We start from the raw sequence: 44,659 nt of genomic DNA, 5'->3' as shown, positions 1-44,659 counted from the left end.
AGCGCCTCGGCGGCACGGCCGGTGCGGCTGAGGGTGAAGGCGTACTCGTAGCGGCTGGCGAGGGTGTCGGGGTGGTCCGCGCCGAGCAGCATCTCGCGCTCGCCGGCGAGCGCGAGATGCTCCGCCCCGGCCTCGCTCCACCGGCCGAGCCCGCCCAGCCGCAGCGCGGCACGGTGCCGCTCGGCGAGGGCGGCGAGGGTGTCCGGGGCGATGCCGGCCGGGGTGTCCGGCGAGGCGGCGGGGGCGGGAGCGCGGCGCAGGCCGGCGCCGCCGCCGTGGCCGGAGGTGCCGGAGACGCCGCCGTGACTGGAGGTGCCGGCGCCGGGCCCGGTGACCGTGTCGTCGTGCGGGGTCCACTTGGTGCTCAGGCCCCCGCCCGGGTCGGGTGGCGGGCCGTGGGGGCCCGGGCCGGTGGCCTTGTGGCCGGTGGTCATCCCGCGGGTCCAGGACGGCAGGCGGCGCTCGCGTGCGCCCGGCTCGCCCTCGCGCCCGGTGGCGCCGAGGGGCGCCAGGGGCACCGTGGACACGTACGCGGGCCCCGGCCGGCCCGTGCCCAGGCGGCGGGCCACCTCGCGGGCGTCGCCGGGGCGCTCCTCGGGCCGTTTGGCCAGCAGGGCCAGGATGATCTCCTCCAGGGCGGCGGGGAGTTCGGCCCGGTGGCTGCGCGGGGGCCGGGGCGGGGTGTCGCGGTGGCCGACGAGGATCGCCCACGGGTCGTCGAGGTCGAACGGCGGCACACCGGTGGCGATCTCGTACACCACACAGCCCAGCGAGTACAGGTCGCTGCGCTGGTCGACCTCGTCGCCGCCGATCTGCTCGGGCGACATGTAGTGCGGGGTGCCCATGGCGATGCCGGTGCCGGTCAGCCGGGAGGTGAGGCCGATGTCGTGGCCGAGGCGGGCTATGCCGAAGTCGCAGATCTTCACGGTGGCATCGGCGAGCCGCACGATGTTCGCGGGCTTCAGGTCCCGGTGCACGATGCCCTGCTCATGGGTGTAGGCGAGCGCGGCGGCGACCTGCCCGGCGATGTCCACCACGTCGGGCACGGGCAGCGGATGGTGCTTGTTGTCCTCCAGCAGCTGGCTGAGGTTGCGCCCGTCGAGCAGCTCCATCACCAGGAACAGCACACCGTCGCTCTCGCCGAAGTCGTGGACCACGGTCACGCCGCGGTGCTGGAGCGCGGCGGCCACCCGCGCCTCGCGACGGAACCGTTCGCGCAGCACCCGGGCGAAGGACGCGTCGGGGTGCGGCCCGAGCGGCTTGAGGCATTTGACGGCCACCCGGCGGCCCAGGGACTCGTCGCGGGCCTGCCACACCTCACCCATGCCGCCCCGCCCGATCAGGTCGAGCAGCCGGTAGCGGCCCTGGATCAGCCGGTTCTCCCCCATCTGATGTGTCGCCCCCGTAAGCGTTCGCCCCGCCCTCCCCTGGCTTGCCCAGTATGGCGGGCTATCGCCCTGCTTTGTACGGTGCCGGGCGGGCGTGCGGGCCGAGCCGGGCGACCGCGCGCAGGATGTGTTTGGGCGGCAGCTGCCAGCGCACACCTGCGGGTATGCGGCGCAGCAGCGCGCCGGTCACCCGCAGTCGCCGGGTCACGGCGGCCTGCGGCGGGGCCGGTCTGCCGTACAGCTCGTGGGCGTACGGCGGCAGGGAGGCGTACGCCAGCTGCGCCACGCGCCGCCACAGCACCTCGCGCGCCGGGACGAGCAGGGGGTGCGTCGGCGGGCGGAGCAGGAAGTCGTCCACCGCGCGTGCCTCGGGTGTGGCGGCGAGGCGGGGCCGCACCTGTGCGAAGTAGTCCGCGAGCCCTGACCGGTCGGCGGGCACGACGGCGGGGTCGAGCCCGACCAGGCGGGCGCTGACGCGGTGTTCGGCGATATAGCGGTCGGCGGCGGCGTCGCCGAGCGGGAAGCCGGAGCGGCGCAGCACGTGCAGGTAGGAGTCGATCTCGGCGCAGTGCACCCACAGCAGCAGCTCGGGGTCGTCGACCGGGTAGCGCTCCCCCGTCTTTGGGTCGGTGGCCGTCAGCCGGCGGTGGATGGAGCGGACCCGCTCACCCGCCCGCTCGGCGGCCTCGGTGGTGCCGTACGTCGTGGTCCCGACGAAGTTCGCGGTGCGCCGCAGCCGGCCCCAGGCGTCGCGGCGGAAGTCGCTGTTCTGCATGACGCCGCGCACCGCGCGCGGGTGCAGGGCCTGGAGGTAGAGCGCGCGGACTCCGGCGATCCACATCATCGGGTCGCCGTGCATCTGCCAGGTCACCGAGTCGGGCCCGAACAGGCCCGGATCCGCGTCGCTCACGCGCCCTCCCCCCTGTCTCCGGTGTGTCGGGCGGCTCAGGCCGCCCGGAACTCCATCAGCGCATGCCCGGACGAGACCGTGCGGACCTCGGCCGGCGCCAGCCCGGCGGCCTCCGCGAGCGTCCCGTACTCCTCGACGGTGCGCTCGCGCCCGCCGGAGATCACCAGCATGCGCAGGTCCATCTCGGCGAACATGGCCGGATCGGCGCCGGCGGAGGTCGCGTACTCCACGACGAGGACCCGGCCGGCCGGACCGGCGGCCTCGGCGCACCGGCGCAGGATCGCGGTGGCCGGCTCGTCGGCCCAGTCGTGCAGGACGGCGCTGAGCACATAGACGTCGCCGCCGGTGGGCAGCGGGTCGAAGAAGCTCTGCCCGGCGAACGCGCACCGCCCGTCCAGACCGCGCTCGGCCAGGAACCGGCGCCCGCGGGCCACGGTCTGCGGCAGGTCGACCAGGGTGCCGCGCAGGCCGGGGCGGTCCTGGAGCACCTCGTCCAGCAGCGCGCCGGTGCCGCCGCCGACGTCGACGACGTGCCGCACCCCGGACCAGTCGTAGGCGCTCGCCGCGGCGGAGCGCGGGGAACGCGCCATCCGGGCGTCGAAGGAGGCCGCGAGGGCGGGTTCGGCGGCGAGGTGGTCCCAGAACGGCGTGCCGAAGACCTGCTCCCACGCGGGCCCGCCGGTGCGGACGCTGTGCAGCAGCCCGGTGAACACCAGGTCCATCCGTCCGCCGAACCCGTTCAGGTCGAGCCACTTCCCCATGCCGCCGGGATGGTCCGAGCGCAGCAGCTCGGCCTTGTCGTTGAGCGTGAACCGGCCCGGGGAGGGCTGCTCGAACACCCCGTGGCACACGAGGTGGCGCAACAGCCGGCCCAGTGCGTCGGCGTCGGTGCCGGACCGCTTCGCCAGCTCGTCCACCCGCTCGGCACCGTCGGCGATCAGATCGGCCAGCCGCAGCGTGGCGGCCACTCTGAGCGCCATGGGCGTCACCAGGTCCATCAGCGGTGCCAGCAGTTGCCAGGCCGAGGGTTCGCTCCGGTTCGACGGCATCCGCCCATGCTAGGCCCTGTCGTTCGGATCATCCCGGCGTCGCGGGGTCCGGCACGCTCCCCCAGCTCTGCGAACAGGGGGCACCCCCATCGCCCCGCTCGGGCCGGCCGAGAGGCGCCGTTTCTCACAGCCGGCCTGATCCGAACGACAGGGCCTGGTGGCGGAGTTGTTACCGTGCCCGCATGACGACGTGCGCGGAATGCGGTTTCGAGTACGACCTCGCCCTGGCTCCCTCGGTGCCCGGACTCGCCCTGGAGCACGCGGAGCGCTACGCCGCGCTGCTGGAGGCCGACGCCCCGGCGCTGGGCCGGCGTCCGGCGCCCGGTGTCTGGTCGCCGCTCGAATACGCCTGCCACGTGCGCGACGTGCTGCTCGTGCAGCGGGAGCGCGCGCTGGCGGCGCTGCGCCGGGACACACCGGTCGCCGAGTCGATGGGCCGTGAGGAGCGCGTGGAGCACGACGGGTACGGCCTGCAGCAGCCCGCCGACGTCGCCCGGCAACTCGGGGACGCCGCGCTGCTGTTCGGCCAGGTGCTCGCCCGGCTCTCGCCCGGCGGCTGGGAGCGGACCCTGGTGTACACCTACCCGGAGCGCGCGGAGCGCTCGCTGCGCTGGCTCGCCGTGCACACCCTGCACGAGCTGCGCCACCATCTGCTCGACATGCGCCGGGCGCTCGGCGTCCACGACGAGGTCAGCGCCGTACCCGCGGCATCCCCAGACCGATCCACGAGATGATCTCCCGCTGGATCTCGTTGTTGCCGCCGCCGAAGGTGAAGATGACGGCCGAGCGGTAGCCGCGTTCCAGGTCGCCGTGCAGGATCGCCCCGGCCGAGCCCTCCTGGAGGGCGCCCGGCGCCGCGGTGATCTCCATCAGCCAGGCGTAGGCGTCGCGGCGGGCCTCGGCGCCGTAGACCTTGACCGCGGAGGCGTCCTGCGGGGTGAGGGTGCCGTCCTGGACGGCGCCGACCATCTGCCAGTTGAGCAGCCTGAGCGCCTCCAGCCGGACGTGCGTCTGGGCCAGCCGGCGGCGCACCCAGGGCAGGTCGATCACCCGCCGGCCGTCGGCGAGCTTGGTCTGCCTCGCCCAGCGCTGTACGTCGTGCAGGGCGCGGACGGCCATGGTGCCGTGCGCGGCGAGGGTGACCCGCTCGTGGTTGAGCTGGTTGGTGATCAGCCGCCAGCCCTGGTTCTCGGCGCCGACGCGGTGGGAGAGCGGGACGCGGACGTTCTCGTAGTAGCTGGCGGTGGTGTCGTGGCCGGCGAGGGTGCGGATGACGGTGCAGGAGTAGCCGGGGTCGGTGGTCGGCACCAGCAGCATCGTGATGCCCCGGTGCGGCGGGGCGGCCGGGTCGGTGCGCACGGCGAGCCACACCCAGTCGGCGGTGTCGCCGTTGGTGGTCCAGATCTTCTGCCCGTTGACGACGTAGGCGTCGCCGTCGCGCACCGCCCGGGTGCGCAGCGAGGCGAGGTCGGTGCCGGCGTCGGGTTCGCTGTAGCCGATGGCGAAGTCGATCTCGCCGGCGAGGACGCGCGGCAGGAAGTACGCCTTCTGCTCGTCGGTGCCGTAGCGCATGAGGGTCGGGCCGACGGTGTTGAGGGCCATCAGCGGCAGCGGGACCCCGGCCTGGGCCGCCTCGTCGAAGAAGACGAACTGTTCGACGGGGGTCAGGCCGCGGCCGCCGTACTCCTCGGGCCAGCCCACGCCCAGCCAGCCGTCCGTGCCGAGCCGGCGGATGGTGTCGCGGTAGAACCGCTTCTGCGCCGTGGGGTCGGTGTGCCGGGCGTAGGCGTTGTCGGGCACCAGCTCGGCGAAGTAGGCGCGCAGCTCGGCGCGCAGTCGCAGCTGCTCGGGCGTGTGGTCGAGGTGCACGGCGCCTCCAGGTCCCCTGGGCGGGTACTGACGGCGCACACGGTAGAACGCGTTTCAGAAATTGGGAATGCGCGGGGCCCTCCGCATCCTTTCGTCCGGCGCGCGCGGTCGGGCCGGCGCCGGACGGCCGTCATGTCAGGGTCGTGAGGAAGTCCGAACAGGCCCGGGCGCAGGCCCGGCAGCTCCGCGCGGTGTCCTCGGCGCCCGGCTGGCGGTCGAAGACCTGGGCGGACTCCAGGCAGACCGTCCGGCACCACTCCACCTGGACGCGGATGCCGGCTTCGTCCACGCTGTTCTGTTCGGACAGGACACGACAGGTGGCATCGCACACCTCCGCGCACATGATGCCCTTGCGTCGCGCGAGTTCCTGCTCCTCGGTGCCTCCCGGGTCCACCAGGCTCGCCCGCAGCGCGCAGGCCCGGGCGCACTCGGTGCACGCCTGGGCGCAGGCGAACCGGTCCTCCAGAAACCGGATGAGCTCCTGCTGGGATGTCGTCGAAGTCACGCGGCCCGGGTAGCCGGTGCCCACCGCACCAAACCCGGCCCGGGCGGCACGGTTCCCGCCGCACCGAACCCGGCCCGCGCGGCGCGGTTCCCGCCGTTACCGGGCCCCGGGCGCGGGAACCCGGACGGCCCCGGCAGCCGCACCGAGGAGGTGAGTGACATGCCCGGACGACAGGAACTGCCCTCGACCCTGGAGCGCTCCTCGAAGGAGGCGCAGGAGACCTGGGTCAAGGCGCACGACTCCGCCGTGGAGAGCTACGGCGAGGGCGAGCGGGCGCACCGCGTCGCCTACGGCGCGCTCAAGCACACGCACGAGAAGGTCGGCGACCACTGGGAGCGCAAGGAGGGCGGCCGCAAGGGCCCCTCGGACCCGCGCTCGGCCCGGCCCCGGCAGCAGGGCGGCCGCAGCGGCGAGGGCGTGGACGAGCAGGCCACGAAGGAGCATCTCTACGATCTCGCGCGGCGGCTGGACATCGACGGACGGTCCCGGATGTCGAAGTCCGAGCTGCTGGAGGCGGTCCGCAAGGCCAACCGGTCCAAGACCCGGCAATCCCGTTCCGGGTGACGCTGGTAGTGGACCCGTTTGGGGGGTATTCATGTGATATGAGTACCGCAATGATGCAGATGGCCGCCGTGAGCGGCGCTCTCGTCCTCGGCCCCGTGATCGTCGGGGTCCTGGTCGTGGGCATGCTGATCGGCGCCTTCTGGCTGGGCGACGTCATCAAGAGCCGTGAGCCGGCTCCGCCGCGTCCCGAGGAGCAGCCGCATCTGCCACCGGGCGGCGCGGTCCGCGGAATCCAGGAGAACCGGGAACCCGATGAGGTGCCCACCGACGGCCGGCGCCGGCTGCCGCACGAGTTCGGCAACCTCCAGACCCGGCCGAGCGAGTCGACGGACCGGCCGCGCTGGGGCAAGGGCACCAGTGGCTCGTTCGGCGGAGGCGGCCTGGGCGCCCACTGACCGGCGCGCGCCGCACCCCCGCAGCCGCCCGTCCCGCTCGCCGGGGCGCGCGGTCACCGGGAAGCATCCGACCGGACCCGAGCCCACGCACCGAAGGGAAGTGAGGTCCACATGGCCGACCCCGGCCGCAGCACCCTGCCACTGCCCGACTACGACCATCTGCCGATCGGCGGCCTGGAGAGCCGTGTGCGGTCACTGACCGCCGAGGAGGTCGAGGAGCTGCTCGCCTACGAGCGCACCCACGCCGACCGCCTGCCGATCACCGAGGTCCTGACGTCGCGCCTGGATCAGTTGCGGTCCGGCGCCGAACCCACCGCGGGCGACCCGGGCGCCCTGCGCCCCGAGCAGGGCGAGGGCCACACCGGCTCCCCGGTGTCCCCGGCGACCTCGCCCCAGCCCTTCAGCCCGCCCCCGCACGGCACCCCCGACCAGCGCGGCAAGCCGAAGGGCGACAGGATCTGACGCCCCCCTGCACAACGGCGCAGGTCCCTTGTGCCCCCCTCCACCCAGCCCGGGCGGAGGGGGGCACAGCACGTCAGGCACAGGACCGTGGGCCCCACCGGCACCGGTGAGGCACGGGTCGGCCGTCCCCCAAGGAGCGCGGGGAACTGCGCGACCAGCCACAACGGACCGGAACCCGCCATCGCACCCGCGTGTCCACGGCGTTGAGGCGCTCCGCTCACCCCACGGCGGCCCTGGCAGCGTCGAGCGCCTGCTCCGCGTACCCCCGCCCGAACAACACCGCGTGCACCAGCAGATTGAACAGCTGATGCACGGCCACCCGCTCACGCCACCCCGCGGCGAGCGGCACCACGTCCTGGTAGCCCTCCAGCACCCCGTGGAGATGCGGGCAGCCGAACAGCCGCAGCATGGCGAGGTCCGTCTCGCGGTGCCCGCCGTGCGCGGCCGGGTCGATCAGCCACGCGTGCCCGTCGGCGCCCCACACCACGTTCCCGTTCCACAGGTCGCCGTGCAACCGGGACGGCGGCTCGGCCGGTCCGGCCAGCTCCGGCAGCAGCTCGCAGACCCGCTCGACCACCGGCGCCTCCGTCACCCGGACGGTCCCCTGGTCGACCGCGCGCCGCAGATAGGGCAGCACGCGGTGCTCGGCGTACCAGCGCGGCCAGTCGGAGCCGGTGGTGTTGCGCATGGGGGCGAGCCCGATCCAGGCGTCCTCGGGCCCGCCGGGCGGCGCGGCGCCGAAGGCCGGGGCGCCCGCGGCGTGCAGGGCGGCCAGCTCACGGCCGAAGCGGAGAGCCGCCTCGCCGGTGGGCGGTCCCTCGGGGACACGGTCGGTCACCAGCCGGCGCTCGTCGTGCCCGTGCACGACCGGCACGCGTACGGCGCCGGCCGCGGCCAGCCAGCGCAGTCCGGCCGCCTCGGCGCGCACCGCGCCGGGCCGGTCGCCGGTCTTCACCATCACCACGCGCCCGTCGTCCAGCACGACCTCGCAGAGCGCCCCGGAGACCTGCCGCCGCTCTGTCGCCCGCGCGCCGGTGAAGCGGGCCGCCACGGCCCCGGCATCGGCGTCGTCGGAGCTGTTCTGCACGGCGCCAGAGTACGGCCGTGTGCCGCCCAAGGGGCCGCCGACCCATGCGGGCAGTGCCGCTCCGGTTGACGTAAGGGCTCTGGACGTCCAGCATCAAATCACTACGGTCCCACGCAAAACGCCCCCATCGTCATCACACCCGATCTCCCCCCACAAAGGCGGAAGGCGGTGCTCCATGGCTGACAGGAAGATCGTCGGAGGACTGACCGGCGAGTTGCTCGCCGAATTCCTCGGCACCATGGTCCTGCTCCTCTTCGGCATCGGCGTGGTCGCCCAGGTCGTGGCCGGAGGACTCGGAAATCACGACAGCATCGCCTGGGCCTGGGGACTCGGCGTCACCCTCGGCGTGTACGTCGCCGCCCGGATCAGCGGTGCGCATCTCAATCCAGCGGTGACCGTCGCGCTGGCCTGTTTCAAGGGTTTCGCGTGGCGCAAGGTGCTGCCGTACGCGCTGGCCCAGACAGCGGGCGCGTTCGTCGCGGCGCTGATCGTCCGCTGGAACTACACGGAGGTCCTGGCCAAGTTCGACCCGGGCCACACCATCAAATCGCAAGGCGTCTTCTCGACCCTGCCCGGCAACGGCGTCGCCCCCGTGAGCCAGTTGGGCGCACTGCGTGACCAGGTGATCGGCACCGCGATCCTGGTGCTGCTGATCTTCGCGGTCACCGACCTGCTCAACACCCCGCCCGGCGCCAACCTCGCCCCGTTCATCATCGGCCTGATCGTCGTGGGGATCGGCATGGCCTGGGGCACGGACGCCGGGTACGCGATCAACCCGGCCCGCGACTTCGGTCCCCGATTGGCGAGTTTCGTCACCGGATACGGCACCGCCTGGAGAGATCAGTACGGTGATCTCTATTGGTGGGTGCCCATCGTCGGGCCCCTCGTGGGAGGCGTGCTCGGCGCGGCGATCTACCGCGTGATGATCACCCCGTTCCTGCGCGCCGGCGTGGAGGAGCAGGAGCCGGGCCGCGTGCCCGCACCCGACCCGGAGGCAAACGACTAGGCGGGCGCCGCCGCGTCCGCACGGCACTGCGAGGACGATCGCCGAGCCACCGCGTTCAGGCGCTCCGCACCCGGCCGCACCGGGTACGGCGATCGACTCCCCCCCTCGACCCGCCGGTCGGCGCGCACAGCACGGGCGCCCGGCGGGTCGCCGGTGTGTCCGCGAAGGGGCCGTTCGCCCGCGTTCCCCCGGCAGGCGTCCGCACACCGGCTCGAAGCCCGCCGCGACGGCCCGGCCCGGGACCAAGCCTCCCGCCGGCCGCGCGTGGGGCATTCCCCGCCCGCGCCCCGCAGGTTACCGTTCGGTAGACAACGGACTCCCGGAGGTGCGCCGTATGACGCTCGACCGTTCCGCAGGGCTGGCCGAGACGGCTCGCGCACTGGCCGAGGGCGAGGTGAGCGCGCGGGAGCTGACCGAGCGCACACTGGCGCGGATCGAGGCGTCGCAGGGCACGGTGAACGCGTTCCGGATCGTGCGGGCCAAGGCCGCGCTCGCCGAGGCCGAGGCGGCGGACCGCGAGCTGGCTTCGGGGGTGCGTCGGCCGCTGCTGGGGGTGCCGGTCGCCGTCAAGGACGACATGGACGTGGCGGGCGAGCCGACCGCGTTCGGCTGCTGCGGCCAGTTCCCGGCGGTCGCCGAGGACGGGGAGGCGGTACGGCGGCTGCGGGCGGCCGGTGCGGTGATCGTCGGCAAGACCAACACCTGCGAGTTCGGGCAGTGGCCGTTCACCGAGGGCCCCGCGTTCGGCGCCACCCGCAACCCGTGGAGCCTGCGGCACACGCCCGGCGGGTCGTCGGGCGGGTCGGCGGCCGCCGTCGCCGCCGGACTGGTGCCGGCCGCGCTCGGCTCGGACGGGGCCGGCTCGGTCCGCATCCCGGCCGCCTGGACTCATCTGGTCGGCATCAAGCCGCAGCGCGGGCGGATCTCCACCTGGCCGCGCGGCGAGTCCTTCCAGGGCATCACCGTCAACGGCACCCTGGCGCGCACCGTCGCCGACGCCGCCCTGCTGCTGGACGCGGCGAGCGGCAACCACGCCCGCGACCCGCACCGGCCGCCCGCGCTCGCCGTCTCCGACGCGGTCGGCCGCGACCCCGGGCGGCTGCGCATCGCGCTGTCGCTGAAGCCGCCGTTCACCGCGGTGCCGGCCCGGCTGCGGCCCGAGGTGCGCGCCCGGGTCGTCGAACTGGCCGAGCGCCTCGCCGGGTTGGGGCACACGGTCGAGGAGGCCGATCCGCCGTACGGGCCGATCGGGCTGACGTTCGTGCCGCGCGCCACCGCCGGCATCGCCGAACGCGTCGGCGAGGCGCCCTTCCCCGAGCTGCTCGACGCCCGCACCCGGGGCGCCGCCCGGCTGGGCCGGCTGCTCGGCGGGGCGCCGCTGCGGGCGGCCCGGCGGGCGGAGGCGGTACTGCACCGCCGTATCGGCGCGTTCTTCTCGTCGTACGACGTGGTGCTCGCGCCCACCACGGCCGCTCCCCCGCCCCGCATCGGGGCGCTGCACGAGCTGGGCGGGTTCGCCACCGACCGGGCGATGATCGCGGCCTGCCCCTACGCCTGGCCGTGGAACGTGCTGGGCTGGCCCGGCGTCAACGTGCCCGCCGGCTTCACCGACGGGGGCCTGCCGGTGGGCGCGCAGCTGCTCGGGCCCGCGCACGGCGAACCGCTGCTCGTGTCGCTCGCCGCCCAACTGGAGGCCGAGCTGCGCTGGCACGAACGGTGGCCGCCCGCGGCATAGGCCGCGTCCACCGCGCCCCGTACGCTGTGACCATGGACGATGCGTCGATGGTCGGGCTCATGGGACGGGTCACCGGGACGGTCGGGCCGGGACTGGTCGGCGAGGTGATCGTCCGGGTGCGTGGCGGCGCCGAGCACTTCCTCGCCTATCCCGCCTCCGGCACGGACCGCATCGAGCGCGGCACGGTCGTGATGGTGGTCGAGTACCTGCCGCCGCGGACCGTCTACGTCATGGCGGCGTACGACAGTTGAGCCCGCCGCGGCGCAGGTGAGAGCCTCCGCGTCAAGATTGCAACAAGGATCCGTCAACGTCTTCACGCGCGGGCCGGGCGGGCGCACACTCCCTTCGTTCGGTGCCGAGAGGGCACCATGCAAAGGGGGCGAATGCCGATGGTCGTCGGCGTCGTGGCGGGGGTGGCGGTTGTCGCCGTCCTCGCGTTGATCGGTCTGTTCAAGCTCATGTGGCGCGTCGCCGAACCGAACGAGGCGCTCGTCATCTCCGGCTCCAAGCACCGCATGGAGGGGCTGGAGGAGGGCATGGGCTTCCGCATCGTCACCGGGCGCGGCACGCTGGTGCTGCCCGGGGTGCAGGTGGTGCGCAAGCTCTCCCTCGACCTGAACGAGACCGAGCTGCAGGTGGACTGCGTGACGCACCAGGGCATCCCGCTGAAGGTGCGCGGTGTGGTCATCTTCAAGGTGGGCGACGACTTCGTGTCGATCGCGAACGCCGCCCGCCGCTTCCTGGACCAGCAGAAGCTGATGTCGGAGCGGGTGCACAACGTCTTCGCCGGCCATCTGCGGTCCATCGTGGGCGGGCTGACGGTCGAGGACATGATCCGCGACCGGGAGAAGCTCACGGGTCAGACGCGTGCCGCGTGCGGCACGGAGATGGAGAAGCTGGGCCTGATCGTGGACTCGCTGCAGATCCACGAGATCGAGGACCCGACGGGATACATCCAGAACCTGGCGATGCCGCACGCGGCGGCCGTGCAGCGGGACGCGCGGATCGCGCAGGCCGAGGCCAACCGGCTGGCGACCGAGGCCGAGCAGCAGTCGTTCGCGCGGATGGCGGAGGCCACCCGGGACAGCGAGATCCTCCAGGCCGGCTACCAGGCCGAGCGGGACAAGGCGGCCGCCAAGGCGCGGCAGGCCGGGCCGCTCGCCGAGGCCGGGGCCCGGCAGGAGGTCGTCGTACAGGAGACCCGGGTCGCCGAGCTGGAGGCGCACCGCCGTGAGCAGCAGCTCCAGGCGGACGTGCGCAAGCCGGCCGACGCCCGCGCCTACGAGACCCGCACGCTGGCCGAGGCCGAGCGTGACGCGCGGATCTCGGCCGCGCAGGCCAAGGCCAAGGAGACGGAGCTCGCCGCGGCGGCCGAGGCGACCCGGGTCAAGACGGCCGCGGGCGCGGAGGCCGAGGCGACCAAGACGCGCGGTCAGGCCAGTGCCGCCGCCACCCGGGCCACCGGTGAGGCCGAGGCGGCCGCCGCCCAGGCCAAGGGCCTCGCGCAGGCCGAGGCGGTCCGCGCCCACGGCCTGGCCGAGGCGGAAGCCATCAAGGCGCGGGCCGCCGCGCTCGCCGAGAACCAGGAGGCGGTCGTCGCCCAGCAACTCGCCGAGAAGTGGCCGGAGATCGTGCAGGCCGGGGCGTCCGCCTTCGGCAACGTCGACAACATGGTGCTGCTCAACGGCGCCGACGGCATGGCGGAGCTGTTCGCCAAGGCGCTCACCATGGGCGGCACCGGCCTGGGGCTGGCCCGTCAGCTGCTGGCGTCGATGAACGCGAACGGCCAGAACCCGGGCGGTCCGTCGCTGAACGGATCGGCACCCGGGCCGTCGCAGAAGGTGCCCGTCCAGGACGCGTGAGGCACTGATCGCGCAGTCACGGGGGCAGCCTCTAGGGTGCCCCCGTGACTGCGTTTACCGACGAGAACGTTCCCGGCCGCTTCGGCCCGACGGCCACCACCGAGGCCGACCCGCGCGAGGTCGGCCGGGTGCGCACCGAGTACTCCCCCGCCCACGACGGCGATCCCGACCCCGGCGAGATCGTCTGGACCTGGGTGCCGTTCGAGGAGAACGACGGCCGGGGCAAGGACCGGCCGGTGCTGGTCGTCGCCCGGGAGGCCGGCGGGACCTTCCTGGCCGTGCAGCTGTCCAGCAAGCGGCACGACGGCGACCGGGAGTGGGTGGCGATCGGCAGCGGCCCGTGGGACCGCTCCGGACGGGACTCCTGGGTCGACGTGGACCGCGTGCTGCGCCTGCACGAGCAGGGCATGCGCCGCGAGGCGTGCGCCCTGGACCGGATGCGCTTCGACCTGGTGCGCAGGCGGCTGGCGGAGCGCTACGGCTGGACCTGAGCGGCCACCGCTACGGCTGGACCCGCGCGGCAACACCGCCAAGCGCCAGGGCTGGCGAAACGCCACGGCTCGGCCCCAGCGGCCACACCCGCCAAGCGCTATGGCTCGACCCGCGCGGCCACGTCCGCGAAGCACCGCTCGAACGCCGCCCGGGTCGCCCCCGTGCGGTCCAGGACGCCGAAGACGACGTGCTCGAACCGGTGAGCGAACCGCCCGCCGGGGACGAGCAGCGCCCGGAACGCCCCGGCCACCCGCGCCGGGTCGTTGCGGAACACCCCGCAGCCCCAGGCGCCCAGCACCAGGCGCCGGTAGCCGTGCGCGGCGGCCGTCTCCAGGACCCGCTCGGCCCGGACGGCGAGTGCGCCGGGCAGCTCGGCCGCGCGGTCGGGGGCCTTGCGCAGCACCACACCGGCGTTCGGCGCCGCAGCGGTCAGGAAACCGACCCGGTAGGGCACCTGCAGCAGGCGGCCCCGGTCGTCGCGGAAGACCGGCACGGCCGGGGAGTGGATGACGCGGTCCGTGTAGAACGGGTCGCGGTGGGTGCGGTGGTGCTCGTAGAACTCCGGGGCCCGCAGCAGGCAGGTGTACAGCGCGGAGGCCCGGCACAGGGCCTCTTCCTGGGCCTGCGCCCCGTTGAGGAAGCCGCCGCCGGGATTGCGGGCGGAGGCGAAGTTCAGCACCGCGACCGGGCGGTGCGCGAGGCGGCGGGCCGCCTCCAGGCTGCTCTCGCCGGTCACCTCGATCCGCGTGTCGGCCGGGGCCGCCTCGGGCACGGGCACCGGCTCGGGGCCGAGCATCCGCGTGTCCCGGCGTGCCGCCTCGATCGCGTCCGCCAGGGACACGGGGTGCCCGTCCGGCCGGACGTAACCGCCCGCCTCGACGATCTTCTGTGTCTCGCGCGCGATGCCGCGCAGCCGCGCGCTCACGGCGTCACCCCCGTGAACGCCGGGAGCGCGCGCTCCCCCGTCGTGCCCATGCACGCATCCTGAGCGATGCTGGTGGTGCGTCGCAACGAGATTTCCTGGGCGTGGAACGTGGCGGAAAACCCACGGGAAAGGAACCTTACGAAGCCCGGAACATGCCGCTGGGCACCCTTGTGCGAAGCGGCACGAGCGTCTTGGGTGGGACGAGCGTGCCGTGCCCGGACCATCCGTGCCGGGCCGGCGGCGTGGTGGACTCTCAGGAGGATCCCGACATGTCCGATTCATCGACCGCCGCGGCGGGTGACTGTACGGAGCACCGAGCACCCCGCACTGCGGTCACCGAAGCCGAGGTGGAAGCCCTGGTCAGGGGCATCTGCTTCAAGACCGGACCACCCCGCCGGCTCGGGGTGGAAGTGGAATGGCTGGTCCATCAGGAGCGCGGTCCGCAGCTCCCCGTGACCGGCGAACGACTCGCCGCGGCCTACGCCGCGCTGCGGAACGTGCCCCTGGGGTCGGCGCTCACCGTCGAACCCGGCGGCCAGCTGGAGCTCAGCTCGCCGCCCGCCGCCTCCCTGACGGAGTGCGTGGGCACCGTCTCCGCCGACCTCGCCGCCGTCCGCGCCGTACTGCGCCGCGACGGCCTGGTCCTGGCCGGCATCGGCCACGATCCCTGGCACTCCCCGCGTCGGTTCCTGCGCGAACCGCGCTACGACGCCATGGAGACCTGCCTGGACCGCACCGGCCCGGCCGGCCGCGCCATGATGTGCACCTCCGCCTCCGTCCAGGTCTGCGTGGACGCCGGGTACGAGGAGCCCGGCCCGCTGGGCCACGGCCGCCGCTGGTGGCTGGCGCACACCCTCGGCGCGGTCCTGGTGGCGGCCTTCGCCAACTCCCCGATGGCCGGGCACCGCCCCACCGGCTGGCGCTCCACGCGGCAGCTGCGCTGGATGGAGATAGGCCCGGGCCGCGCGGGCGCCCCCGATCCGGGCACCGAGCCGCGCGCCGCGTGGGCCCGGCACGTGCTGGACTCGCCCGTGATGTGCGTGCGCGGCGAGGGCGGCCCGTGGGAGGTGCCCGACGGGCTCACCTTCCGTGAGTGGACCCGCTCGCGCGTCCCCCGGCCACCGACCCGCGCCGACCTGGACTACCACCTCACGACGCTGTTCCCGCCGGTCAGGCCGCGCGGCCATCTGGAGCTGCGGATGATCGACGCGCAGCCCGGCGACGACGGCTGGATCGTGCCGCTCGCCGTGACGGCCGCCCTGTTCGACGACCCGGAGGCCGCCGAGAGGGCCTACCGCACGGTGAAGCCGCTGGCCGAACGGGCGCTGTCGCTGCCGGCCCCGCACAATCCGCTGTGGGCCACCGCGGCGCGCGACGCCCTGACCGACCCCGAACTGGCGGAGGCGGCCGCCGACTGCTTCGCGGCGGCGCTCGCGGCGCTGCCCCGGCTCGGCGCCGGTACCGAGGTCACCGACGCCGTGGCGGCCTACCGGGACCGCTATGTGCTCAGGGGCCGCTGCCCCGCCGACGATCTGCTGGACCGACTGCGCGGCACGGACGCTCGCGCCCACGGGAAGGACGACCTGCGATGACCGAGCCCGCGCCCGACGCCGAGCAGCTCCGCGAGCGCGCCCTCACCTCGCTCACCACCGCCCGCGCCCGCACCACCCTGCTGACCGGCTGCGTCGACGAGCCCGACCTGACCGCTCAGCACTCCCCGCTGATGTCCCCGCTGGTGTGGGACCTGGCGCACATCGGCAACCAGGAGGAGCTGTGGCTGCTGCGCACGGTCGGCGGTCAGGAGGCGATACGCCCCGAGATCGACAACCTGTACGACGCCTTCGAGCACCCTCGGGCCGAGCGGCCCTCCCTGCCGCTGCTGCCGCCAGACGAGGCCCGCAGGTACGCCGCCCAGGTGCGCACCCGGGCCCTGGACGTGCTGGAGTCCGCCCGGCTGGACGGCACCCGGCTGACCGAGGCAGGCTTCGCGTTCGGGATGATCGCCCAGCACGAACAGCAGCACGACGAGACGATGCTGATCACCCATCAGCTGCGCACGGGGCCGCAGGCCCTGACCGCCCCGGACCCCGGGCCGGCGCCGCTGTTCACCGGTCCGGCCGAAGTCGTCGTCCCGGGCGGCCCGTTCACCATGGGCACCTCCGGTGAGCCGTGGGCGCTGGACAACGAACGGCCCGCGCACGTACGCCGGGTGGAGCCGTTCGCGATCGACACCACCCCGGTCACCAACGGCGCCTACCAGGCGTTCATCGAGGACGGCGGCTACGACGACCCGCGCTGGTGGACGCGGGAGGGCTGGGACCACGTCCGCCGCCACTCCCTGCACGCGCCGCTGTTCTGGCGCCGCGACGGCGGGCAGTGGCTGCGCCGCCGCTTCGGTGTCACGGAGGTCGTCCCGCCCGACGAGCCGGTGCTGCACGTGTGCTGGTACGAGGCCGACGCCTACGCCCGCTGGGCCGGGCGGCGGCTGCCGACCGAGGCGGAGTGGGAGAAGGCGGCCCGCTTCGACCCGGCGACCGGCGGCTCGATGCGCTACCCGTGGGGCGACGCCGACCCGGAGCCCGAACACGCCAACCTCGGCCAGCGGCATCTGCGCCCGGCCCCGGCCGGCAGCTACCCCAAGGGCGAGTCCCCGCTCGGGGTGCGGCAGTTGATCGGCGACGTGTGGGAGTGGACGGCGAGCGACTTCCTGCCGTACCCGGGCTTCACGGCGTTCCCGTACAAGGAGTACTCGGAGGTGTTCTTCGGGTCCGAGTACAAGGTGCTGCGCGGCGGCTCCTTCGCGGTGGACCCGGTGGCCTGCCGGGGCACGTTCCGCAACTGGGACTACCCGATCCGGCGGCAGATCTTCTCCGGCTTCCGCACGGCCCGCTCCGTGGAGGCCGTCTGATGTGCCGTCACCTCGCGTTCGTGGGAGACCAGGAGCCGCTCGGCCGGCTCCTGGTGGAGCCCCCGCACGGTCTGTACCGCCAGTCCTGGGCGCCCCGGCACCAGCGCTACGGCACGGTGAACGCCGACGGGTTCGGCGTCGGCTGGTACGCCGAGGGCGACCCGGTGCCGGCGCGCTACCGCCGGGCCGGGCCGATCTGGGCCGACCAGTCCTTCGCCGACCTGGCCCGCGTGGTGCGCACCCGGGCGCTGCTGGCCGCCGTACGGGACGCGACGCTGGCCGGTGCCGACGCGGAGGCCGCGGCGGCGCCGTTCGCCGCGGGCCACTGGCTGTTCAGCCACAACGGCGCCATCGCCGGCTGGCCGCGCTCGCTGGCCGCCGTCTCCCGCACCCTGCCCGCCGAGGACCTGCTGGCCCTGGAGGCGCGTACCGACTCGGCACTGGTGTGGGCGCTGGTCCTGGCCCGGCTGCGCTCCGGCGACGAGATGAGCCAGGCGCTCGCGGACACGGTGGCCGAGGTCGCCGCGGCCGCGCCCGGCTCCCGCCTCAACCTGCTGCTCACCGACGGCGACACCGTCGCCGCGACCGCCTGGGGCGACACCCTGTGGTACCTGGCCGGGCCGGGCCGCCGCACGGTGGTGGCCTCCGAGCCCTACGACGACGACCCGCTGTGGCACGAGGTCCCGGACCGCACCCTGCTGGTGGCGAACCGTACGGACGTGCTGCTCACCCCGCTGAAGGACACCGAGGACGCACCCGGCAAGGAGCCCCGACCGTGAGCCCGTTCCAGATCACCCGCACCCTGCCGGAGGACGCCACCGACGCCGCCCTGCGCGCGGACGTCCTCGACGGCCTCACATCCATCCCCAAGACGCTGCCGCCGAAGTGGTTCTACGACGCCCACGGCAGCGACCTGTTCGAGCGGATCACCGCGCTGCCCGAGTACTACCCGACCCGCGCCGAGCGCGAGATCCTCAAGGACCGTGCCGGGGACATCGCCGCCGCCACCGGTGCCCGCACACTGGTCGAGCTGGGCTCCGGCTCCTCGGAGAAGACCCGGTACCTGATCGACGCGCTGACCTCGCTGCGCGGCTATGTGCCGGTCGACGTCAGCGAGAGCGCGCTCGTCCAGGCCGGGCAGGCGCTCGTCGCCGAGCGGCCGGACCTCGACGTGCATGCCCTGATCGCCGACTTCACCGGCGCGCTGGCCCTGCCGGACACCCCGGGACCGCGGCTGGTGGCGTTCCTCGGCGGCACGATCGGCAACCTGCTGCCGGCCGAGCGGGCCACGTTCCTCGCCTCGGTGCGGGCGCTGCTCTCCCCCGGTGACGCGCTGCTGCTCGGCACGGACCTGGTCAAGGACGAACGGGTCCTGGTCCGCGCCTACGACGACGCGGCCGGGGTGACGGCGGCGTTCAACAAGAACGTGCTGGCCGTGATCAACCGTGAGCTGGGCGCCGACTTCGAACCGGAGGCGTTCGACCATGTCGCCCTGTGGAACGCCGAGCGCGAGTGGATCGAGATGCGGCTGCGGGCCCGCACCGCGCAGACGGTGAAGGTGCCCGCGCTCGACCTGGCCGTGGACTTCGCGGCGGGCGAGGAACTGCGCACCGAGGTGTCGGCGAAGTTCCGCGAGGACGGGGTGCGGGCCGAACTGGCCGCCGCCGGAATGGAGCTGACCCACTGGTGGACCGACCGGGAGCGGAGGTTCGCGCTGTCGCTGGCCGCCGCTCGCTGAGCGCGGCTCACCGCAGGCTCACCCGGAGCGCCTCGGTGATCCGGCGTGAGGCGTCGCGGGCGGCGCCGGCGGGGTCGGCACCGGTCAGCACTGCGGTCATGTACCGCTTGATCGGGTTGTCGGCCTCGACCACCGCCCACTCGGGTGTGCTGGGGGTCGCCCGGCCGTGCGCGGCTGAAGCCGCCATGGCCGCGACCCCCTCCTCGCCGGCGACGGCCGGGGCGAGCCGGGCCTTGTTCGGCACGTAGTTCATGGTGCGGGCCAGGTCGCTGTCCCACTTGTCGCCGGTGAGGGCGGCGACGACGGCGAGGGCGCCCTTGCGGTCGTCGGTGTTCTGCGGCACGACGAGGTCGGAGCCGCCGGTGAACACGGCGCCGGTGCGGCCGGCGCTCCGGCCGGGGACGGGGAAGAAGCCGAGCTTGCCCTTGAGGCCGGGGTTCTGCCGCTCCACGGCCTGGGCGAGTCCGGGGACGGCCACGATCTGCGCGACCTTCCCGGAGGCGAACACGCCGGCCTGCGGCGGGTGTTCCTCGTCGGCGCCGGCCGGGCCGTCGCCGAGGGCGTGCAGCCGCCGGTAGAAGTCCATGCCGCGCAGTGCCGCCGGGGAGTCCAGGGTGCCGCGCCAGCCGCCGTCGCGCTCCACGGCGAGCTCGCCGCCCTCGTCCCAGATGAACCCGGCGAGCGTGTACCAGTCCTGTCCGGCCAGGTAGATGCCCTGGGTGTCACCGGAGTTCAGCTTGCGGGTGGCCTCCAGCCACTCCTGCCGGGTCTTCGGCGGCGCGTCGATGCCGGCCTGGGCGAAGAGGTCCTTGCGGTAGATGACGACCCGGTTGGCGGCGTACCAGGGGATGCCGAACTGCTGTCCGTCGCGCTGCCCCGGTTCGGCGAGGCCGGGCAGCCAGTCGTCCAGGCCCCAGTCCCGCATGGACTCCAGGGTCAGGTCGGTCAGTCCGCCCTTGTCGATGTACTGGGGCACCTGGGTGTTGCCGACCTCGATGACGTCCGGGCCGTCGGCGCCGTCGGCCTTCAGCGCGGCCTCCACCTTGGCGCCGATGCCGGTCCACTGCTGGATGCGGATGTCGAGCGCGAGGTCGGAGTGGGTGCGCTCGAAGTCGTCGGTGAACCGGCGCAGGAAGTCCGGAGAGGCGCTGTCCTTCATCAGCCAGACGGTGACGGTGCGGCGCCCGTCGCCGCTGTGCGGCAGGACACCGCAGGCGGTGAGCAGGCAGGCGGACACACAGGCGAGGGCGAGCAGGCGGCGTGGCACGAGGGGCTCCCGGGGTCCTGGTCTCAGGGCTTTCGGCTGCGGACAGCCGCGGGCAGGGAAACGAGACCCGACGTGGGGGACGAGCGAGTGACTCGAACGGGTGTGCCGGATTTTGGTATGGACCAATACGAGGGGTCAAGGGTTTCCCCGGGTAAAGCGCACCCGGGCCGGGGCGGACGCCTCGCGCCGAGCCGCACCTTGGGGCACGGTGGAGTGACGCGTGACACACGCGTGGCCACCGCCCCGCGAGAGGAGCACCCGCATGTCGAACCACACCTACCGGGTCACGGAGATCGTCGGCACCTCACCCGACGGTGTCGACACAGCGATTCGCAACGGCATCGCCCGCGCCTCGCAGACCCTGCGCAACCTGGACTGGTTCGAGGTGACACAGGTGCGCGGGCAGATCGAGAACGGGGAGATCGCCCACTGGCAGGTCGGACTGAAGGTGGGCTTCCGCCTGGAGGAGTCGGACTGAGCCGGCCGGCCCACCGGATCAGGTACGGCCTTCCCGCTCCTGGGCCACCTTCAGCTCGGTCGACGGGGTGGCCCAGCGCGCCCGCAGCACGGTGAACCCCTCCCGCTCGGCGTCGTCGCACACCAGCTCGTCGTCGTCCACGAGGACCCGGATCTCGCGGCTGCGGGCGAGCCGGCGCAGGGTCTCCAGCTTGGTGCGCCGGGCGGGCCGGCGGTCCTCGTCGCGCCGCATGTACACGCGCCCCTCGGGCAGCCCGTGCTCCGCCAGCCAGTCCAGCGTGTCGGCCCGGTACCGCTCGGGCCGCCCGGTGAGATAGACGACCTCGCACTCCCGGGCGCTGTCCACGGCCAGCGCGACGCCCTCCGCGAGCGGCGGGTCCTGCGGCGCGGCGGCGAAGAAGCCGTCCCAGTCACGGGGCTTGCGCTCCAGGAACCGCTGGCGGTGCGCCGTGTCGGCGAGTGTGTTGTCGAGGTCGAACACGGCCAGCGGACGGCGGGACGTGCGGGACGTAACAGTCACGCGGTCCACCCTAGCCCCGCCGTATGGATCATGCTTCTCCCATGCGATCCCCCGTCCGGTCCACCACCCGGTCCACCGTCCCCGCCGCCCGGTCCACCGCGCCCCGTCGGGCCTTCCTCGGCGCGGCCGGGCAGCGGCCCTGCACGCTCGTCGTGTGCCGGGGCTGCTGCTGCGGCAACGCCCGCAAGCACCCCGGCACCGATCACGCCTGGCAGCTGCAGCGGCTGCGCGCCGCGGCGGCCGAGCACGGCTTCCAGGTCCGTACGACCGACTGCCTCGGCCCCTGCGACCAGGCGAACGTCATCGTCGTCCAGCCGTCGGCCGCGGGACGCCGGGCCGGCGGACGGGCCGTGTGGGTGGGGTTCGCCACGGACGACGACTGCACCCAGGAGGTCATCGACTGGGCCGCGGCGGGCGGCCCCGGCGTGGCCGCGCCGCCGGTGACGCTGGAGTTGCAGGTCATCCGGCGGCCGGGGGCCCGCAGGTAGCTTCCCGCACGGCGTCCGGCAGCCTGCCCGCACGGCGTGGACCGTTCGGGCAGGCTGCCGGACGTGACCCGCTGATCAGCCCTCGGCGCCCGGCCGGTAGCGCCGGTACAGGGCCGCACCGCCCAGCAGCAGCGCCCCGCTCGCCATCGCGGCCGGGAACAGGCCGTCGGAGCCGGTCTCGGCGAGGGTGCCGACGGCGGTCTCCTCCCGCACCGGGGTGCGCACCAGGGCCGGCTCGTGGTCGGGGGCGGGCGGCTCGGCGTGCACCGGCGGCACCGTGTTGTCGACCGGCTCGCTCGGCCTGGCCGGCGGCGTCCGCGGCTCGGTGGGCTCCTCGGGGCGCTCACCGGAGGTGTTGGACGACTCGTTGCCGAAGACCGGGTTGTCGATGCCGACGATGTTCGCCGTGTTGCCGCTGACGTTCACCGGCAGGTCCACCGGCAGCTGGACGCCGTTGCCGGAGATCACGCCGGGCGAGTCCTTCGTGACCTGCTCGGCCGAGGCGCCACCGGACTTGTGGCCCGAGCCGCCCTTGGTGGCGCAGCTGTTGCCGAACGCGGGGTTGAGCAGACCCACCACGTCGACGCTGTTGCCGCACACGTTCACCGGCACCGCCACCGGGAGCTGGATGCCGTTGCCGGAGCCGACACCGGGCGAACCGGCCACGGTGCCGTCGGCCGTCGAGTCGGCGTGCGCCGCCGGGACCATGGCCATCGCGCCGGACGCGGCTGCCACCGCGATCAGGGTGTTGCGGGTAACCCGCTTCATGAGGTTTCCCTGCCTTCCACAGATGAGAGAAACGCGGGCCCTCGCCCGCAACAGATGCAACGCGGACCGGCGGGCTGGGTTATGGAGAATCCACCGTTCGCGCGCCCGGACCCGCGCCGGCGTGTCCATCCGCTCACGCGGCGTGACGGCGGGAATCCCCCGGAACCAGGGGCGTTGACACCGATGTGAGTGCGCTGATCACCCGGACCCGTTTCTCCGTCCTCGACCGCTCCCGCACCCGCGAGGGGCACCCTCCCGGCGAGGCGCTGCGCGCCACCGTGCGTCTCGCGCGGGAGGTGGAGCGGCTCGGCTACCACCGGTTCTGGGTGTCGGAGCACCACGGCGTGCCGGGCGTGGCCGGCTCCGCGCCGACGGTGCTGGCCGCGGCGGTGGCCGGCGCGACGGAGCGCATCCGTGTCGGCACCGGCGGGGTGATGCTCCCCAACCACCAGCCCCTGGTCGTCGCCGAGCAGTTCGGGGTGCTGGAGTCGCTCTTCCCCGGCCGGATCGACATGGGGCTCGGCCGCTCGGTCGGCTTCACCGACGGGGTGCGCAAGGCGCTCGGCCGCGACAAGGGCGACGCCGAGGACTTCGCCGCGCAACTGCGGGAGCTGCTCGGCTGGTTCAGCGGCACCTCCCCGACCGGGGTGCACGCGCGGCCCGCGGAGGGGCTCAGCGTGCCGCCGTTCGTGCTGGCCATGGGCGAGGGCGCGGCCATCGCGGCCCGGCTCGGCCTGCCCCTGGTGATCGGCGACCTGCGCGACCGCGAGAGGATGCGGCGCGGCATCGGCACCTACCGCGAGCGCTTTTGGCCCTCGCCCTGGGCGAGCGAGCCGTACGTGGTGGTCTCCGGCACGATCGCCGTGGCCGCGACGGAGCAGGCGGCCCGTCGGCTCCTGCTGCCGGAGGCCTGGTCGATGGCGTACTCCCGCACGCACGGCACCTTCCCGCCGCTGCCGCCCGCCGAGGCGGTGGAGGCCCGCACGATGACCGCCAAGGAGCGCGGCCTGTACGAGTCGGGGCTCACCGGGCACATCGCCGGCACCGAGGAGCAGGTCGCCGCCGAACTGGAGACGCTGCTGAAGGAGACGGAGGCGCAGGAGGTGCTCGTCACCACCAGCACCTACGACCGGGCGGCGCTGCTGGACTCCCATCGGCGGCTGGCCACGCTGTTCGCATAGAATCGCGGGGTTTGTCCCCCCAGCAGCCGGGTCCGCCCCCAGCAGTCGTACGGAGTCACCGCCATGCACAGCACCCACGACCCGTACGTCCGGGTCCGCGGCGCCCGTGAGCACAACCTGAAGGGCGTGGACGTCGACATCCCGCGTGACGTGGTCGCCGTGTTCACCGGGGTGTCCGGGTCGGGGAAGTCGTCCCTGGCGTTCGGGACGATCTACGCCGAGGCGCAGCGCCGGTACTTCGAGTCGGTGGCGCCGTACGCTCGGCGGCTGATCCACCAGGTGGGGGCGCCCAAGGTGGGCGAGATCACCGGGCTGCCGCCGGCGGTGTCACTGGAGCAGCGCCGCTCGGCGCCGACCTCGCGTTCCTCGGTGGGCACGGTGACCAACCTGTCCAACTCGCTGCGGATGCTGTTCTCCCGGGCCGGCACCTATCCGCCCGGCGCCGCACGGCTCGACTCCGACGCGTTCTCGCCGAACACGGCGGCCGGCGCCTGCCCCGCCTGCCATGGCCTCGGCCATGTGCACGACACCAGCGAGGAGTTGCTGGTGCCGGACCCCTCGCTGTCGATCCGGGAGGGCGCGATCGCCGCCTGGCCGGGCGCCTGGCAGGGCAAGAACCTGCGGGACATCCTCGACGCGCTCGGGTACGACGTGGACCGGCCCTGGCGGGAGCTGCCCGCCGGGCAGCGGGAGTGGATCCTGTTCACCGACGAGCAGCCGGTGGTGACCGTGCACCCGGTGCGGGACGCCGACCGCATCCAACGGCCGTACCAGGGGACGTACATGAGCGCGCGGCGGTATGTGCTCAAGACGTTCGCGGACTCCAGGAGCCAGACGCTGCGGGCGAAGGCGGAGCGGTTCCTGAGCAGCACGCCCTGCCCGGCCTGCGGGGGCAGCCGGCTGCGGCCCGAGGCGCTGGCGGTGACCTTCGCGGGCCGCACGATCGCCGAGCTGGCGGCGCTGCCACTGGCGGAGCTGGCGGACACGCTGACCGCCGACGGCGAGACGGCCCGCGTCCTCACCGAGGACCTGAAGTCCCGGATCGCCCCCGTCGTCGAGCTGGGCCTGGGCTACCTCAGCCTGGACCGGGCCACGCCCACCCTCTCGGCGGGCGAGCTGCAGCGGCTGCGGCTGGCGACACAGCTGCGCTCGGGGCTGTTCGGGGTGGTGTACGTCCTGGACGAGCCGTCGGCGGGGCTGCACCCGGCGGACACCGAGGCGCTGCTGACGGTGCTGGCGCGGCTGAAGGCGGCCGGGAACTCGGTGTTCGTGGTCGAGCACCACCTGGACGTGGTGCGCGGCGCCGACTGGCTGGTGGACGTGGGGCCGCGGGCCGGCGAGCACGGCGGGCGGGTGCTGCACAGCGGGCCGGTCGCCGGGCTGGCGGAGGTGGCGGAGTCGGCGACGGCGCGCTTCCTGTTCGACGGCTCCCCCGCGCCGGTGCGCGAGGTGCGGACCCCGCGGGGGAATCTGACGGTCGGCCCGGTCACCCGGCACAATCTGCGGGGGGTGACCGTCGAGTTCCCGCTGGGCGTGTTCACGGCCGTCACCGGAGTGTCGGGTTCCGGCAAGTCGACGCTGGTCGGCCAGATCACGCAGGACCTGCCGGGCGTGGGCCGGCTGGTGTCGGTGGACCAGAAGCCGATCGGCCGGACCCCGCGCTCCAACCTGGCGACGTACACCGGCCTGTTCGACGTCGTACGGAAGGTCTTCGCGGCCACGGACGAGGCGCGCGCCCGGGGTTACGGGGCGGGCCGGTTCTCCTTCAACGTGCCGGGCGGGCGCTGCGAGACCTGCCAGGGCGAGGGCTTCGTCAGCGTGGAGCTGCTGTTCCTGCCGAGCACCTACGCGCCGTGCCCGGACTGCGGCGGCGCCCGCTACAACCCCGAGACGCTGCGGGTGACGTACCGGGGGCGGACGATCGCCGAGGCGCTGGACCTGACGGTGGAGGCGGCGGCGGAGTTCTTCGCCGACACCCCGGCCGCCGCGCGCAGCCTGGGGACACTGCTGGACGTGGGGCTCGGCTATCTGCGGCTCGGGCAGCCGGCGACGGAGCTGTCCGGCGGTGAGGCGCAGCGCATCAAGCTGGCGAGCGAGCTGCAGCGCGGCCGGCGCGGTCACACGCTGTACCTGCTGGACGAGCCGACGACCGGGCTGCACCCGGCCGACGTGGAGGTGCTGATGCGCCAGCTGCACGGTCTGGTGGACGCCGGGCACACGGTGGTCGTCGTCGAGCACGACATGACGGTGGTCGCCGGTGCCGACCGGGTGATCGACCTGGGGCCGGGCGGCGGCGACGCGGGCGGCCGGATCGTGGCGGCGGGCACCCCCGGGGAGGTCGCCCGCGCCAAGGGCAGCGCGACGGCACCGTACCTGGCACGGGCACTGGACGGCTGACGGTCCGCACGAGGGGCCGGGCTGCGACCTGAGCCGCGCGAACCTCGACCTCGGTCCGCTGGGCCGGTGGCTCGACGACCCCGAGTCGTGACGAGAGGCCTCGGCGGGCGGGGTCAGACCGCGTGCCCGAGGCGTGGCCCGGTCTCGCTCCGGTCCGCCGTCGGACCCCGCCCCGGTGCTGGTGCGCCGTGCCGCACGTCCTGTGTGAGGCGGTGCGCGGCATCGGCCAGTGCCCGGCGGTCGGCGTGCGCGCCGGGCCGGAGCGGGCAGCACACCTCGACCTCGGCCACCAGCTTGCGTGCCGTGACCACCCGCCACACGGACGCCAGCAGCGGGTCCGTTCCGACGAACGCGGGCGCCGTGCTCACGGCCCCGCCGGCCTGGCGGTAGCGGATGCGCACCGGCTGCACCGGTACGGCCGCGTCCAGCGCCGCCTGGAAGGCGGCCCGGCGGAAGCGGCCCTGGGCCCGGCCGCACCAGGTGCTGCCCTCGGGGAAGACCGCGACGGCGTGCCCGGCGCGCAGCGCGTCCGCGATGCGGGCGACGGTGCCGGGCAGGGCGCGCAGCCGGTCCCGGTCGATGAACAGCGCGCCGCCGCGCGCGGCCAGCGCCCCGGCGACGGGCCAGTGGCGTATCTCGGCCTTGGCGAGCATGCGGGCGGGGCGCACCGCGGCCAGCAGCGGGATGTCCAGCCAGGAGATGTGGTTGGCGACCAGCAGCACACCGCCGGTGGAGGCGGCGGCGGTGCCGGTCATTCGTATCCGCACGCCCGCCGCGCGCACGATCCACCGGCACCAGCGCCGCACGGCCGCCGCCGGGATCCTCCCACCCAGCGGTGACAGGGCGATGCCGGCGAGCAGCAGGAGCAGCACCCCGGTCAGCCGCAGCACCGCCCGCGGTACGGCTGCGGCGCGGGCGCTCGCCTCCACGCACGCCCCCGGGGTGCAGGGGGCGCTGGGCAGCCAGACGCTCATCAGGCCGGGACGAGGGAGAGGAAGTGCCGCAGATAGCGCGGGTCGACCCGGCGCATCGGCAGCAGCACGTACAGGTCGGCGACCCCGAAGTCCGGGTCGTGGGCGGGCTCCCCGCACACCCAGGCGCCCAGCCGCAGATAGCCGCGCAGCAGGGCGGGCAGCTCGGCGCGGGAGGCCGGCGCGGGCGCGGTGGGCGCGGTCCACGGCAGCAGCGGCCGGACCCGGAACTCCTGCGGGGCGAGGTGCCGCTCGCGCATCCGGTCCCAGGTGGCGGCGGCGAGGGTGCCGCCGTCCGCGAGCGGCAGGGAGCAGCAGCCGGCCAGCCACTCGTGGCCGTGGTCGACCATGTAGCGGGCGATGCCGGCCCAGATCAGGCCGATGACGGCGCCGTCGCGGTGGTCGGGGTGGACGCAGGAGCGGCCGACCTCGACCAGGCCGGGGCGGATCGCGTCGAGCGCGGTGAGGTCGAACTCGCCCTCGGAGTACAGCCGGCCGGCGACGGCGGCGCGCTCGGGCGGCAGCAGCCGGTAGGTACCGACGACCTGGCCGCTGATCTCCTCGCGCACCAGCAGGTGATCGCAGTACGCGTCGAAGGCGTCCATGTCGTACCCGGGCTCGGGGGTGGTGAGCAGGGCGCCCATCTCCCCGGCGAAGACGTCGTGCCGCAGCCGCTGCGCGGCACGCACGTCGTCCTCGTCCCGGGCGAGGGTGACGGTGTAGCGGGTGGGCGCGGCGGGCCGCGGGGGACGGTCGAGGGTGGAAACGCCGGTCATGGGTCACTCCTGGCACGGCCGTGAGGGGGACGGAGGCGGTACCCCTCGTTTCTTCCGACGCCGGTTGGCGGGGACGTGACCGGTGCCAGGAGTGAGGATGTGGAGATGTTGAACGGCGCGGGGCCGGGGCTACCCGGCGGGCTTGCAGAGGCTCAGCAGCCGCCCCGCCTCCTCGGTGCCGAGGACCCGCTCCAGGACGAGGTCGCCGGTCATGTTCGGGAAGAACCGCCCGGCGGGCCAGCTGCGCTCGTAGGGCGGCGGGTCGAGGACCAGCAGGCGTACGCCGTCGACCACGGGGATGTCCGAGGGCGTGCCCTCGTTCCACACCCACTCCCCGTCGGGGGCGACCAGGTTGAACGAGCCCTTGGTGAGCACCTGGCCCGGCTGGTCCCGGCACACCGCCACCTCCTGGGCGGACGGCGCGTGGCCGGGGAGGTGGCCGCCGCCGACGAGGGCGTCGGCGAGCAGGGTGTGCAGCTGGAAGTTGTCGCCGATCCCGCTCATCCGCAGCGCGTATCCGGTGCCGGTCGGGCGGTGCAGCGCGACGAGCGGCTCGTCGTCGAGGACGAGCAGGGCGTAGGCGAGGCACTTGAAGACGTGACCGGAGGCCTCCTCCACCGGGCGCAGGGCTTCGAGCAGCCGGGTGCGCAGGGGGTCGCCGAGCGAGGTGCGCACCTCGGGGCGGCTCAGCATCGCGACGGACGCCATCTCCCACTGGGGCAGCGTCCACCAGCCCTGGGCGGCCTCCCAGCCGACCCGCTCGACGACGGCGGGGTCCGGGTCGCCGGGTTCCGGCGCGGGGAAGTCCCCTCCCCCGGTCTGTGCCCAGCGCTCGCAGAACGCGCCGGCGTCGGCCAGCGTCCCGGCGAGCCCGTCGAAGACGTACGGCGCGCAACCGCGGGCGTCCGCCCCCCGCTCCACGCAGGCGCCGACCACCACGGCGATCACGCCGCGCGGGCCCGCGGGCACCTCGGCGAGCAGCGCGGCCAGCCGCGGGCCGGCGTCCGCGATCTCCTCGTCGCCCGCCTGGTCGAAGTACCGGTGAATCTCCTGGAACGCCTGCGTCGACCGGTCACCGTCCCGGTCGCGCACCGCGGCCTCGAACGCCGTGACGGCGTCGCGAAGCCGCTTCCTCCCCTTGTTGCCGAAGATCATGCGGGGACCCTACCGCCGCCCACTGACAACGGTTCCCGGCGGGACCGGAGTTCGAGCACCACACCCGGTCCCGCCCGTCCGCACCCTGCCGGCGAACGCCTACCGCCCCGCGACCTTGCGGGTCGCGCGCAGCCACTCCTTGTTCATGTGCGTGATGGAGGTCAGCGGGATGCCCTTGGGGCAGGCGGTAGCGCATTCCCCGGTGAGGGTGCAGCCGCCGAAGCCCTCGGCGTCCATCTGGGTCACCATGTCCAGCACGCGGGTCTCGCGTTCCGGGGCGCCCTGGGGCAGGACGCCCAGGTGGTTGACCTTCGCGGAGGTGAACAGCATCGCCGCGCCGTTGGGGCAGGCGGCGACGCAGGCGCCGCAGCCGATGCACTCGGCGTGCTCGAAGGCGTAGTCGGCGTCGGCCTTCGGGACGGGGGTCGCGTGGGCCTCGGGCGCGGAGCCGGTCGGGGCGGTGATGTAGCCACCGGCCTGGATGATCCGGTCGAAGGCCGAGCGGTCGACGACCAGGTCCTTCACGACCGGGAAGGCCGCCGCCCGCCACGGCTCGATGTCGATGGTGTCGCCGTCCTGGAAGGACCGCATGTGCAGCTGGCAGGTGGTGGTGCGCTCCGGGCCGTGCGCGTCGCCGTTGATGACGAGGCTGCACGCGCCGCAGATGCCCTCGCGGCAGTCGTGGTCGAAGGCGACCGGGTCCTCACCGGCCAGGATGAGCCGTTCGTTGAGGACGTCCAGCATCTCCAGGAAGGACATGTCGGGCGAGATGCCGTCCACCTCGTAGGTGGACATGGCGCCGTCGGCGTCGGCGTTCTTCTGCCGCCAGACGCGCAGGGTGAGCTTCATGCGTAGCTCCGCTGGGTGGGGTGGACGTACTCGAAGACCAGGTCTTCCTTGTGCAGGGTGGGCGCCTCGCCGGTGCCGGTGAACTCCCAGGCCGCCGCGTAGGAGAACTCGTCGTCCTTGCGGGCCGCCTCGCCGTCGGGCGTCTGGGACTCCTCGCGGAAGTGGCCGCCGCAGGACTCGGCGCGGTGCAGCGCGTCGAGGCACATCAGCTCGGCCAGCTCCAGGTAGTCAACGATGCGGTTGGCCTTCTCCAGCGACTGGTTGAACTCCTCGCCGGTGCCGGGCACCTTGATGCGCCGCCAGAACTCCTCGCGGATCTGCGGGATGCGGTCGAGCGCCTTGCGCAGGCCCTCGTCCGTGCGGGCCATGCCGCACAGCTCCCACATCAGCTCGCCGAGTTCGCGGTGGAAGGAGTCCGGGGTGCGGTCGCCGTCGACGGACAGCAGCAGGTTCAGCCGGTCCTCGGTCTCGGCCAGGACCTCCTGCACCACGGGGTGGTCGTCGTTGACCTCGTCCTTGTGCGGGTTGCGCGCGAGATAGTCGTTGATCGTCGCCGGGAGGACGAAGTAGCCGTCGGCCAGGCCCTGCATCAGCGCGGACGCGCCGAGCCGGTTGGCGCCGTGGTCGGAGAAGTTCGCCTCACCGATCGCGAACAGGCCGGGAATGGTGGTCTGCAGGTCGTAGTCCACCCACAGGCCGCCCATCGTGTAGTGCACGGCCGGGTAGATCCGCATCGGCACCCGGTACGGATCCTCGTCGGTGATCCGCTGGTACATGTCGAAGAGGTTGCCGTACTTGGCCTCGACGGCCTTGCGGCCCATGCGCTTGATCGCGTCGGCGAAGTCCAGGTACACGCCCTGGCCGCCCGGGCCGACACCGCGGCCCTCGTCGCAGACGTTCTTCGCGGCGCGGGAGGCGATGTCGCGCGGGACCAGGTTGCCGAAGGAGGGGTAGATGCGCTCCAGGTAGTAGTCGCGCTCGTCCTCGGGGATCTCGTTCGGCGGGCGGGTGTCACCCTTGGCCTTGGGCACCCAGATCCGGCCGTCGTTGCGCAGCGACTCGCTCATCAGCGTCAGCTTCGACTGGTGGTCGCCGGTGCGCGGGATGCAGGTGGGGTGGATCTGCGTGAAGCAGGGGTTGGCGAAGTACGCGCCGCGCCGGTGCGCCCGCCACACGGCGGTCGCGTTGGAGTTCATGGCGTTCGTCGACAGGTAGAAGACGTTGCCGTAGCCGCCGCACGCGAGGACGACCGCGTCGGCGAAGTACGTGTCGATCTTCCCGGTGATCAGGTCGCGGGCGACGATGCCGCGGGCCCGGCCGTCGACAACGATCAGGTCGAGCATCTCCGTGCGCGGGTGCATCTCCACGTTGCCCGCGGCGATCTGCCGGCTCAGGGCCTGATAGGCGCCGAGCAGCAGCTGCTGGCCCGTCTGGCCGCGCGCGTAGAAGGTGCGGGAGACCTGCACGCCGCCGAAGGAGCGGGTGTCGAGCAGGCCGCCGTACTCGCGGGCGAAGGGCACGCCCTGGGCCACGCACTGGTCGATGATCTCCACGGAGATCTGTGCGAGCCGGTGCACGTTGGACTCGCGCGCCCGGAAGTCGCCGCCCTTGACGGTGTCGTAGAACAGGCGGTGGACGGAGTCGCCGTCGTTGCGGTAGTTCTTCGCCGCGTTGATGCCTCCTTGCGCGGCGATGGAGTGGGCGCGGCGCGGGGAGTCCTGGTAGCAGAACTGGACGACGTGGTAGCCCTGTTCGGCCAGGGTGGCGCCCGCCGAGCCGCCGGCCAGTCCGGTGCCGACGACGATGACCGTGTGCTTGCGCCGGTTGGCGGGGTTGACCAACTTGGCCTCGAAGCGCCGCTTGTCCCAGCGCTCGTGGATCGGCCCGGTGGGGGCCTTGGTGTCGACGACGGGCTCGCCGACCGTGTAGTTGACGTATGCAGCGCTCATCTTCAGCTCACCACTCCGGTCATGACGCCCACGGGAACGGCGACGAAGCCGGCCGTGAGCAGCAGCGCGAGGACGTTGGCGACGGTCTTCAGGGCCCGGTCGCGGGTGCGGCTGCCGACGCCGAGGGTCTGGGCGGCGCTGAAGAAGCCGTGCCGGATGTGCAGGCCGAGGGCGAGCATCGCGACGATGTAGACGACGTTGCCGTACCAGGTGGAGAAGGTGTCCACCACGTTCTGGTACGGGTGGCCCTCCTGGAAGCCGCCGGAGTGCACGGTGCCGGTGGTCAGGTCGAGGACGTGCCAGACGATGAACAGGCCGAGGATGATCCCGCCCCAGCGCATGGTGCGCGTGGCGTAGCTCGCCCGGGGCCTGGCGTGCACGTACTTGCTGGGCCGGGCCCTGATGTCGCGGCGGCTGAGCTGGTACGCGGACACGGCGTGCGCGACGACCGCGACGATCAGGACGACGCGGATCAGCCACAGCGTCCACTCGTAGTGCATGAAGGGTTCGCCGACGGTGCGCAGCCAGTGCCCGTAGTGGTTGAACTCCCCGGCCCCGAAGAAGATCTTCAGGTTGCCGATCACATGGGCGACCAGGTACAGCAGCATGATCACGCCGCTGACGGCCATGACCGTCTTCTTGCCGACGGTGGAGTCCCACACGGTGCGTGCCATGGACGGCCGTCGGTCCGTCCGCGTTGCCAGAGCCATGCCACAGACGCTAGGGGCCGGGATACCGATCGGTCCAAGACATGGTGCGGCTTGATTCGATAGGGAACGCCTATGCTGGCGGGGTGCAGTTCCAGCAGCTCCAGTACTTCGTCGCGGTCGCCGAGACCCGCCACTTCACCCGGGCCGCCGAGCTGGTGCACGTCGCCCAGCCGTCGCTGTCGCAGCAGATCAAGGCGCTGGAGAGGGAGCTCGGGGCGGATCTGTTCCAGCGGGCCCGCGGCAACATCACGCTGACCGACGCCGGCGAGGCGCTGCTGCCGCTGGCCCGGCGCATTCTCGCCGACGCCGACACCGCCCGGCACGAGGTGCAGGAGCTGGCGCAGCTGCGGCGCGGCCGGGTGCGGCTCGGCGCGACCCCCAGCCTGTGCACGGGCCTGCTGCCGGACGTGCTGCGCGCCTTCCACGACCGCTATCCCGGCATCCAGCTGCTCATCGAGGAGGGCGGCTCCCACGACCTGGTGCGGCAGCTGGCCCGCGGCGCGCTCGACCTGGCGCTGGTGGTGCTGCCGCTGCCGACGCCGTCCCCGGCGCTGACCACGGTGGAGCTGCTGCGCGAGGACCTGGTCGTGGTGTCCTCGCCGGAGGCGCCGAAGCCCGGCGGGGGACGGCGTACGGTACGGATCGCCGACCTGGAGGGCGAGCGGCTGGTGATGTTCCGGCACGGCTACGACCTGCGGGAGCTGACCGTCGCGGCGTGCCGCTCCGCGGGGTTCGAGCCGGATTTCGCCGTGGAGGGCGGTGAGATGGACGCGGTGCTGGGGTTCGTGCGGGCGGGGCTGGGGGTGGCCGTCGTCCCTCGGATGGTGGCGGCCCGCTCCGGCCGTGGCCTGCGGGTCACCGCGCTGGCCCGGCCGGGGTTGCATCGGACGATCGCGCTGGCCCACCGCAGCGATGTCGCTCCGCCTCGGGCCGCTCGGGAGTTGCAGCGGATGCTGCTTGAGCGGTGATGTGTGGGTTTGTACCCGTTCGCGCCGTTTTGGGCGAGCGCTGTCCGGGGGCCGCGGGTTGTCGGTGGCTGGTCGCGCAGTTCCCCGCGCCCCTTTCAGGCGCGCGCGTCAGGGGGCTCGGGGTGGCTCCCAGACCGAGAGGTCGTGGGCGAAGAGGACCCGGCGGGGGTCGAAGGCCGCGAGGCGGTCCAGCCAGGGGCGGTACGGGGGCAGGGGCGGTTCCACGCCGTCCCGGGCCGCCTCGCGGGCCAGGTGGTCCGAGGCGTACTCGGAGGCGAAGTCGTGGGCCTGGCCGGCGAGCACCACCGTGCCGTCGCCGCGGCGCACCACCAGGGACTGGTGGCCCTCGGTGTGCCCGGGCGTCGGGACGATCCACACCCCGGGGCGGATCTCCGCCTCGCCCGCCAGTTCCTCGTACCTCACGCCCGGGAAGTCGACCAGCTCCTCGAAGGTGTAGTCGCCCGCGCGGGCCGTGGCCAGCTCCACGTCCTGGACGACCACGGGCGTGCCGGCGAAGAGCGGGTTGCCGCCGCAGTGGTCGAAGTGGAGGTGGCAGTTGACGACGAGGGAGATGTCCCGCGGGGTCAGGCCGGCCGCCGCCAGGGCCTCGCGCAGGCCTCGGCGGCGGGGGCGGTAGTGGGCCTCGGTCTCAGGGCTCGCCGCCCCGATCCCGGTGTCGAACAGGATCGGTCCCCGCTCGTCGCGCACCAGATACGCCAGGACCGGCTCCACGCGCGGCAGGCCGGTGCCGGTCTCCGACGCCGGGCGCACGAAGTAGCCCAGGTCCAAACGCCGCACGTCCACAGACCTCACCCCGTCGCGTCCGCCATGGCCAGTTCGTGCAGCCGCTCCGGTGGGCCCGGGCGGGCGTAGTACCAGCCCTGCGCGGTGTCGCAGCCCAGTATCCGCAGCTGCTCGGCCTGCGCGCCGGTCTCCACGCCCTCGACGGTGACCGCGAGGTCGAGGCTGTGCGCGAGCGAGACGATGCCCTCGACGATCTTCAGGTCGACGGGGTCCGCCGGGAACTGCTGCATGCCCTGGGTGAAGGAGCGGTCCAGCTTCAGGACGCTGACCGGCAGCCGGCGCAGGTTCGCCAGGTTCGAGTAGCCCGTGCCGAAGTCGTCCAGGGCGATGTCCACGCCCATCTCGGCCAGCCGGCGCAGCGGCTTGAGCAGGTCGTCGTCGGCGCCGATCAGGGCCGACTCGGTGACCTCCAGGCACAGCGCGTCGGGTTCCACGCCGGCCCGCTCCAGGATGTCCACGGTGTCCTGGACCAGCCCGGGGTGGGTGAGCTGGCAGGGCGAGAGGTTGACGTTGATGCGCAGCGCGCCCTCGGCCGCGTTGCGTTCGCGCCACTCGCGGGCCTGGCGCACCGCCTGGTCCAGCACCCAGCGGCCCAGCGGCACGATCAGCCCGGTGTGCTCGGCGAGCGGGATGAACCGGTCGGGGCCGAGCACCCCGTGCTGCGGGTGCAGCCAGCGCACCAGCGCCTCCGCGCCGCGCACGCTGCCGTCGCCGAGGTGCACCAGCGGCTGGTACTCGATGAAGAACTCGCCGCGTTCCAGGGCGGCGGGAAGCGCGGTGGTGAGCCCGTGCCGGGTGATGGCGCGGGCGTCGGCCTCCGGGTCGGCCAGCTCGAAGCGGTTGCCGCCGGCCGATTTGGCCCGGTACATGGTGATGTCGGCGCTGCGCAGCACCTCCGCCGCGCTGCGCTCCCCGGCGGCGCCCTCGACGATGCCGATGCTGCCGCGCACGGTCAGCTCCCGGCCGTCGATGCGCACGGGCGCGAGCAGGGCGTTCATGATGCGGGCGGCCAGCTCGTCGACCTCGCGGCGGCTGTCGGGGCCGGTGGTCAGCGCCACGAACTCGTCGCCGCCGAGCCGGGCCACCATCTCGCCGGGCGCGGTCGCGCAGGACTGCAGCCGGTCGGCGACCTCGACGAGCAGCCGGTCGCCGGCCGCGTGGCCGAGGCTGTCGTTGATCGTCTTGAAGCCGTCCAGGTCGAGGTAGCACAGGCCGAAGCGGGCGTGCTCGCCCTTGCCGAGGACCTTCTCCAGCCGCTCGAAGAACAGCGTGCGGTTGGGCAGTCCGGTCAGCGCGTCGTGCGTGGCCTCGTAGCGCAGCCGCAGGTTGAGCAGGCGGCGCTCGGTGGTGTCCTCCATCAGCGCCAGCTGGTACTGCGGCTCGCCGTCGGCGTCGCGCAGCAGGGAGACCGTCAGGTTGGTCCACAGGACCGTTCCGTCGGGACGGTAGAAGGCCTTCTCCACGTGGTAGTGCTCGCGGTCGCCGCGCACCAGCTCGTCGTACAGCCGCCACACCTGCGGGGCGTCCTCGGCGTGCGTCCACTCCTTGACGTTGCGGCCGCGCACCGCCTGCTCACTGCCGCCGAACATGCGCACCAGGGCGCCGTTGACCTGCAGTATGTTGCCGTCGAGGTCGGCGATGCCGATCCCTATGGCGGCGCCCTCGAACACCGCGCGGAAGCGGGCCTCGCTGGCGTGCAGCGCCTGCGCCACCACGCCCTGGGCCTTGAGCGCCGCCTGCGCGATGGCCTCCTGCTCGGTCAGCGTGCGCTCGCGCAGGGCCTGCGCGTAGCCGGCGGCCATGGCGTGCTGCAGCCGGGAGCAGCGGGTGCGCAGTTCCTCCGGGTCGCCGTCGCCGCCGCAGTAGAGCACCAGATAGGCGTCGACGCAGTCCAGGGTGCGGCTGAGGGCGTCGGGGTCGGTGCAGTGCGCGGCGACCAGCGCGCCGCCGATCGACCGGCCCTCCTCCGCGTCGAACGCGGGCGCCGCCAGCGCCCGGCTCAGCCGCCGGGCCAGCGGCAGCAGTTGCTCCTCGAACTCCGGCCGGGTCGCCGACGTCGAGGTCACCGGGAACACGGCCCGGGTCCAGATCGTCGCGAACCGGCGCAGTCTGTCCTCCGGGCCGTCCGGTTCCGCGGTCACGCCGTACGCCCCACGCCGGCGAAACCGGAGAAGCCGTACGGGTCCTCGTCCTCCGGTGCCGTCTCGGGCCGCCACACCGGCATCGGCACCAGTCCCGGTTCCACCATCTCGTACCCCTCGAAGAACCGCGCGATCTCGTCGCGCGAGCGCATGACCAACGGGTTGCGAATGTCCTTGTACACGTCCACCGCACCCTCTGCCCGCCCGGGAGGCAGCGGGATTCCCTCGTACGAGGCATGCGTGAGCACCAGCAGGCTGCCGGGCGCGAGCGCGTCGCGCAGTTCGGCCACCGCCGCGTACGGGTCGTCCTCGTCCTCCACGAAGTGCAGTATGGCAACGAGCAGCAGCGCGACCGGCCGGTTCAGGTCGATCAGCCGCTCCACCTGCGGGCTGCGGAGGATCTCCTGGGGCTTGCGCAGGTCGGCGGCGACGACGTCGGCGTCGTCGTTGCCGTCGAGGACCGCCTGGCTGTGCGCGACGGCCACCGGGTCGTGGTCGACGTAGACGACGTGTGCGCCGGGGCGGGCGGCCTGGGCGACCTCGTGGACGTTGCCGAAGGTGGGGATGCCGGAGCCGATGTCGAGGAACTGCGTGATGCCCTCGTCGACGGCGAAGCGCACGGCCCGGCGCATGAACGCGCGGTTCGCCTGCATGATCTTGGGCATGCCCGGCAGGAACTCCATGGCCCTGCGGGCGGCCTCCCGGTCCACCTCGAAGTTGTGCGAACCGCCCAGGTAGTAGTCGTAGATGCGCGAGACGCTCGGCACCGAGATGTCGATGCTTCGGGGAGCCCAAGCGGGACGCTCCATCCATCTCTCCAAGGCGTAGGCGATCCGGTGTTCGAGCAGAGGCTACTGATCGTCGGGTCAAGTAGCGAGCAGAACCGGAAATTGACCGTCCGTTCCCGGTCACTGCCTGCGGCACGTGCCCGCTCGGCGCCGCGCCACGGTACTACCGCGCCCGGCGGGACCCTGGGCAGGGTACCGGGGGCCGCGCACAGCGGTCCGCCCCCTCCGTGCGGTGCGGAGGGGGCGGACCGGGGCCGTGCGTGCCGCCCGGGGGAGGGCGGTCACCCCTGGGGAGGTGTGAACCGTTACTTCTTCGGCACGCCGACCGGCTTTCCGTCGGGTGCGACGGCGTACCAGGTGCCGCCGACGCCCTGACCGTTGATGTCCCCGGGCGCCTTGTCACCGGAGAACGTGTAGACGGGCCAGCAGTTGACGGTCTGCTGCTTGGCCCCGTCGGGGCGGGTGAAGCTCATCAGGCCCTTCTTCTTCACGCCCTTGGTGTCGTCGGCGGCGACGGGCTCGACGACCGGCCACTTCTCCAGGCAGGCGCCGGTGCAGGCGGAGACCGGCTTGGGCCAGGCCTGGTCCTTCAGGAAGCGGTAGACCGTCATGCCGTTGCGGTCGACGACGATGTCGCCGAGGTTGGGGTCCTTGCGGACGGACAGACCGGGCAGATCGGCGAGTTTCGCCTTCTTTCCGTCGGGGGCGAGCGCGAACCACTTGCCCTTGACGCCCTGCCCCTTGACCTCGCCCGCCGCGGTGTCCTTGGCGTAGCGGTAGGCCGGCCAGCCGCCGATGGTGAGCTGCTTGGTGCCGTCGGCGCGGGTGACCTCGCCGAGCTCGGACGGCTCGATGCCGGCACCGGCGGTGACGTCGTCCGCGGGTACGGGCGGCCACGCCTTGGCGCAGTCGCCGTCGCAGGTCGACTTGGACGGCTCGGCCGTGTCCTCGTCGAAGCGGTACAGCGTGCGTCCGGAGCCGTCGGTGAGCACCTTGCCCAGTTCGGCGTTGTCGGTGACGGCGAGCTTGCCCGCGGGCGCCGGCCGCGCCTGCGCCGCCGCGCTCTGGTCGGTGGTGGACCCGTTGCCGATGCCGTACCCGCCGCCGGTGCTGCCGTAGCCGCCGACCGGAGCCGTGGCACCGACGTTCTGGCTGGCCGCCTTGGCTGAGCCGTCACCTTGACCGCACGCCGTCGTCAGCGCCAGGACGGCCACGGCACCCGCCGCGAGCGAGGCGCTCCGCCAGGAGGTCTTCATCGTCAACTCCCCACGTTCACAAGACTGTTGCAGCGCCCTGCTGGGCCGCCGCACGGCCTTGGGTACGCACGAGGGGTGCGGGTGTGTTCAACGGCGGAGCGGAATTCTTTGCGGAACGAGTTATTCCGCAGCCCGTACGCGCGTGCGCCTGGCCGTACGTACGAGCGTCAGCGCCGCGAGGCGCCACGCCGCCCGCTGTCCCTCCTTCGGAGCAATCGGCCGCCGGCCGGGCATGGCGGGGGCCGGCGGACCTCATGATCTCCGTCGTGCATGGACCCGAACCGACCCGATCCGCCGCCGGCGCACGGGTGCTGGCCGCGGTGGCCCTGACCTGGCTGCTCGTCGGCACGCCGGCCGGGACGGCGGCGGCCGACGCCTGCGCCTACGCCTCGACCGGACCGGACGGGGTGACGGCGGTGGCGGTGGCCGGCAGTCCCGACTGGCCCGTCCTGCCGGGGTGCTCACCGACTCCGACCCCCACCCCGACTCCCACGCCCAGCCCGACGCCACCGCCGCCACCCCCGCCGCCGGTCCCCGAACCGCCGCCGCCCCCGCCGAGGCCCGGCGCCCCCACCGCCGCCGAAGCCGCGGCCCACGCCACCGGCCCCGAAACCGCCGGCACCCAGGCCCGCGCCCGTGCGCCCGGCACCGGCTCCTCCGCCGCCCCCCAGCCCGACCCCGAAGCCGAGCCCGACGCCCCCGCCGGCTCCGCGGCCGTCGGCGACCCCGGTCAGCTATCCGCGCTACCACGCGGCGCCGCCCCGGCGGCAGCCTCAGCACCGCGTCTCGCCGGTCACCTATGTCCTGCTCATCACCGCGCCCGCGATCGTGGCCGTCGCCGCGCTCCGTCCGCGCTGAGCCCTGGAGGTATCTCCCTTGCCGGAATGGCTTGTTCTCATCCTCGCGATGCTGGCCGCCTGTGTCGTCGTGGTCGTCATCACGCTCGTCCGTCACAAGAGGGCGGCCGACGACGAGGACACCAGTGAGACCCCAGACGTCATCGAGTACATGACCATGTGGATCGGCGTGGTCTACGCCATCGTTCTGGGCCTGGCCATCGCGGGCGTGTGGGAGGCCCGCAGCGCCGCCCAGGACCATGTGCAGGCGGAGGCACAGGCGCTGCACGAGATCGACCAGCGGGTCCGGGTCTACCCCGTGGACGTCCGTGACCGGATCCGGGCGGATGTCAACGCCTATGTCGGACACGTCGTCACCAAGGAGTGGAAGGCGATGGAGGAGCACGGGGAGACGACCGGACGCGGCGACCGGCTGCTCCAGCAGGTCCGCCACGACCTCACCGACTACCAGCCGCGCAACGACTTCGAGGCCCAGGCCTACCAGCCGCTGCTCGACCAGGTCACCGCGGCCGACGAGGCGCGCACCGCCCGGGCGAACGCCACCTCGCCGACGATGCCGGGTGTGGTGTGGTTCGGGCTGATCACGGGGGCCATGGTGACGATCGGCATGGTCTTCGCGCTGCAGATCCGCCGCACCCCGCGGGAACTGGTCCTCGCGGGCCTCTTCTCCGCCCTGATCGCCTTCCTGCTGTTCCTGATCTGGGACTTCGACGCCCCGTACAGCCGGGACACGGCCGCGTCGATGGAACCGCTGCTGAACCTCTTCCCGCACGCCCGGGGCTGAGGGCCGGCCGGGAGTCCCCGTTCACCCCAGGGACGGGGACGCCGCGCCGCCGGTGTCCCCCGGACGGGGTCATGCCGTCACCCGGGCGGCCCACACGGTTGACCCGTTCGCGCTACTGCGATCGCGCAGGCGTACCCCCGTTCCTAGCGTTTCGGTTCGACGAGGCGCATGTGTGTGCATGCGGGGCAGATCCCCGCGGCTGCTCCTCGGGACCGGAGGCACTCCATGCGCGCGATACGCGTCGCTTCTGCCGCACTGCTGGGCCTGGGCGCCCTCGCCCTGACCGCGCCGGCCGCCGTCGCCAAGAGCGACGCCGCCGGCATCACCCCGTTCGGCTTCGCCGTCGTGCCCTCGACGGTCGCCGCCGGTGGGCAGGTCGCCCTCCAGGTCGACCGCGACCACGGGGGCTGCCGGGGCTCGGTCACCGTCTCCTCGGGTGTGTTCGACACGGTCACCATCGCGCCGCGCCGGTCGTCGGCCACGGCCACGGTCGACTGGGACGCCCGTCCGGGCGCGGTCTACCAGGTGACGTTCACCTGCGACGGGGTGAGCGGGTCGACGGGGCTGACCATCTCCGGGGGGCGGCCGACGCCGGAGCCGTTGGGGCCGACCGTGCCGCGCGGGGTGCACGCCGGTGAGGGCGGCAGCGCCGGCGGGTTCGACGCCGGGGAGATCGGGCTGGGGGTGGCACTGATCGCGGGTGCGGCCGGTACGGCGTACTTCTTCGCCCGGCGTCGAGGTGACGTGGGCGGCGTGAACGGCGGCTGACACCGGAAGCCGGAACCGCGGCTGACACCCGCGGCGTGAACGGCCGCTGGCACCGGCAGCCGGAACGGCAGCCGGAACGGGCCGCGCCCCGGTACCCGGCGGGGTCCGGGGCGAGGCCCTGGCGGCGTGCGCGGTGCGAGCGGGCGGCGGGACGGACGGCGGAACGGCGCTCAGATGTGCTTCTCGGAACGGCGCCGCAGCCAGAACACCCCGCCGCCGATGACGGCCGCGGCCACGAGCCCGCCGCCGATGGCCATGTCGGTGGGCGTGGCGCCGCTGGAGCTGCTGCCGCCCAGGCCGCCGCGGACGCCGCCGATGACGCTGAAGGCGGCCGGGTTGGTCAGGGTCCTGCCGTTGCAGTTGACCGTGATGGGGTGCGAGCCGGGGCGTGCCTCCCGGTCGATCGTCGCGGTGCCCCTGGCCGTCCGGTTGGCGCCGTTGATCGGCGTCAGCGGTGTGGGCCGGAACGCGTCCGAGGTCGCCGTGCCGCCGGACGGGCAGCCGTCGACGGTGATGGTGAGCTGCCCGCCGCGGGCGATGACGCTGGGCAGGGCGACGATGTTGCTCGGGTTGATGTTCATGCCGTCCCGCGCGGCGGCCGTGGGGGCGGCGAGGCCGAGTGCGGCGACCGCGGCGGCCGTGGCCGCCAGGGCACGAGAGTTGCGCATGTGATCCTCCGCGGAAGACACCCCGGGACCCGTCCCCGGTCGATCGGCGAGAAAGCGTCTCCCGGAAAAACCCTCGGATGCCGCGCACGCCGCCGCATTTCGGGGATGGTCCGTACCGGTGAGACGGCACACCGCCCGACATGCGCGCGGCCGGATATCGCCGCAGGTCACGGACCGTCAGAAAGTCACCTCCGCGCGGCGCCACGGATGGCGCACACAAGGAAAGCACGCCACCCGTTCGCTGCGGCCTCCTCGCCGCTCGCGCCCACCGCACTTAGCGTTTCTTCCATGCGCACCGTGACGCGGCGACGGCCGTGTCGAAAGGGGATGGCGAATGTCTGCGTCCGAGCTGTCCGAACTGGCCGAGGAGGAGGAGCGGCGCAGGAAGCGCGCCCCCTGGGGCGTGATAGCGCTGGTTCTGCTCACCGGTCTCGCGCTCATTCGCAACGGTTCCGGGGAGTTCGACGTGGGCCCGCCCCAGCCGGCGTCGGCGGCGGCCGCGGACAGCCGCAGCGCCCAGGGGGGCCTCGCCCGGGCGCCGGAGCCGCTGGCCTTCTCGATGGCCGACCGGGTGCGCATCCCGGCGATCTCGGTCGACGCGCCGGTGACGCCGGTCGGTCTGGACGCGGACGGCTGGGTCGACGCACCGCCCCCGGAGGACCCGAATCTGGCCGGCTGGTTCACCGGGGCCGTCTCGCCCGGGGAAAAGGGGACGGCGGTCATCGTCGGCCATGTCGACAACAAACAGGGCCCGGCCGTGTTCTACGGGCTGGGCGCGCTGAAAAAGGGAAACCGCGTCGAGGTGCACCGCCAGGACGGAAAGACGGCGGTGTTCGAGATCTACGGCGTCGAGGTGTTCGCCAAAAGCGACTTCCCCGGCGACCGCGTGTACGCGTCCAAGGGAGCCGCGGAACTGCGGGTCATCACCTGCGGGGGCGGTTTTTCCAAGAAGAACGGCTACGACGGCAATGTCGTGGTCTTCGCCCGCCTGGCCGAGGTCCGCTGAGCGGCACCCGGCCGGCGGGCGAAGGCTCTTGCCCCAGGCGCTTTCGTGCGCCGCGTCAGGTGGCGAAGACGGCGAGGGCCCACACCGGAACGAAGGCCAGCGCCAGCCACACCACGGCGGGAGTCTCCACGAAACGGTTCACCACCCGCGCGCGCCGCGCCCCGGCGTGCTGCCGCTTGACCGCCGTGCCCGCCGCTGTGGCGACCACGAGCCGACTGGCGAAGAATCCCGAGCACAGACAGAGCCACGGGACGCCGAGGGCGTCGGCGACGGTGAGCCACCATCCCGAGGGGACGACGAGGTGTGCCGCCGTCAGCACGGCCCCTGACACGATGGCCAGGACGAACCACAACCATGCGGTGAACTGGTAGAACTCCTCAAGAGTCCCCCAGGCCTGCATCGTCGTGGTGGACATCCTTCCGGACTTGGCGGCGATCCGGGTTCGCGCCAGGGACACGTCACCGAGCACCGGCGGGGCGCCTTCCGCACCGAACCGGGCGGCGAGCCGGTCGATCAGACCGGCGGCCAGCCGGTCGGCTGCGGGAGCCATGCGACCCAGGCGCCCGGTGACGTGTCCTGCGGTCACTAGTGGTGCTTCTTCCTCTTGTGCTTCTTCTTGTGCTTCTTCTTCTTGTGGTGGTGCTTCTTACTGGCCTTGTAGTCGCTGTACTCGCCGTACAGGCCATAGACAAGGCTGCCGTTGCCGTACCACTTGTCTATCTTGTCGGCTCGGTGCACGACCTTGCGGTGGTGACGCTTGTGCTTCTTCGCCGCCTTCGAGCGTGCGCGTTTGTGTTTCCGCGCCGGTCCTCTCTTGTTCCCCTTGCCCTTGACGCCCTTGGGGTTCTTGGCGATGCGGCGCGACTTCATCAGCTTGCCGCCCCACTTCGCTGCTTTCGCCCCACCGTAGAAGGCACTGCCGGCGATGTCTATCCACCCCGACCGGTCCCCGTGGGTCACCTTGTAGATGCCACGGGCTCCGCCGATGACGGCCGCCCCTGCCGCACAGGGGCCACAGCCGAAGGCTCCGGCGATGGACAGTCCCGTCCCGACCCGGTCGAAGAACTTGCCCCAGCCGAACCTGCCGTCGAGGTCGAAGCAGTTGACGGGATCCGCGGAGCAGTACTCGTACGCGTTGGCGTTGCCGCCGGCGACCGGGTCGATGGAGAGGAAGCGGCCGAGGGTGGGGTCGTACAGGCGGACACCCATGAGGATGATGCCGGTGAGCGTCTCGGCCGACCGCTGCTCGGCGCCGAGCCATCCGTAGCGTGTCCTCGCCTGCCCGTCGCGCGGGATGCCGTACTCGTCGGAGTCCAGCACCGTCGGGCTCTGGCTCGTGTCGAGGGGCAACTGCACGCGGACGTCGCCGTGCAGGTCGGTGAGCTGGAGCACGATGTCACCGGTGGCGCTGGTGATCGCGGCCAGGTCGTTGTCCAGGTCTTCGACGTCGCGGGTGATGGAGTGGGTGACGGCGTCTTCGAGAGTCCAGGTGGGCTCGTCTCCGTCGTCGCCGTAGTGGTTGGTCTTCGACCCGGTCCGGGTCCAGCTGCCGTCGGCGTTCTGGGACTCCACCGTCCAGGCGCCGAGGCGTCCGGCGGCGTCCAGGTTCCAGGTCTGGCGCTGTCCGTCGGCGGTCTGCTGCCGCACCAGGTCGTTGGTGTAGTACGCCAGGCTGGAGCCGCCCGCCTGCGTGGTCGTCCGGCCGAAGGCGTCGTAGGTCACGCCTGCCGCGATGAGGCGATCGGCGCTGTCGTAGGCGGTCGTCGTCGTGGTGGCTCCGGCACTGGTGCACGGCGTACCGGGAGCCGCTGTGGAGGTGTCGAGTCCGGTCCGGTTGGTGTTGTTGTCGAAGGTGTAGGAGTGCCGGGTGCAGGTGTTGTCCGGCGCGGTGTTGTCGGCGCGGACGAGCCTGCCGAGGCTGTCATAGCCGAACTGCTGATCGGTCGTCGCACCGGCCGTGCTGACCTGGTGCACGGTCTGGCCGTGGACGGACTCCTCGGCGCCGTCCGCGAGCACGACGCTGCCGTCCGAGTCCCGGGTGTAGGTCCGGGAGGTGTCGGAGCCCGTCTCGTCCTCGGTGACGGAGAGGGTGATGCCGCCCGGCAGATGCTCGGTGGCGATTTCGCCGTCCTCGTCGTAGCCGGCGCTGAAGGTGCCGGCCACCGAGTCGGTGAGCGAGGTCGGCAGACCGCGCGGTTCCTTCGTGGTGTCGTAGC

General features: G+C 73.4%; 44 protein-coding genes (1 of these 44 running past the window's edge). 21 read left to right on the top strand and 23 right to left on the bottom strand.

The window, feature by feature from the left end:
* The 3 genes from C3489_RS16640 to C3489_RS16630 all read right to left on the bottom strand — a co-directional run.
* Window positions 1–1,388: serine/threonine-protein kinase (locus C3489_RS16640; protein ID WP_146075325.1), on the bottom strand; the 1,388-nt coding region annotated here is incomplete at its 3' end.
* 61 nt (window positions 1,389–1,449) lie between these two features.
* A complete protein-coding gene (locus tag C3489_RS16635; RefSeq protein ID WP_103782617.1) occupies window positions 1,450–2,247 on the bottom strand; it encodes an oxygenase MpaB family protein in 798 nt (265 codons plus the stop codon).
* A gap of 86 nt (window positions 2,248–2,333) precedes the next feature.
* A complete protein-coding gene (locus C3489_RS16630; protein WP_103782606.1) occupies window positions 2,334–3,347 on the bottom strand; it encodes a methyltransferase in 1,014 nt (337 codons plus the stop codon).
* A 182-nt stretch (window positions 3,348–3,529) separates the two neighbouring features.
* On the opposite strand from C3489_RS16630, the gene C3489_RS16625 reads away from it, so the two are divergent.
* On the top strand, window positions 3,530–4,081 hold the full coding sequence (locus C3489_RS16625; protein WP_103782605.1) for a DinB family protein: 552 nt from the start codon (window positions 3,530–3,532) through the stop codon (window positions 4,079–4,081).
* Here the strand turns inward: C3489_RS16625 and C3489_RS16620 are convergent.
* Window positions 4,038–5,216: an acyl-CoA dehydrogenase family protein gene (locus C3489_RS16620; protein ID WP_103782604.1), complete on the bottom strand. Its 1,179-nt coding sequence runs from the start codon at window positions 5,214–5,216 to the stop codon at window positions 4,038–4,040. The two genes, C3489_RS16625 and C3489_RS16620, sit on opposite strands and share 44 nt — an antisense overlap.
* Window positions 5,217–5,346: 130 nt before the next feature.
* Window positions 5,347–5,721: a ferredoxin gene (locus tag C3489_RS16615; RefSeq protein ID WP_103782616.1), complete on the bottom strand. Its 375-nt coding sequence runs from the start codon at window positions 5,719–5,721 to the stop codon at window positions 5,347–5,349.
* A 159-nt stretch (window positions 5,722–5,880) separates the two neighbouring features.
* Here C3489_RS16615 and C3489_RS16610 point away from each other — a divergent pair, with 159 nt between their 5' ends.
* The 3 genes from C3489_RS16610 to C3489_RS16600 all read left to right on the top strand — a co-directional run bounded on the left by C3489_RS16610 (window position 5,881) and on the right by C3489_RS16600 (window position 7,142).
* Entirely contained in the window at window positions 5,881–6,285 is a 405-nt protein-coding gene (locus tag C3489_RS16610) for a ChaB family protein (RefSeq protein WP_103782603.1), read from the top strand.
* A gap of 38 nt (window positions 6,286–6,323) precedes the next feature.
* Complete coding sequence (locus C3489_RS16605; protein WP_103782602.1) at window positions 6,324–6,680, top strand: DUF6479 family protein; 357 nt, start codon at window positions 6,324–6,326, stop codon at window positions 6,678–6,680.
* A 111-nt stretch (window positions 6,681–6,791) separates the two neighbouring features.
* Window positions 6,792–7,142 carry a hypothetical protein gene (locus tag C3489_RS16600; RefSeq protein WP_103782601.1) on the top strand — a complete coding sequence of 117 codons (351 nt, stop codon included), beginning with the start codon at window positions 6,792–6,794 and terminating at the stop codon, window positions 7,140–7,142.
* A 217-nt stretch (window positions 7,143–7,359) separates the two neighbouring features.
* On the opposite strand, the gene C3489_RS16595 is transcribed toward C3489_RS16600, so the two are convergent.
* Window positions 7,360–8,229 carry a fructosamine kinase family protein gene (locus tag C3489_RS16595; RefSeq protein WP_103782615.1) on the bottom strand — a complete coding sequence of 290 codons (870 nt, stop codon included), beginning with the start codon at window positions 8,227–8,229 and terminating at the stop codon, window positions 7,360–7,362.
* 175 nt (window positions 8,230–8,404) lie between these two features.
* Between C3489_RS16595 and C3489_RS16590 the strand changes: the two genes are divergently transcribed.
* From C3489_RS16590 to C3489_RS16570, 5 genes are all read left to right on the top strand, one after another.
* Window positions 8,405–9,235, top strand: coding sequence for an MIP/aquaporin family protein (locus C3489_RS16590; RefSeq protein WP_103782600.1), 831 nt, complete (start codon window positions 8,405–8,407; stop codon window positions 9,233–9,235).
* Between the two features lie 334 nt (window positions 9,236–9,569).
* Window positions 9,570–10,970, top strand: coding sequence for an amidase (locus C3489_RS16585; protein ID WP_103782599.1), 1,401 nt, complete (start codon window positions 9,570–9,572; stop codon window positions 10,968–10,970).
* 32 nt (window positions 10,971–11,002) lie between these two features.
* Window positions 11,003–11,221: a hypothetical protein gene (locus C3489_RS16580; protein ID WP_258054718.1), complete on the top strand. Its 219-nt coding sequence runs from the start codon at window positions 11,003–11,005 to the stop codon at window positions 11,219–11,221.
* 132 nt (window positions 11,222–11,353) lie between these two features.
* Window positions 11,354–12,832, top strand: a complete 1,479-nt coding sequence (locus C3489_RS16575; protein WP_103782598.1) for a flotillin family protein — start codon at window positions 11,354–11,356, stop codon at window positions 12,830–12,832.
* A gap of 44 nt (window positions 12,833–12,876) precedes the next feature.
* Window positions 12,877–13,323 (top strand): type II toxin-antitoxin system PemK/MazF family toxin, encoded by a 447-nt coding sequence (locus C3489_RS16570; protein ID WP_103782597.1) that lies wholly within the window; start codon window positions 12,877–12,879, stop codon window positions 13,321–13,323.
* A gap of 98 nt (window positions 13,324–13,421) precedes the next feature.
* On the opposite strand, the gene C3489_RS16565 is transcribed toward C3489_RS16570, so the two are convergent.
* Window positions 13,422–14,249, bottom strand: coding sequence for a TIGR02452 family protein (locus C3489_RS16565; protein WP_181139699.1), 828 nt, complete (start codon window positions 14,247–14,249; stop codon window positions 13,422–13,424).
* Window positions 14,250–14,518: 269 nt separating this feature from the next.
* Here C3489_RS16565 and egtA point away from each other — a divergent pair, with 269 nt between their 5' ends.
* From egtA to egtD, 4 genes are read left to right on the top strand one after another with little or no spacing between them, the layout of a single operon-like run.
* A complete protein-coding gene (egtA, locus tag C3489_RS16560) occupies window positions 14,519–15,841 on the top strand; it encodes an ergothioneine biosynthesis glutamate--cysteine ligase EgtA (protein WP_103782596.1) in 1,323 nt (440 codons plus the stop codon).
* Window positions 15,838–17,157, top strand: a complete 1,320-nt coding sequence (egtB, locus tag C3489_RS16555; RefSeq protein ID WP_103782595.1) for an ergothioneine biosynthesis protein EgtB — start codon at window positions 15,838–15,840, stop codon at window positions 17,155–17,157. Before egtA ends, egtB begins: the two co-directional genes overlap by 4 nt.
* Window positions 17,157–17,936, top strand: a complete 780-nt coding sequence (gene egtC, locus C3489_RS16550; RefSeq protein WP_103782594.1) for an ergothioneine biosynthesis protein EgtC — start codon at window positions 17,157–17,159, stop codon at window positions 17,934–17,936. The genes egtB and egtC overlap by 1 nt, the downstream gene beginning before the upstream one ends.
* On the top strand, window positions 17,933–18,895 hold the full coding sequence (gene egtD, locus C3489_RS16545) for an L-histidine N(alpha)-methyltransferase (RefSeq protein ID WP_103782593.1): 963 nt from the start codon (window positions 17,933–17,935) through the stop codon (window positions 18,893–18,895). The genes egtC and egtD overlap by 4 nt, the downstream gene beginning before the upstream one ends.
* 7 nt (window positions 18,896–18,902) lie before the next feature.
* Here egtD and C3489_RS16540 read toward each other — a convergent pair whose 3' ends face one another.
* On the bottom strand, window positions 18,903–20,162 hold the full coding sequence (locus C3489_RS16540) for an extracellular solute-binding protein (protein WP_103782592.1): 1,260 nt from the start codon (window positions 20,160–20,162) through the stop codon (window positions 18,903–18,905).
* A gap of 262 nt (window positions 20,163–20,424) precedes the next feature.
* On the opposite strand from C3489_RS16540, the gene C3489_RS16535 reads away from it, so the two are divergent.
* Entirely contained in the window at window positions 20,425–20,640 is a 216-nt protein-coding gene (locus C3489_RS16535; RefSeq protein ID WP_103782591.1) for a dodecin, read from the top strand.
* Window positions 20,641–20,658: 18 nt separating this feature from the next.
* Here the strand turns inward: C3489_RS16535 and C3489_RS16530 are convergent, their stop codons facing one another.
* Window positions 20,659–21,159: a hypothetical protein gene (locus C3489_RS16530; protein ID WP_103782612.1), complete on the bottom strand. Its 501-nt coding sequence runs from the start codon at window positions 21,157–21,159 to the stop codon at window positions 20,659–20,661.
* Window positions 21,160–21,200: 41 nt separating this feature from the next.
* On the opposite strand from C3489_RS16530, the gene C3489_RS16525 reads away from it, so the two are divergent.
* On the top strand, window positions 21,201–21,647 hold the full coding sequence (locus C3489_RS16525; protein ID WP_258054717.1) for a (2Fe-2S) ferredoxin domain-containing protein: 447 nt from the start codon (window positions 21,201–21,203) through the stop codon (window positions 21,645–21,647).
* Window positions 21,648–21,722: 75 nt separating this feature from the next.
* Here the strand turns inward: C3489_RS16525 and C3489_RS39865 are convergent, their stop codons facing one another.
* Complete coding sequence (locus tag C3489_RS39865) at window positions 21,723–22,415, bottom strand: chaplin (protein WP_181139698.1); 693 nt, start codon at window positions 22,413–22,415, stop codon at window positions 21,723–21,725.
* 185 nt (window positions 22,416–22,600) lie between these two features.
* Here C3489_RS39865 and C3489_RS16515 point away from each other — a divergent pair, with 185 nt between their 5' ends.
* Window positions 22,601–23,596 carry an LLM class flavin-dependent oxidoreductase gene (locus C3489_RS16515; RefSeq protein ID WP_103782590.1) on the top strand — a complete coding sequence of 332 codons (996 nt, stop codon included), beginning with the start codon at window positions 22,601–22,603 and terminating at the stop codon, window positions 23,594–23,596.
* Between the two features lie 63 nt (window positions 23,597–23,659).
* Window positions 23,660–25,993, top strand: a complete 2,334-nt coding sequence (locus C3489_RS16510) for an excinuclease ABC subunit UvrA (protein ID WP_103782589.1) — start codon at window positions 23,660–23,662, stop codon at window positions 25,991–25,993.
* A 113-nt stretch (window positions 25,994–26,106) separates the two neighbouring features.
* On the opposite strand, the gene C3489_RS16505 is transcribed toward C3489_RS16510, so the two are convergent.
* The 6 genes from C3489_RS16505 to C3489_RS16480 form a co-directional block, all read right to left on the bottom strand.
* Entirely contained in the window at window positions 26,107–26,967 is an 861-nt protein-coding gene (locus tag C3489_RS16505) for a 1-acyl-sn-glycerol-3-phosphate acyltransferase (protein WP_103782588.1), read from the bottom strand.
* Window positions 26,967–27,740, bottom strand: coding sequence for a GNAT family N-acetyltransferase (locus C3489_RS16500; protein WP_103782587.1), 774 nt, complete (start codon window positions 27,738–27,740; stop codon window positions 26,967–26,969). The genes C3489_RS16505 and C3489_RS16500 overlap by 1 nt, the downstream gene beginning before the upstream one ends.
* Before the next feature lie 129 nt (window positions 27,741–27,869).
* Window positions 27,870–28,895, bottom strand: coding sequence for a hypothetical protein (locus C3489_RS16495; RefSeq protein WP_103782586.1), 1,026 nt, complete (start codon window positions 28,893–28,895; stop codon window positions 27,870–27,872).
* A 99-nt stretch (window positions 28,896–28,994) separates the two neighbouring features.
* Window positions 28,995–29,744, bottom strand: a complete 750-nt coding sequence (locus tag C3489_RS16490) for a succinate dehydrogenase/fumarate reductase iron-sulfur subunit (RefSeq protein WP_103782585.1) — start codon at window positions 29,742–29,744, stop codon at window positions 28,995–28,997.
* Window positions 29,741–31,693, bottom strand: a complete 1,953-nt coding sequence (locus C3489_RS16485) for a fumarate reductase/succinate dehydrogenase flavoprotein subunit (protein WP_103782584.1) — start codon at window positions 31,691–31,693, stop codon at window positions 29,741–29,743. Before C3489_RS16485 ends, C3489_RS16490 begins: the two co-directional genes overlap by 4 nt.
* Window positions 31,694–31,695: 2 nt before the next feature.
* On the bottom strand, window positions 31,696–32,367 hold the full coding sequence (locus tag C3489_RS16480) for a succinate dehydrogenase (protein WP_103782583.1): 672 nt from the start codon (window positions 32,365–32,367) through the stop codon (window positions 31,696–31,698).
* 119 nt (window positions 32,368–32,486) lie between these two features.
* Between C3489_RS16480 and C3489_RS16475 the strand changes: the two genes are divergently transcribed.
* Window positions 32,487–33,371, top strand: coding sequence for a LysR family transcriptional regulator (locus tag C3489_RS16475; RefSeq protein ID WP_103782582.1), 885 nt, complete (start codon window positions 32,487–32,489; stop codon window positions 33,369–33,371).
* A gap of 108 nt (window positions 33,372–33,479) precedes the next feature.
* Here C3489_RS16475 and C3489_RS16470 read toward each other — a convergent pair whose 3' ends face one another.
* From C3489_RS16470 to C3489_RS16455, 4 genes are all read right to left on the bottom strand, one after another.
* Entirely contained in the window at window positions 33,480–34,175 is a 696-nt protein-coding gene (locus tag C3489_RS16470; protein ID WP_258054716.1) for an N-acyl homoserine lactonase family protein, read from the bottom strand.
* A 5-nt stretch (window positions 34,176–34,180) separates the two neighbouring features.
* Window positions 34,181–36,316 (bottom strand): bifunctional diguanylate cyclase/phosphodiesterase, encoded by a 2,136-nt coding sequence (locus C3489_RS16465; protein ID WP_103782580.1) that lies wholly within the window; start codon window positions 36,314–36,316, stop codon window positions 34,181–34,183.
* Window positions 36,313–37,125, bottom strand: coding sequence for an SAM-dependent methyltransferase (locus C3489_RS16460; RefSeq protein WP_103782579.1), 813 nt, complete (start codon window positions 37,123–37,125; stop codon window positions 36,313–36,315). The genes C3489_RS16465 and C3489_RS16460 overlap by 4 nt, the downstream gene beginning before the upstream one ends.
* Window positions 37,126–37,409: 284 nt before the next feature.
* Window positions 37,410–38,360: an SCO0930 family lipoprotein gene (locus C3489_RS16455; RefSeq protein ID WP_103782578.1), complete on the bottom strand. Its 951-nt coding sequence runs from the start codon at window positions 38,358–38,360 to the stop codon at window positions 37,410–37,412.
* Window positions 38,361–39,236: 876 nt separating this feature from the next.
* Here C3489_RS16455 and C3489_RS16445 point away from each other — a divergent pair.
* Together C3489_RS16445 and C3489_RS16440 are read left to right on the top strand one after the other, a co-directional pair.
* Window positions 39,237–40,001, top strand: a complete 765-nt coding sequence (locus C3489_RS16445) for a DUF4239 domain-containing protein (RefSeq protein ID WP_103782577.1) — start codon at window positions 39,237–39,239, stop codon at window positions 39,999–40,001.
* Window positions 40,002–40,226: 225 nt separating this feature from the next.
* Window positions 40,227–40,769 (top strand): hypothetical protein, encoded by a 543-nt coding sequence (locus tag C3489_RS16440; RefSeq protein WP_103782576.1) that lies wholly within the window; start codon window positions 40,227–40,229, stop codon window positions 40,767–40,769.
* Between the two features lie 170 nt (window positions 40,770–40,939).
* Here C3489_RS16440 and C3489_RS16435 read toward each other — a convergent pair whose 3' ends face one another.
* Complete coding sequence (locus C3489_RS16435; RefSeq protein WP_181139697.1) at window positions 40,940–41,437, bottom strand: hypothetical protein; 498 nt, start codon at window positions 41,435–41,437, stop codon at window positions 40,940–40,942.
* A 334-nt stretch (window positions 41,438–41,771) separates the two neighbouring features.
* Between C3489_RS16435 and C3489_RS16430 the strand changes: the two genes are divergently transcribed.
* Window positions 41,772–42,443 carry a class F sortase gene (locus tag C3489_RS16430; RefSeq protein ID WP_103782574.1) on the top strand — a complete coding sequence of 224 codons (672 nt, stop codon included), beginning with the start codon at window positions 41,772–41,774 and terminating at the stop codon, window positions 42,441–42,443.
* Between the two features lie 55 nt (window positions 42,444–42,498).
* On the opposite strand, the gene C3489_RS16425 is transcribed toward C3489_RS16430, so the two are convergent.
* Complete coding sequence (locus tag C3489_RS16425) at window positions 42,499–42,993, bottom strand: hypothetical protein (protein ID WP_146075324.1); 495 nt, start codon at window positions 42,991–42,993, stop codon at window positions 42,499–42,501.
* A gap of 35 nt (window positions 42,994–43,028) precedes the next feature.
* On the bottom strand, window positions 43,029–44,659 hold the end of the coding sequence (locus C3489_RS16420) for a DNRLRE domain-containing protein (protein WP_181139696.1). The gene runs 4,636 nt beyond the window's last position; only the last 1,631 of its 6,267 coding nucleotides appear in the window; its start codon lies off the right edge, out of view; its stop codon occupies window positions 43,029–43,031.

The sequence above is a fragment of the Streptomyces sp. Ru71 genome (assembly GCF_002920535.1).
GTDB lineage: Bacteria > Actinomycetota > Actinomycetes > Streptomycetales > Streptomycetaceae > Streptomyces.
The sequence above is the reverse complement of the archived record's forward strand: the minus strand, read 5'-3'. Positions and strand labels throughout refer to the sequence as shown.

Bases quoted from the DNA above. Each gene is read 5' to 3' on its own strand.
- C3489_RS16635 (WP_103782617.1), bottom strand. From the start codon at position 2,247: ATGCACGGCGACCCGATGATGTGGATCGCCGGAGTCCGCGCGCTCTAC.
- C3489_RS16630 (WP_103782606.1), bottom strand. From the start codon at position 3,347: ATGCCGTCGAACCGGAGCGAACCCTCGGCCTGGCAACTGCTGGCACCG.
- C3489_RS16625 (WP_103782605.1), top strand. From the start codon at position 3,530: ATGACGACGTGCGCGGAATGCGGTTTCGAGTACGACCTCGCCCTGGCT.
- C3489_RS16610 (WP_103782603.1), top strand. From the start codon at position 5,881: ATGCCCGGACGACAGGAACTGCCCTCGACCCTGGAGCGCTCCTCGAAG.
- C3489_RS16605 (WP_103782602.1), top strand. From the start codon at position 6,324: ATGAGTACCGCAATGATGCAGATGGCCGCCGTGAGCGGCGCTCTCGTC.
- C3489_RS16600 (WP_103782601.1), top strand. From the start codon at position 6,792: ATGGCCGACCCCGGCCGCAGCACCCTGCCACTGCCCGACTACGACCAT.
- C3489_RS16590 (WP_103782600.1), top strand. From the start codon at position 8,405: ATGGCTGACAGGAAGATCGTCGGAGGACTGACCGGCGAGTTGCTCGCC.
- C3489_RS16585 (WP_103782599.1), top strand. From the start codon at position 9,570: ATGACGCTCGACCGTTCCGCAGGGCTGGCCGAGACGGCTCGCGCACTG.
- C3489_RS16580 (WP_258054718.1), top strand. From the start codon at position 11,003: ATGGACGATGCGTCGATGGTCGGGCTCATGGGACGGGTCACCGGGACG.
- C3489_RS16575 (WP_103782598.1), top strand. From the start codon at position 11,354: ATGCCGATGGTCGTCGGCGTCGTGGCGGGGGTGGCGGTTGTCGCCGTC.
- egtA (WP_103782596.1), top strand. From the start codon at position 14,519: ATGTCCGATTCATCGACCGCCGCGGCGGGTGACTGTACGGAGCACCGA.
- egtB (WP_103782595.1), top strand. From the start codon at position 15,838: ATGACCGAGCCCGCGCCCGACGCCGAGCAGCTCCGCGAGCGCGCCCTC.
- egtC (WP_103782594.1), top strand. From the start codon at position 17,157: ATGTGCCGTCACCTCGCGTTCGTGGGAGACCAGGAGCCGCTCGGCCGG.
- C3489_RS16535 (WP_103782591.1), top strand. From the start codon at position 20,425: ATGTCGAACCACACCTACCGGGTCACGGAGATCGTCGGCACCTCACCC.
- C3489_RS16525 (WP_258054717.1), top strand. From the start codon at position 21,201: ATGCGATCCCCCGTCCGGTCCACCACCCGGTCCACCGTCCCCGCCGCC.
- C3489_RS39865 (WP_181139698.1), bottom strand. From the start codon at position 22,415: ATGAAGCGGGTTACCCGCAACACCCTGATCGCGGTGGCAGCCGCGTCC.
- C3489_RS16510 (WP_103782589.1), top strand. From the start codon at position 23,660: ATGCACAGCACCCACGACCCGTACGTCCGGGTCCGCGGCGCCCGTGAG.
- C3489_RS16505 (WP_103782588.1), bottom strand. From the start codon at position 26,967: ATGAGCGTCTGGCTGCCCAGCGCCCCCTGCACCCCGGGGGCGTGCGTG.
- C3489_RS16500 (WP_103782587.1), bottom strand. From the start codon at position 27,740: ATGACCGGCGTTTCCACCCTCGACCGTCCCCCGCGGCCCGCCGCGCCC.
- C3489_RS16495 (WP_103782586.1), bottom strand. From the start codon at position 28,895: ATGATCTTCGGCAACAAGGGGAGGAAGCGGCTTCGCGACGCCGTCACG.
- C3489_RS16490 (WP_103782585.1), bottom strand. From the start codon at position 29,744: ATGAAGCTCACCCTGCGCGTCTGGCGGCAGAAGAACGCCGACGCCGAC.
- C3489_RS16485 (WP_103782584.1), bottom strand. From the start codon at position 31,693: ATGAGCGCTGCATACGTCAACTACACGGTCGGCGAGCCCGTCGTCGAC.
- C3489_RS16480 (WP_103782583.1), bottom strand. From the start codon at position 32,367: ATGGCACGCACCGTGTGGGACTCCACCGTCGGCAAGAAGACGGTCATG.
- C3489_RS16460 (WP_103782579.1), bottom strand. From the start codon at position 37,125: ATGGAGCGTCCCGCTTGGGCTCCCCGAAGCATCGACATCTCGGTGCCG.
- C3489_RS16455 (WP_103782578.1), bottom strand. From the start codon at position 38,360: ATGAAGACCTCCTGGCGGAGCGCCTCGCTCGCGGCGGGTGCCGTGGCC.
- C3489_RS16440 (WP_103782576.1), top strand. From the start codon at position 40,227: ATGCGCGCGATACGCGTCGCTTCTGCCGCACTGCTGGGCCTGGGCGCC.
- C3489_RS16435 (WP_181139697.1), bottom strand. From the start codon at position 41,437: ATGCGCAACTCTCGTGCCCTGGCGGCCACGGCCGCCGCGGTCGCCGCA.
- C3489_RS16430 (WP_103782574.1), top strand. From the start codon at position 41,772: ATGTCTGCGTCCGAGCTGTCCGAACTGGCCGAGGAGGAGGAGCGGCGC.
- C3489_RS16425 (WP_146075324.1), bottom strand. From the start codon at position 42,993: ATGGCTCCCGCAGCCGACCGGCTGGCCGCCGGTCTGATCGACCGGCTC.